Source organism: Amycolatopsis iheyensis, from assembly GCF_024703995.1.
GTDB classification, from domain to species: domain Bacteria; phylum Actinomycetota; class Actinomycetes; order Mycobacteriales; family Pseudonocardiaceae; genus Amycolatopsis; species Amycolatopsis iheyensis.
Genome location: NZ_JAMXQV010000012.1, coordinates 56,478 through 112,306, shown reverse-complemented (window position 1 = coordinate 112,306; position 55,829 = coordinate 56,478). Strand labels below are relative to the sequence as shown.

The 55,829-nt window shown below is 72.3% G+C and carries 52 protein-coding genes and 3 pseudogenes (2 of these 55 cut by a window edge); 29 read left to right on the top strand and 26 right to left on the bottom strand.

What is annotated here, in order from left to right:
- The 3 genes from M8542_RS22870 to M8542_RS22860 form a co-directional block, all read left to right on the top strand.
- Positions 1 to 591: the 3' portion of an anti-sigma factor gene (locus tag M8542_RS22870; protein ID WP_257922251.1), read on the top strand. Its footprint begins 105 nt before the window's first position; 591 of the gene's 696 nt are visible here — the last part of the coding sequence; its start codon lies beyond the left edge, outside the window; its stop codon occupies positions 589 to 591.
- Positions 592 to 606: 15 nt separating this feature from the next.
- Positions 607 to 2,166 carry a molybdopterin-dependent oxidoreductase gene (locus tag M8542_RS22865; RefSeq protein ID WP_257922250.1) on the top strand — a complete coding sequence of 520 codons (1,560 nt, stop codon included), beginning with the start codon at positions 607 to 609 and terminating at the stop codon, positions 2,164 to 2,166.
- Between the two features lie 94 nt (positions 2,167 to 2,260).
- Positions 2,261 to 2,932 (top strand): fasciclin domain-containing protein, encoded by a 672-nt coding sequence (locus tag M8542_RS22860; RefSeq protein ID WP_257922249.1) that lies wholly within the window; start codon positions 2,261 to 2,263, stop codon positions 2,930 to 2,932.
- Between the two features lies 1 nt (position 2,933).
- Here the strand turns inward: M8542_RS22860 and M8542_RS22855 are convergent, their stop codons facing one another.
- Together M8542_RS22855 and M8542_RS22850 are read right to left on the bottom strand one after the other, a co-directional pair.
- A complete protein-coding gene (locus tag M8542_RS22855) occupies positions 2,934 to 3,926 on the bottom strand; it encodes an LLM class flavin-dependent oxidoreductase (protein WP_257922248.1) in 993 nt (330 codons plus the stop codon).
- A 58-nt stretch (positions 3,927 to 3,984) separates the two neighbouring features.
- Complete coding sequence (locus tag M8542_RS22850) at positions 3,985 to 4,638, bottom strand: TetR/AcrR family transcriptional regulator C-terminal domain-containing protein (RefSeq protein ID WP_257922247.1); 654 nt, start codon at positions 4,636 to 4,638, stop codon at positions 3,985 to 3,987.
- Between the two features lie 95 nt (positions 4,639 to 4,733).
- Here M8542_RS22850 and M8542_RS22845 point away from each other — a divergent pair, with 95 nt between their 5' ends.
- On the top strand, positions 4,734 to 5,699 hold the full coding sequence (locus M8542_RS22845) for an NAD(P)-dependent alcohol dehydrogenase (protein ID WP_257922246.1): 966 nt from the start codon (positions 4,734 to 4,736) through the stop codon (positions 5,697 to 5,699).
- A 2-nt stretch (positions 5,700 to 5,701) separates the two neighbouring features.
- Here the strand turns inward: M8542_RS22845 and bdeA are convergent, their stop codons facing one another.
- Entirely contained in the window at positions 5,702 to 6,631 is a 930-nt protein-coding gene (bdeA, locus tag M8542_RS22840; RefSeq protein ID WP_257922245.1) for a bis(hydroxyethyl) terephthalate hydrolase, read from the bottom strand.
- A 195-nt stretch (positions 6,632 to 6,826) separates the two neighbouring features.
- Positions 6,827 to 7,423 (bottom strand): QsdR family transcriptional regulator, encoded by a 597-nt coding sequence (locus M8542_RS22835; protein WP_257922244.1) that lies wholly within the window; start codon positions 7,421 to 7,423, stop codon positions 6,827 to 6,829.
- An 85-nt stretch (positions 7,424 to 7,508) separates the two neighbouring features.
- On the opposite strand from M8542_RS22835, the gene M8542_RS22830 reads away from it, so the two are divergent.
- On the top strand, positions 7,509 to 8,132 hold the full coding sequence (locus M8542_RS22830) for a DsbA family oxidoreductase (RefSeq protein WP_257922439.1): 624 nt from the start codon (positions 7,509 to 7,511) through the stop codon (positions 8,130 to 8,132).
- Here M8542_RS22830 and M8542_RS22825 read toward each other — a convergent pair.
- Together M8542_RS22825 and M8542_RS22820 are read right to left on the bottom strand one after the other, a co-directional pair.
- On the bottom strand, positions 8,110 to 8,292 hold the full coding sequence (locus M8542_RS22825) for a hypothetical protein (RefSeq protein ID WP_257922243.1): 183 nt from the start codon (positions 8,290 to 8,292) through the stop codon (positions 8,110 to 8,112). The two genes, M8542_RS22830 and M8542_RS22825, sit on opposite strands and share 23 nt — an antisense overlap.
- A 270-nt stretch (positions 8,293 to 8,562) precedes the next feature.
- Positions 8,563 to 9,549 carry a LacI family DNA-binding transcriptional regulator gene (locus M8542_RS22820; protein ID WP_257922438.1) on the bottom strand — a complete coding sequence of 329 codons (987 nt, stop codon included), beginning with the start codon at positions 9,547 to 9,549 and terminating at the stop codon, positions 8,563 to 8,565.
- A 131-nt stretch (positions 9,550 to 9,680) separates the two neighbouring features.
- On the opposite strand from M8542_RS22820, the gene M8542_RS22815 reads away from it, so the two are divergent.
- Genes M8542_RS22815 through M8542_RS22790 form a run of 6 tightly spaced genes read left to right on the top strand, consistent with a single transcriptional unit; the run spans position 9,681 to position 18,084 of the window.
- The gene (locus M8542_RS22815) at positions 9,681 to 10,613 is read left to right on the top strand and encodes a carbohydrate ABC transporter permease (protein ID WP_257922242.1); all 933 of its coding nucleotides are present in this window, start codon (positions 9,681 to 9,683) and stop codon (positions 10,611 to 10,613) included.
- A gap of 1 nt (position 10,614) precedes the next feature.
- Entirely contained in the window at positions 10,615 to 11,478 is an 864-nt protein-coding gene (locus M8542_RS22810) for a carbohydrate ABC transporter permease (RefSeq protein WP_257922241.1), read from the top strand.
- A 29-nt stretch (positions 11,479 to 11,507) separates the two neighbouring features.
- On the top strand, positions 11,508 to 12,845 hold the full coding sequence (locus tag M8542_RS22805; protein ID WP_257922240.1) for an ABC transporter substrate-binding protein: 1,338 nt from the start codon (positions 11,508 to 11,510) through the stop codon (positions 12,843 to 12,845).
- Complete coding sequence (locus M8542_RS22800; protein WP_257922239.1) at positions 12,842 to 14,356, top strand: alpha-N-arabinofuranosidase; 1,515 nt, start codon at positions 12,842 to 12,844, stop codon at positions 14,354 to 14,356. The genes M8542_RS22805 and M8542_RS22800 overlap by 4 nt, the downstream gene beginning before the upstream one ends.
- Positions 14,349 to 16,091 (top strand): glycoside hydrolase family 35 protein, encoded by a 1,743-nt coding sequence (locus M8542_RS22795; RefSeq protein ID WP_257922238.1) that lies wholly within the window; start codon positions 14,349 to 14,351, stop codon positions 16,089 to 16,091. The genes M8542_RS22800 and M8542_RS22795 overlap by 8 nt, the downstream gene beginning before the upstream one ends.
- Positions 16,092 to 16,125: 34 nt before the next feature.
- Positions 16,126 to 18,084 carry an RICIN domain-containing protein gene (locus M8542_RS22790; RefSeq protein WP_257922237.1) on the top strand — a complete coding sequence of 653 codons (1,959 nt, stop codon included), beginning with the start codon at positions 16,126 to 16,128 and terminating at the stop codon, positions 18,082 to 18,084.
- On the opposite strand, the gene M8542_RS22785 is transcribed toward M8542_RS22790, so the two are convergent.
- Positions 17,993 to 18,973 (bottom strand): DMT family transporter, encoded by a 981-nt coding sequence (locus M8542_RS22785; RefSeq protein ID WP_257922236.1) that lies wholly within the window; start codon positions 18,971 to 18,973, stop codon positions 17,993 to 17,995. The two genes, M8542_RS22790 and M8542_RS22785, sit on opposite strands and share 92 nt — an antisense overlap.
- Before the next feature lie 84 nt (positions 18,974 to 19,057).
- Between M8542_RS22785 and M8542_RS22780 the strand changes: the two genes are divergently transcribed.
- Both M8542_RS22780 and M8542_RS22775 read left to right on the top strand, forming a co-directional pair.
- Positions 19,058 to 19,597: a CGNR zinc finger domain-containing protein gene (locus M8542_RS22780; protein ID WP_257922235.1), complete on the top strand. Its 540-nt coding sequence runs from the start codon at positions 19,058 to 19,060 to the stop codon at positions 19,595 to 19,597.
- Between the two features lie 160 nt (positions 19,598 to 19,757).
- Positions 19,758 to 20,483: an ANTAR domain-containing response regulator gene (locus M8542_RS22775; protein WP_257922437.1), complete on the top strand. Its 726-nt coding sequence runs from the start codon at positions 19,758 to 19,760 to the stop codon at positions 20,481 to 20,483.
- Here M8542_RS22775 and M8542_RS22770 read toward each other — a convergent pair.
- The 6 genes and pseudogenes from M8542_RS22770 to M8542_RS22750 all read right to left on the bottom strand — a co-directional run bounded on the left by M8542_RS22770 (position 20,457) and on the right by M8542_RS22750 (position 22,994).
- On the bottom strand, positions 20,457 to 21,215 hold the full coding sequence (locus M8542_RS22770) for a maleate cis-trans isomerase family protein (protein ID WP_257922234.1): 759 nt from the start codon (positions 21,213 to 21,215) through the stop codon (positions 20,457 to 20,459). The genes M8542_RS22775 and M8542_RS22770 overlap by 27 nt on opposite strands.
- A 98-nt stretch (positions 21,216 to 21,313) precedes the next feature.
- A pseudogene (locus M8542_RS22765) lies at positions 21,314 to 21,445 on the bottom strand (RNA polymerase subunit sigma-70); the annotation flags it as partial.
- Positions 21,446 to 21,547: 102 nt separating this feature from the next.
- A pseudogene (locus tag M8542_RS22760) lies at positions 21,548 to 21,661 on the bottom strand (sigma factor); the annotation flags it as partial.
- Positions 21,662 to 21,666: 5 nt separating this feature from the next.
- On the bottom strand, positions 21,667 to 21,831 hold the full coding sequence (locus M8542_RS22755) for a hypothetical protein (protein WP_257922233.1): 165 nt from the start codon (positions 21,829 to 21,831) through the stop codon (positions 21,667 to 21,669).
- Entirely contained in the window at positions 21,759 to 22,034 is a 276-nt protein-coding gene (locus M8542_RS50650; RefSeq protein WP_372508580.1) for an SDR family NAD(P)-dependent oxidoreductase, read from the bottom strand. The genes M8542_RS22755 and M8542_RS50650 overlap by 73 nt, the downstream gene beginning before the upstream one ends.
- Before the next feature lie 81 nt (positions 22,035 to 22,115).
- Positions 22,116 to 22,994, bottom strand: coding sequence for a MurR/RpiR family transcriptional regulator (locus M8542_RS22750; protein WP_257922232.1), 879 nt, complete (start codon positions 22,992 to 22,994; stop codon positions 22,116 to 22,118).
- Between the two features lie 128 nt (positions 22,995 to 23,122).
- Between M8542_RS22750 and M8542_RS22745 the strand changes: the two genes are divergently transcribed.
- The 4 genes from M8542_RS22745 (at position 23,123) to M8542_RS22730 (ending at position 28,440) form a co-directional block, all read left to right on the top strand.
- Complete coding sequence (locus M8542_RS22745) at positions 23,123 to 24,514, top strand: MFS transporter (RefSeq protein ID WP_257922231.1); 1,392 nt, start codon at positions 23,123 to 23,125, stop codon at positions 24,512 to 24,514.
- The gene (locus M8542_RS22740) at positions 24,511 to 24,945 is read left to right on the top strand and encodes a GAF domain-containing protein (protein WP_257922230.1); all 435 of its coding nucleotides are present in this window, start codon (positions 24,511 to 24,513) and stop codon (positions 24,943 to 24,945) included. The genes M8542_RS22745 and M8542_RS22740 overlap by 4 nt, the downstream gene beginning before the upstream one ends.
- A complete protein-coding gene (locus M8542_RS22735; protein WP_257922229.1) occupies positions 24,942 to 26,165 on the top strand; it encodes a metal-dependent hydrolase family protein in 1,224 nt (407 codons plus the stop codon). The genes M8542_RS22740 and M8542_RS22735 overlap by 4 nt, the downstream gene beginning before the upstream one ends.
- Before the next feature lie 106 nt (positions 26,166 to 26,271).
- Positions 26,272 to 28,440, top strand: a complete 2,169-nt coding sequence (locus tag M8542_RS22730) for a tetratricopeptide repeat protein (protein WP_257922228.1) — start codon at positions 26,272 to 26,274, stop codon at positions 28,438 to 28,440.
- Positions 28,441 to 28,742: 302 nt separating this feature from the next.
- Here the strand turns inward: M8542_RS22730 and M8542_RS22725 are convergent, their stop codons facing one another.
- Positions 28,743 to 29,966, bottom strand: a complete 1,224-nt coding sequence (locus M8542_RS22725; RefSeq protein WP_257922227.1) for a hypothetical protein — start codon at positions 29,964 to 29,966, stop codon at positions 28,743 to 28,745.
- Positions 29,967 to 30,190: 224 nt separating this feature from the next.
- Here M8542_RS22725 and M8542_RS22720 point away from each other — a divergent pair, with 224 nt between their 5' ends.
- Positions 30,191 to 33,223 carry an AfsR/SARP family transcriptional regulator gene (locus tag M8542_RS22720; protein ID WP_257922226.1) on the top strand — a complete coding sequence of 1,011 codons (3,033 nt, stop codon included), beginning with the start codon at positions 30,191 to 30,193 and terminating at the stop codon, positions 33,221 to 33,223.
- 313 nt (positions 33,224 to 33,536) lie between these two features.
- The gene (locus M8542_RS22715; protein ID WP_257922225.1) at positions 33,537 to 33,863 is read left to right on the top strand and encodes a helix-turn-helix domain-containing protein; all 327 of its coding nucleotides are present in this window, start codon (positions 33,537 to 33,539) and stop codon (positions 33,861 to 33,863) included.
- Between the two features lie 471 nt (positions 33,864 to 34,334).
- On the opposite strand, the gene M8542_RS22710 is transcribed toward M8542_RS22715, so the two are convergent.
- Together M8542_RS22710 and M8542_RS22705 are read right to left on the bottom strand one after the other, a co-directional pair.
- Complete coding sequence (locus tag M8542_RS22710; protein WP_257922224.1) at positions 34,335 to 35,405, bottom strand: aldo/keto reductase; 1,071 nt, start codon at positions 35,403 to 35,405, stop codon at positions 34,335 to 34,337.
- 84 nt (positions 35,406 to 35,489) lie between these two features.
- Positions 35,490 to 37,004: a tannase/feruloyl esterase family alpha/beta hydrolase gene (locus M8542_RS22705; protein WP_257922223.1), complete on the bottom strand. Its 1,515-nt coding sequence runs from the start codon at positions 37,002 to 37,004 to the stop codon at positions 35,490 to 35,492.
- Positions 37,005 to 37,140: 136 nt separating this feature from the next.
- On the opposite strand from M8542_RS22705, the gene M8542_RS22700 reads away from it, so the two are divergent.
- Positions 37,141 to 39,843 (top strand): ATP-binding protein, encoded by a 2,703-nt coding sequence (locus M8542_RS22700; protein WP_257922222.1) that lies wholly within the window; start codon positions 37,141 to 37,143, stop codon positions 39,841 to 39,843.
- A gap of 92 nt (positions 39,844 to 39,935) precedes the next feature.
- On the top strand, positions 39,936 to 40,964 hold the full coding sequence (locus M8542_RS22695) for an alpha/beta fold hydrolase (RefSeq protein WP_257922221.1): 1,029 nt from the start codon (positions 39,936 to 39,938) through the stop codon (positions 40,962 to 40,964).
- Between the two features lie 75 nt (positions 40,965 to 41,039).
- Here M8542_RS22695 and M8542_RS22690 read toward each other — a convergent pair whose 3' ends face one another.
- From M8542_RS22690 to M8542_RS22665, 6 genes and pseudogenes are all read right to left on the bottom strand, one after another.
- Positions 41,040 to 41,471 (bottom strand): organic hydroperoxide resistance protein, encoded by a 432-nt coding sequence (locus tag M8542_RS22690; RefSeq protein WP_257922220.1) that lies wholly within the window; start codon positions 41,469 to 41,471, stop codon positions 41,040 to 41,042.
- A 71-nt stretch (positions 41,472 to 41,542) separates the two neighbouring features.
- On the bottom strand, positions 41,543 to 43,135 hold the full coding sequence (locus M8542_RS22685; RefSeq protein ID WP_257922219.1) for an ABC-F family ATP-binding cassette domain-containing protein: 1,593 nt from the start codon (positions 43,133 to 43,135) through the stop codon (positions 41,543 to 41,545).
- Positions 43,136 to 43,327: 192 nt separating this feature from the next.
- Complete coding sequence (locus M8542_RS22680) at positions 43,328 to 43,792, bottom strand: VOC family protein (RefSeq protein WP_257922218.1); 465 nt, start codon at positions 43,790 to 43,792, stop codon at positions 43,328 to 43,330.
- 23 nt (positions 43,793 to 43,815) lie between these two features.
- Positions 43,816 to 44,144, bottom strand: a pseudogene (locus tag M8542_RS22675) (DUF4383 domain-containing protein); the annotation flags it as partial.
- 120 nt (positions 44,145 to 44,264) lie between these two features.
- Positions 44,265 to 44,522, bottom strand: a complete 258-nt coding sequence (locus tag M8542_RS22670) for a hypothetical protein (protein ID WP_257922217.1) — start codon at positions 44,520 to 44,522, stop codon at positions 44,265 to 44,267.
- A gap of 160 nt (positions 44,523 to 44,682) precedes the next feature.
- A complete protein-coding gene (locus M8542_RS22665) occupies positions 44,683 to 45,642 on the bottom strand; it encodes an ArsR/SmtB family transcription factor (RefSeq protein WP_257922216.1) in 960 nt (319 codons plus the stop codon).
- A 375-nt stretch (positions 45,643 to 46,017) separates the two neighbouring features.
- Between M8542_RS22665 and M8542_RS22660 the strand changes: the two genes are divergently transcribed.
- The 5 genes from M8542_RS22660 to M8542_RS22640 are packed head-to-tail and all read left to right on the top strand — an operon-like array spanning position 46,018 to position 50,388.
- Positions 46,018 to 48,222, top strand: coding sequence for a HAMP domain-containing sensor histidine kinase (locus tag M8542_RS22660; RefSeq protein WP_257922215.1), 2,205 nt, complete (start codon positions 46,018 to 46,020; stop codon positions 48,220 to 48,222).
- Positions 48,222 to 48,668: a roadblock/LC7 domain-containing protein gene (locus tag M8542_RS22655; protein ID WP_257922214.1), complete on the top strand. Its 447-nt coding sequence runs from the start codon at positions 48,222 to 48,224 to the stop codon at positions 48,666 to 48,668. The genes M8542_RS22660 and M8542_RS22655 overlap by 1 nt, the downstream gene beginning before the upstream one ends.
- The gene (locus M8542_RS22650; RefSeq protein WP_257922213.1) at positions 48,665 to 49,042 is read left to right on the top strand and encodes a DUF742 domain-containing protein; all 378 of its coding nucleotides are present in this window, start codon (positions 48,665 to 48,667) and stop codon (positions 49,040 to 49,042) included. Before M8542_RS22655 ends, M8542_RS22650 begins: the two co-directional genes overlap by 4 nt.
- A complete protein-coding gene (locus tag M8542_RS22645) occupies positions 49,023 to 49,610 on the top strand; it encodes a GTP-binding protein (protein WP_257922212.1) in 588 nt (195 codons plus the stop codon). Before M8542_RS22650 ends, M8542_RS22645 begins: the two co-directional genes overlap by 20 nt.
- 19 nt (positions 49,611 to 49,629) lie before the next feature.
- A complete protein-coding gene (locus M8542_RS22640) occupies positions 49,630 to 50,388 on the top strand; it encodes an MHYT domain-containing protein (protein ID WP_257922436.1) in 759 nt (252 codons plus the stop codon).
- Here the strand turns inward: M8542_RS22640 and M8542_RS22635 are convergent.
- Together M8542_RS22635 and M8542_RS22630 are read right to left on the bottom strand one after the other, a co-directional pair.
- Positions 50,385 to 51,002 (bottom strand): PaaI family thioesterase, encoded by a 618-nt coding sequence (locus M8542_RS22635; protein WP_257922211.1) that lies wholly within the window; start codon positions 51,000 to 51,002, stop codon positions 50,385 to 50,387. The genes M8542_RS22640 and M8542_RS22635 overlap by 4 nt on opposite strands.
- Positions 51,003 to 51,033: 31 nt before the next feature.
- On the bottom strand, positions 51,034 to 51,795 hold the full coding sequence (locus M8542_RS22630) for an SDR family NAD(P)-dependent oxidoreductase (protein ID WP_257922210.1): 762 nt from the start codon (positions 51,793 to 51,795) through the stop codon (positions 51,034 to 51,036).
- A gap of 47 nt (positions 51,796 to 51,842) precedes the next feature.
- Here M8542_RS22630 and M8542_RS22625 point away from each other — a divergent pair, with 47 nt between their 5' ends.
- From M8542_RS22625 to M8542_RS22615, 3 genes are read left to right on the top strand one after another with little or no spacing between them, the layout of a single operon-like run.
- Positions 51,843 to 52,385 carry a ferritin gene (locus M8542_RS22625; protein WP_257922209.1) on the top strand — a complete coding sequence of 181 codons (543 nt, stop codon included), beginning with the start codon at positions 51,843 to 51,845 and terminating at the stop codon, positions 52,383 to 52,385.
- A 54-nt stretch (positions 52,386 to 52,439) separates the two neighbouring features.
- On the top strand, positions 52,440 to 52,994 hold the full coding sequence (locus M8542_RS22620) for a TetR/AcrR family transcriptional regulator (protein ID WP_257922208.1): 555 nt from the start codon (positions 52,440 to 52,442) through the stop codon (positions 52,992 to 52,994).
- Positions 52,991 to 53,455, top strand: coding sequence for a nitroreductase family deazaflavin-dependent oxidoreductase (locus M8542_RS22615; RefSeq protein WP_257922207.1), 465 nt, complete (start codon positions 52,991 to 52,993; stop codon positions 53,453 to 53,455). The genes M8542_RS22620 and M8542_RS22615 overlap by 4 nt, the downstream gene beginning before the upstream one ends.
- A gap of 41 nt (positions 53,456 to 53,496) precedes the next feature.
- Here M8542_RS22615 and M8542_RS22610 read toward each other — a convergent pair whose 3' ends face one another.
- Both M8542_RS22610 and M8542_RS22605 read right to left on the bottom strand, forming a co-directional pair.
- Positions 53,497 to 55,617, bottom strand: coding sequence for an alpha/beta hydrolase family protein (locus M8542_RS22610; RefSeq protein WP_257922206.1), 2,121 nt, complete (start codon positions 55,615 to 55,617; stop codon positions 53,497 to 53,499).
- Positions 55,614 to 55,829: the end of an alpha/beta hydrolase family protein gene (locus M8542_RS22605; protein ID WP_257922205.1), read on the bottom strand. 897 nt of this gene lie beyond the right edge of the window; the window shows 216 of its 1,113 coding nt (coding positions 898-1,113); its start codon lies off the right edge, out of view — the gene reads right to left on this strand; its stop codon occupies positions 55,614 to 55,616. The genes M8542_RS22610 and M8542_RS22605 overlap by 4 nt, the downstream gene beginning before the upstream one ends.

The window sequence follows — 55,829 nt, the reverse complement described above, 5'->3', positions numbered from 1 at the left end:
CGCCAGGAGGTGGCCGAGCTGCGGGCGACCGGGGCCCGGCTGGGCGCGGCCGACACCGTGCCGCCGCCGCCGGAGCTGCGGCTGCTGGTGCTCGCCGATGTCGCCCGCACCCGTCAGCTGCCGCCGAAGGTGCCCGTGGCCCGCAAGCTGAGCCGCGCCAAGACGTGGCAGCTGCGCACGGCGCTCTTCGGAGCGGCCGCGGCGGCCGTGCTCGCGGTCGCGGTCGGCGTGCAGACGAGCACCACCGTGGCGCGGCCGGTCGACTCGGTGCTCTCCGCGCCGGACGCGTCGGCGGTCCAGGGGGTCGGCCAGGGCACCGCGACGCTCGTGGTGTCCCGCAGCCGCAACCAGGCCGTCCTGCTCGCGTCCGGCCTGCCCGCCCTCGACGCGGCGCACGCCTACCAGGTGTGGCTGATCGGCCCGGACGGCGCGCACTCGGCCGGGCTGATGCAGCCGGAGGCGCCCGGGCAGATGCGGCCTATGCTGGCCGACCTCCCGCCGGGCACCGACCGGATCGGGATCACCGTCGAGCCCGCGGGTGGCTCGGCCGGCCCGACCACGCCGGCGGTCAGCCGGATTTCGCTTACGTGAGAAGACAGGACTGCGATGAGCACCTCAACGGCCGAACCCGCGGCGACGGACTCCCGGCTCCGCCGGTGGGTGGCCGCGGCGCTGGGCGTCCTCGCGCTCGCGGCGGCCCTCGCGGCGGGGCACCTGGTCGCCGGGTTCGTCGGCGTCAACGCGTCGCCGTACCTCGCGGTCGGCAACGGCGCCATCGACCTGACCCCGGTGGAGCTCAAGGACTTCGCGGTCCGCACCTTCGGCACGTACGACAAGCTCGTGCTGCTGTCCGGGATGGCCGTGGTCATGGTGGCCGTGGCGGCGGTGGCGGGACTCCTTTCACGCCGCACGCCGTGGCCGGGGCTCGTCGTGGTCACCGGGTTCGGCCTGGTCGGCCTGGTCGCGGTGTACGCGCGGCCCGACCTCGACGCGCTCGCCCTGCTCGCCCCGCTGGCGAGCCTGGTCGCCGGGGTCGCGGTGTTCGGCTTCCTGCACCGGCTGGCCCGGCGGGAAGCCGCGCCGGCGGTCGCGGCCGGGACCTCGCGCCGGACGGTGCTGCTGGCCGGGGCGGGCGTGGTCGTCGGCGCCGGGCTGGCCGGCGCCGGTGGGCAGCTGGTCGCCGGCAGCCGGGACGCGGCGTCGTCGCGGGCCGCGGTCGGGCGGCTGGTCCCGGTCCGGACCGCGCCGGTGATCCCGGCCGACGCCGACTTCGCGAAGCTCGGCACGCCGGCGTTCGTCACGCGCAACGCCGACTTCTACCGCGTGGACACCGCGTTGTCCGTCCCGCAGGTGCGGACCGAGGACTGGAGCCTGCGGCTGCACGGCATGGTCGACCGCGAAATCCGCTACGGCTACGGCGATATCCGCAACCGGCCGCTGGTCGAGCGCACCATCACGATGACGTGCGTGTCCAACGAGGTCGGCGGCACCTACGTCTCGACGGCGAACTTCATCGGCGTCGACCTCGCGGACCTGCTTGACGAGGCCGGTGTCCGCCCCGGCGCGGAGCAGCTCTACTCGACCAGCGTCGACGGCTGGACGTCCGGCAGCCCGGTCGCCGCGGCGATGGACCGCGGCCGCGGCGCCATGCTGGCCATCGGGATGAACGGCGAACCCCTGCCGATCGAGCACGGTTTTCCGGCCCGCCTGGTGATTCCCGGGTTGTACGGCTACGTGTCGGCGACGAAATGGGTGACCGAGCTCGAGGTGACGACCTGGCAGGCACGTCAGGCGTATTGGCTGAAACGCGGCTGGGGTCGTGAAGCGCCGATCAAGACGGAATCGAGAATCGACACGCCGAGGGGTTTCGAAACCGTTCCTTCGGGGAAGGTACGCGTCGCCGGGATCGCGTGGGCGCAGCACACCGGGATCGAGCGGGTCGAAGTGCGTGTCGACAACGGCGAGTGGCGTGAAGCCATGCTGTCCCGGCAAGTCAACCTCGACACGTGGCGCATGTGGTGGGTCGAGTTCGACGCCACGCCGGGCGGCCACCAGGTCGTCTGCCGCGCGACCGACAAAAGCGGGTACACGCAGACCGACGAGCGCGCGGGAACCGTTCCCGACGGCGCCACCGGATGGCACAGCATCAATTTCACGGCCCAGTGACCTGGATCACTCGATCGGGTGCCAATCCGTTTCCGGGGCAGCCTCGAATGACCGTCAAGAAGAAGTTCAAAGCCGCTTTTTTGGAGTGATTTTCGTGACCAAGCTTCGTGTCGCCGGAATCGGCGTCGCCGCCGTCGCCGCGCTTTCGCTGACCGCGTGCAGTGGCAGCGACACCGCTTCTTCGGGCAGCTCCAGCAGCTCGATGGCCCCGTCCTCGTCGATGGCCGCGCCGTCGTCCAGCGCCGCCGCCGGCGGTGACGGGATGACCACGAACGCCGACGTCTTCGGGCCCGCGTGCAGCCAGCTGCCGCAGGGCTCCGCGCCCGGCTCTCTCGACTCGATGGGCCCGCAGCCGGTCGCCTCGGCCGCGTCGACGAACCCGCTGCTGACCAAGCTGGTCGCGGCGGTGAAGGCCACCAACCTGGTCGACACGCTCAACAGCCAGCCGGCCATCACGGTGTTCGCCCCGGCCGACCCGGCGTTCGCCGCGCTGGGCGACGCGAAGTTCAACGAGCTGGCGGGTAAGCCGGCCGAGCTGGCGCCGATCCTGCAGTACCACGTCGTCGGCAAGCGTTACGACGCCAAGGGTCTCGAGTCCGCCGGCACGCTGGACTCGCTGAACACCGCCGGTGGCCCGCTGAAGATCGAGGGCTCGGGCGAGAACATGACCGTCAACGGCGCGAAGATCCTGTGCGGCAACATCCCCACGAAGAACGCCACGGTCTTCGTGATCGACAAGGTGCTGACCCCGGGCACCAACAAGTAGGTCAGCGTCCCAGAAGCGGGCCGAGGCGTTCCGCGATGTCGGTGAGGATCTGCACGTAGTCTTCGTGCTCGAAGGTGAACGGCAGGGCGAAAGCCACCTCGTCGATCTCGCGGAACGCCGCGTGCGCGTGGAGCTGTTCGGCGATCTCGGCCGACGTGCCCACGTAGTCACGCGAGAACAACATCCGCGCCGGGCCCTGGGGCGCCGCCGTGCGAGGCAGTCGTTTTTCGGCGTAGGCCTGGTACTTCGCGCGCTGCTCGGGTGTCGCGCGGTCGGTCGGGATGACGACCAGCCCCTGGGAGACGCGGCCGGCGGGGTGGTGCTCGCGGAACGTCCGGACGTGCGACAGCTGGATTTCGGCGAAGTCGGTGCTCTCGCCTTCGGCCTTGACGACGCTGCTGGTCAGGAAGTTCATCCCGTGCTTGCCGGCCCACTCGGCCGAGCGCAGGCTCGCCCCGCCGTACCAGAGGCGCTCGCCGAGCCCGGGCGACTGCGGCTGGACGCGGTCGGAGAAGACCTCGAAGCCTTCGGTCCCGCTGAAGCCGGTGGCCGGCTCGCCACGCACGAAGCCCAGCAGCCGCCGCACGCGCTCGTAGGAGAAGTCCTCGACGTCGGACGTGTCCGGGTAGAGGGCGCGCTTGACCTCGTCGAAGCGCATCGGCGGCCCGACGCTGATCCCGGGGTTGAGCCGGCCGCCGGAGAGCAGGTCGACGGTGGCGAGGTCCTCGGCGAGCCGCAGCGGGTTCTCCCAGCCGAGCGGGATGACGGCGGTCCCGAGGTCGATCCGGCTGGTGCGCTGGGACGCGGCGGCGAGCACGGCGACGGGCGAGGAGATGCCGTGCTGCAGGTGCCGGTGCCGCACCCAGGCGCTGTCGAACCCCAGCTGCTCACCGAGCTCGATGATCCCGAGGGTCGACTCGTGCCCGCGCCGCGGGTCGGCGGGGTCGAACAGGCCGATGGTCAGGAAGCCGAGCTTCCGCAGTGGTCGCGACACACCGCCGATTTTGCCCGCTCGCGGCCGGTGTTCCACCTGCTGGACCGGCTCAGGGCCGTTAGCGCAGCCGGTCGAGCCCGTCGAGAATGAGGTCCAGGCCGAATTCGAACTCCGTCTGGTCGTCGCACCAGCCCAGCGTCGAGTCCGGGTCGTCGTGGGCGATCTCGCTCAGCATGCCCACCAGGTTCGGCAGCTGCGCGGCCAGCTCCGGCGGGACCTCCGCCGACGCGTCCGAGCCCGGGTCGAACAGCTCCTGGCTGAAGCCCAGCGCGCGGCTGCCCAGCGCGTGCAGCGCGTGGTGGATCTGGTCGTGCGAGAACCCGCCATCGCGCATCAGGCCGACCAGCGTGTCGTAGTGCCGCAGCACCGCCAGGCTGGTCGAGGAGCGCGCCTCGAACAACGCCGGCGCCCAGCGGTGCCGCAGGAACACCTCGCGTGCGGTGAGGATCCGCTGCCGGACCGCCCGCTGCCAGCCACCGGAGACCTCGACCCGCGCGACGGCCTCGTTGATCTCCTCGGCCACGACCTCGACGATCCCGTCGAGCACGTCTTCCTTCTTCGCCACGTGGTAGTAGAGCGACATCGCTTCGGCGCCGAGCTCCTCCGCGAGCCGGCGCATCGTCACCGCGCGCAGGCCGTGCTCGTCGGCCAGCCCGACCGCCGCGCGCAGCACGCGCTCGCGGCTCAGCGGGATTCGCGCCTCCGTCGTCACCCCAAGATCGTACAAGGTAAGGCCCGTTGACGGCCTTACGGTGTACGGCGTACCTTACGACGTAAGACTTACATCGTAAGAATCTGGGAGACGCCATGAAAGCCCTGGTCCAGCACGTGTACGGCCCGCCGGACAGCCTGACCTTCGAGGGCGTTCCCGATCCGGTGCCCGCCGACGGCGAGGTGCTGGTGCGGGTGCGGGCCACGTCGGTCAACCCGTACGACTGGCACTTCATGAGAGGCGAGCCGTACGTCGCGCGGCTGATGACCGGCGGCTTCGGCCTGCGCCGGCCACCGGTCGGCATCCTCGGCTGCGACCTGGCCGGCCGGGTCGAGACGGCCGGCGCGCGGTTCGCGCCGGGCGACGACGTCTACGCGCTGCTGCCGCGAGGCGCGTACGCCGAGTTCGTCTGCGTGCGGGAAGACCTGCTGGCGCCGATGCCGGCCGGTTTCACCCACGAGCAGGCGGCGGCGATGCCGATGGCCGCGGTCACCGCGCGGCTCGCCCTGCGCGGGGTCGAGGCCGGCCGGCGCGTCCTGGTCAACGGCGCTTCCGGCGGTGTCGGCACGTTCGCCGTCCAGCTGGCGAAGGCGCTCGGCGCGCGGGTCGACGCGGTGTGCGGCACGGGGAACGTCGACCTCGTGCGCTCGCTCGGCGCGGCCGAGGTGACCGACTACCGGGCGGAAGACTTCACGCGAAGCGGCCGCCGCTACGACTTCGTGCTGGACATCGCGGGGCGTTCGCTCTTCGCCTGCCGCCGGGTGCTGGACCGGGCCGGCACGTTCGTGGCGGTCGGGGGGAGGGCCGGGCGGTGGCTGCAGCCGGCCGGGCACGCGTTCGCCGCACTGGCCGCCGGTCCGCTCGTGCGGCGGCGGGCGGTGCTCGCGGACGCGGTGGGCTGCCCGGACAAGCAGGCCGTGCTGGGTGAGCTGGCCGCGCTGGGCGAACGCGGCCAGCTCACGCCGGTGCTCGACCGGAGCTACCCGTTCGACGATCTGCGTGCGGCGATCGCGTACCAGGAAGCCGGGCACGCCAAGGGGAAGGTCACCGTCACGCTGTGAGCTCAGCTCGTGTGCGGGCAGTTGCCCCGGTAGTCCGAAATGGACAGGCTGGTGCTCGGGATCGGGCAGAGGAACTGCTCGTAGCGGGTGTCGTTGTCGACGAACCGCTTGAGCCAGGACAGCGCGTACTTCGCGATCGTCGTGTTCGACGAGTTCGGCGCGAAGTGGCTGGCGCCGCGCAGCTCGAGGTACGCCTTGTCCAAAGAGGACGGCAGGCTCGTGTAGAACGGGATCGAGTGCGAGGCCACCGGCGCGACGGTGTCCGACTGCGCGCCCACGACCAGGGTCGGCACGCGCAGCGACGACCAGTTCTTCGTCAGGTTCCATGCGGTCAACGGGATCGCGGCCTGCAGCGACGGCCGCGAGCGCGCCGCTTCCAGGGTGCCGCCGCCGCCCATCGAGTGCCCCATGACGCCGAGCCGGCTCGTGTCGATGCGCGAGCGCACCGAGCTCTGCTGGGTCAGGTAGTCCAGGGCGGAGAGCAGCTGCCGGCCCCGGCTGTCGGGCTGGTCGCTCGTGGTCAGCGTGTCGATCGTGAAGATCACGAAGCCCTGTGACGCCAGCCGCGGGCCCAGCCAGGAGATGCTCGACTGCAGCGCGGTGAAGCCGGGGGCGATCGCGATCGCGCCGAACGTCCCGGCGGTCGTGGCCGTCGGGTAGTAGATGGTGCCGCCGCCGAAGCCGGACACGGCCAGCCGCGACACGGTGGCGGTGCTGGTCGCGAAGGAGCCGCGAGCGGCCTCGATGCTGGCGTTGGTCGGGTCGGGGCCGCGTTCGTACGGGTTGTCGGCGGCCGGGGCCGGCGCGGTGACGCCGGCGGTCAGCGTCAGGGCGGCCAGGACGACGCCGGCGGCCTTGGCGCGCCAGCCGCGTCGGCGGGAAATTTCCTCACCCGAGCACGACGACGTCGGCGGGCTGGTGAGTGCGGACATGGATCGCTCTCTTTCCCCGGGCAGGCGAAAGCGGCCCGGAAACGGACGGGCAGACCGATGAAACCATTGCACGGCAACGAAGAGACGTGCCGCGTGCGGGATGCGGGGTAACGCTTTCCCGTCGCTTATGAAACACCTCGGCGAAATGTTCCACATCGGCCGAACGGGTGAGCAGCTGACTTACTGTGCGCTTGCTCAGCGTGCGGACGGCTCCATGGCGCCGCCGACCAAGGTGTCGAGCAACGTCGTCGCGACGGTCAGGTCCACGGTGCGGGCGGCCAGGACGTCGGCGTACAGGAACGACTCGCCGAGCCGGACGACGGCGAAGGCCAGGTCCGGCAGGCCGACCAGCGGGGTCAGCCCGGCCGCGTCGGCGTCCTCGCGGAACAGCTCGACGTGCGCGTCGACCAGGGCGGGCTGGACCGCGCCGCGCGGGTCGGTCAGCACGCGCAGCGCCACCGTCGACTCCGCCTCGATCAGCTTGCGCAGGCCGGCGTTGTCGGCGACTTCGCGGCGGTACTCCTCCATGACCGCGAGGCAGCGCAGCCGGCCGCCGGGCGTGCGGACCGCGTCACCGTGCTCGGCCCGCCAGTGCGCGAGCGCCCGCTGCCAGGTGCGGTCGGACAGCAGCCGCAGCCCGGCGCCCATGACGTCGTCGCGGTTGCCGGCGCGGCGGAAGAAGGTGGTGCGCGAGATGCCGAGCTCGGCCGCCATCCGGCCGAGGTCGAGGCGGGTCCCGGCGAACAGCAGCCGGGCCGCGTGCTTGGCGATGTCGTCGGTCGAGACGGTCACCGCGCCACCCTAGTGCGCAGGTGGGCGTCGGTTACCTTGAAGTGCGCGGCGCCCGGTCGGTTAGCTTGGGTGCGTGCGCGTAGACATCTGGTCCGATCTCGTCTGTCCCTGGTGCTATCTCGGCAAACGCCGCTTCGAGCGGGCGGTGGCCGAGCTCGGGGTGGCCGTCGAGGTCGTGCACCACTCGTTCCAGCTCGACCCGTCGTTCCCGCGCGGGACGTCCCGGCCGGTGCGCGAGGTGCTGGCCGAGAAGTACGGCCGGACGCTGGAAGAAGCCGACGCGATGGACGCCCACGTCGCCGAGCTCGCCGCGGCCGACGGGCTCGAGTACAACCTGGTGGGCGTGCACATGGGCAACACCGTCGACGGCCACCGCCTGGTGCACCTGGCCGCGGAGCGCGGGCTGGCCGACGAGGTCGTCGAACGCTTCTACCGCGCGCACTTCACCGAGAAGCGCTCGCTGTTCGACCGCGACTCGCTGGTCGAGCTGGCCGCCGAAGCCGGCCTCGACGCGGCGGAAGCCCGCGCGGTGCTCGAGTCGGACGCCTACGAATCCGACGTCGAGGCGGACGGCGAACAGGCCCGGACGCTGGGCGCGACCGGGGTCCCGTTCTTCGTGCTCGACTCGCGGTTCGGCGTCGCGGGCGCCCAGTCGCCCGAGGTGTTCACCCAGGTGCTGCGCCGGGCTAGCGACGCCGCCGCCGGCTGAACCGCGACCGGTCGGTGGCGACACCCGCCAGGTGCAGGGCAACGCACAACAGCCCGGCGGTGGTGAGGGTGCCGGTGGTGACGACGGAGCCGAGCCCGAACCCGGCCAGCTCCATCAGGAGCGCGAGCCCGAAGAGCACGGCGGCGAGAATGGCGAGCATGACGCCTCGTTTCTGCGGCGGTGGGCCGAATGGTCCACACCACTGCGACGTTCGCGGTACCGGGGGAACCGGCTTGGTGGCCAGTAATGCCCCGGCACCCGCACGCCGAAACGAGAACTTCGGACAAGCCCGGCGCGGTCACCGTGCGCGAAGGGGCATCGAGCGTGATTGCACGGGCATCACGCGTGATTGAGAGGGCATCAGCGCGATGCCCCTCCAATCACAGGTGATGCCTCTCCAGACACGGGTGATGCCCCGTGGGGTGGCTGGTCAGGCGGGTGGGGGTGCCGTGCTCGAACGGAGGATCAGCTCCGTCGGCACCGTCACCGGCTCGCCGGCCTCCGCGCCCGTCTCGATTTCCGCCAGCAGGGCCGAAACCGCGTGCCGGCCCACTGCTTCGAACGACTGGCGGATCGTCGTCAGCGGGGGCCAGAAGCAGGCCGACTCCTCCATGTCGTCGAAACCCACCACGCTCACCTCCGCCGGCACCCGGCGGCCCGCCTCGTGCAACGCGCGCAGCAGGCCCAGTGCCATCTGGTCGTTCGCCACGAACACCGCCGTCACCGCCGGGTCGGCGGCCAGCGCCGAACCCGCCTGGTAGCCCGAAGCCGGGGACCAGTCGCCGGTGAACACCGGGGGGACCGGCGCCCCGGCGGACTCCAAGGTGGCCTGCCACGACTTCCGGCGTCGTTCGGCCGAATAGGACTGTGGTGGTCCCGCGATGTGCCACACCGTCTTGTGTCCCAGGGAAAGCAGGTGCCGGGTCGCCGTCGCCGCGCCGTCCGCCTGGTCGGTGTCCACCACCGGGTAGTCGTACCGCGCGCTCGAGTCGATCACCACCACCGGAAGCCCGTGCGGCAGCTCGATTTCGCTCTGGTCGAGCTGGTGCTGCTCGATCAGGATGATCACGCCGTCGACCGCCTGCTCGTTCAGCTTGCTGAACGCGCCCGCGACTTCGCCCTGCGTCGGGCGCGTCACCGGCATCAGGATGATCGAGAACCCCTCCGGGACGACCGCCGCCGCGATCGCGTCGAGGGTGCGGCTGTTGCCGAACGTCGGGAGCGCCGAGATGATCACGCCGATGCTGCGGAACTTGCCGTTGCGCAGCGCGCGGGCCGCGCTGTTCGGGCGGTAGCCGACCCGGCGCATCGCGGCCAGGACGCGCTCGCGCGTCGCGTCGTCCACGTTGGTCTTGCCGTTCGCCACGCGCGACACCGTCTGGCCCGACACGCCGGCTTCGCGGGCCACGTCCGCCATCGACGGACCACGACGGGGGACTGCTGCCGGCACGGGTGCTCCTCGAAGTGTCCTGGACATGTTTACGTCAACACGTTACCCTCCGACCGTCCATGTTGACGTAAACATCCACGCGAACCACCGGAGGGACGATGACGTCCACAGCGGCACCGCCGGTCCCGGCGCCGCCCCGACGGCCCGCGGCCCCGGCACGCCGGAAGCGGCGGCAGTGGCGCGGCTGGCTCTTCGTCGCCCCGTTCGTGCTGGTCTTCGCGCTGACCTTCATCGCGCCGGTGGTCTACGCGTTCGTGCTCAGCCTCTTCCGCGACCAGGCCTTCTTCGGCGGCACAGTGTTCGTCGGCGCGGACAACTACACGCAGGTGCTGGCCGACCCGAAGTTCTGGGAGTCGTTCCGGCGCGTGCTCGTGTTCCTCGTCGTGCAGGTGCCGATCATGCTGGTCCTCGCGCTGATCGCCGCGCTGGCCATCGACAGCGCCCGGCTGCACGCCGCCGGGTTCTTCCGGATCGTGATCTTCCTGCCCTACGCCGTGCCCGCCGTCGTCGCCGCGCTCATGTGGGGCTTCATCTACGGCGACCACTTCGGGCTCGCGGCCGACCTGAACCACCTGCTCGGCACCGACGCGGTCAAGCCGCTCTCGGAGAACTGGCTGCTCACCTCGATCGGCAACGTCGTCACGTGGGAGTTCGTCGGCTACAACATGCTCATCTTCTACTCCGCGCTGAAGGTGATCCCCAAGGAGCTGTTCGAGGCGGCCTCGATCGACGGCGCGGGCGCGTTCCGCACGATCGTCTCCGTCAAGCTCCCCGCGATCCGGGGCGCCATCGTGATCGCGACGATCTTCTCGATCATCGGCAGCTTCCAGCTGTTCAACGAGCCGAACATCATGCGCAACCTGGTGCCCAACGTGATCGGCACCTTCTACACGCCGAACATGTACGCCTACAACCTCTCCTTCGGCGGCCAGCAGTACAACTACTCCGCCGCCGTCGCCATCGTGATGGGCGTGATCACCGCGGTCATCGCCTACGTCGTGCAGCTGCGCGGCGCCCGGAAGGGGATGTGACGTGGCGACCTTCTCGCTGACGCGGCCCCGCAAGTCGCGCACCCTCACCGCCTTCATGGCGCTGTACCTGCTCTACACGCTGGTTCCCCTGGTGTGGCTGGTGATCAACGCGACCAAGACCCAGCCCGCGCTGTTCTCGAGTTCCGGCCTGTCCTTCGGTGACTCGTTCGCGTTGTTCGACAACATCGCGCAGACCTTCACGTACAACGGCGGGATCTTCTTCCGCTGGCTGGGCAACACGCTGCTCTACGTCGTGGTCGGCGCCGGCGGTGCGACGGTCCTCGCCACCGCGGCGGGCTACGGCCTGGCCAAGTACCGGTTCCCCGGCCGCCGCGCGGTGTTCGCCGTCGTGCTGGGCGCGGTGGCCGTGCCCGCCACCGCGCTGGCCGTGCCGACGTTCCTGATGTTCAGCAAGCTCGGGCTGACCAACACGCCGCTGGCGATCATCATCCCGTCGCTGATCAGCCCGTTCGGGCTCTACCTGATCTGGGTCTACGCCGCCGACGCCATCCCCGACGAGCTCCTGGAGGCCGCGCGGATCGACGGCGCGGGGGAGCTGCGGATCTTCTTCACCGTGACGCTGCGCCAGCTCGTGCCCGGGATCGTGACGGTCGCGCTGTTCACCATGGTGCAGACCTGGAACAACTACTTCCTGCCGCTGATCATGCTCAGCGAGCCCAAGTGGTACCCGCTGACCGTCGGGCTCAACCAGTGGAGCGCCCAGGCGAACGGCGCCGGCGCCCAGCCGATCTTCAACCTGGTGCTCACCGGCTCGCTGCTCACCATCATCCCCCTCGTCCTCGCTTTCCTGCTCATGCAACGGTTCTGGCAGTCCGGGCTGAGCGCCGGGAGCGTCAAGCAATAAGCCGTCACACCGTCGTGAAGGGACACTCGATGTCACGCATCCGCAGTCGCGCCAAGGCGTTCTTCGCCGTGGCGCTCGCCGCCGCCCTCGCGGTCGGCTGCTCGTCCGGGAGCCCGTCCGGGCCCGCCGCCGCCACCGGCACCCAGGACTCGGTCGACGCCGCGCTCAAGGCGGGCGGGACCATCACCTACTGGAGCTGGACCCCGAGCGCCAAGGACCAGGTCGCCGCGTTCCAGAAGGAATACCCGAATGTTCACGTGAACTACGTCAACGCCGGGACGAACAAGGACGAGTACACCAAGCTGCAGAACGCGATCAAGGCCGGCTCCGGCGCGCCGGACGTCGCGCAGATCGAGTACTACGCCCTTCCGCAGTTCGCGCTCACCGACGCGCTGGCGGACCTGAACCAGTTCGGCTTCGGCTCGTTCGAAAAGGACTACAGCGCCTCCACGTGGGCCCAGGTCAAGAGCGCCAACGGCGTCTACGGCCTGCCGCAGGACTCCGGCCCGATGGCGTTGTTCTACAACAAGGAAGTCTTCGACAAGAACGCCATCGCGGTGCCGAAGACCTGGGACGAGTACCTCGCCGCGGCCAAGAAGCTGCACGCGGCCGACCCGACGAAGTACATCACCTCCGACACCGGCGACCCCGGGTTCGCGCTCAGCATGATCTGGCAGGCCGGCGGACGCCCGTTCAGCGCCGACGGCCGGAACGTGAAGATCGACTTCGCCGACCCCGGCACCAAGAAGTGGACCTCGACCTGGGACCAGCTGATCCAGGGCAAGCTGCTGGCCCCGGTCAAGGAGTGGTCCGACGACTGGTTCCGCGCGCTCGGTGACGGCACCATCTCGTCCCTGGTCACCGGCGCCTGGATGCCCGGCAACTTCAAGTCCTCGGTGCCCGGCGGCGCCGGCAAGTGGGCCGTGGCGCCGATGCCGACCTACGACGGCAATCCGGTGACCGCGGAGAACGGCGGCAGCACCCAGTCCGTGCTCAAGCAGAGCGCCAACCCGGCGCTGGCCGCGGGGTTCGTGCGGTGGCTCAACCACGGCGGCGGCGTCAAGCCGTTCATCGAGAGCGGCGGCTTCCCGGCCACCACGGCGGACCTGTCCTCGCCGGCGTTCGTCGACGAGGCCGTGCCGTACTTCGGCGGGCAGAAGATCAACCAGGTGCTGACGCAGGCGTCGAAGGACGTCGCCAAGGGCTGGACCTACCTGCCGTACCAGACCTACGCCAACAGCGTCTTCAGCGACACCGTCGGCAAGGCCTACCTGAACGGCACCGGGCTCGAAGCCGGGCTCGCGGCCTGGCAACAGGCGCTGGTCGACTACGGCAACCAGCAGGGCTTCACGGTCAGCGCGGGATGAGCGTCCGGATCGAAGGTGACGCGGGCCGGGTGATCGGCCCGGTCCCGCGTCGCCTCTTCGGCTCGTTCGTCGAGCACATGGGCCGGAGTGTCTACACGGGACTGTACGAACCCGGGCACGCCACTTCGGACGAACGCGGCTTTCGCGGCGACGTCCTGGAACTGGTCCGGGAGCTCGGGCCGACCGTGCTCCGCTACCCCGGCGGCAACTTCGTCTCCGCGCACCGCTGGGAGGACGGCGTCGGCCCCGACCGCCCGGTCCGGCTCGACCCGGCCTGGCACAGCGTCGAGTCCAACCGCTTCGGCCTGCACGAGTTCGCCGCGTGGGCCGAAGCCGCGGGCGCCGAGGTGATGTACGCCGTCAACCTCGGCACCCGCGGCATCCAGGAGGCCGCCGACGTCCTCGAGTACTGCAACCACGCGGGTGGCACGGAGCTGAGCGACCGGCGGCGGGCGAACGGCGCCGAGGAGCCGTTCGGCTTCAAGCTGTGGTGCCTGGGCAACGAGATGGACGGCCCGTGGCAGGTCGGCCATAAGACCGCCGACGAGTACGGCCGCCTGGCCGCCGAAACCGCGCGCGTGTTGCGGATGATCGACCCGGACGTCGAACTGGTCGTCGCCGGCAGCTCGAACGCCGGGATGCCGACGTTCGGCGAATGGGAGCGAACGGTCCTGCGCCACACCGCGGGCCTGGTCGACCACATCTCGCTGCACGCCTACTACCAGGAGCTGCACGGCGACACCGAGAGCTACCTGGCGAGCGCGGCCGCACTGGACACCTACATCGCGACCGCGGCCGGGATCATCGACGAGCTGGGTCTGGCGAACGAGGTCGGGATCAGCGTCGACGAGTGGAACGTCTGGGACCAGCGCCGCTGGAACGCCGTCGACCAGGCACGGCTCGCCGAGGGCGGCTGGCGGGAACACCCGCGGATCATCGAGGACGACTACACCGTCACCGACGCGGTCGTCGTCGGCTCGCTGCTGAGCTCCCTGCTGCGCAACGTCGACCGCGTCACGATGGCGAACCAGGCGCAGCTGGTGAACGTCATCGCGCCGATCCGCACCGAGCCCGGCGGCCCGGCGTGGCGGCAGACGACGTTCCACCCGTTCCGGCTCGTCGCGTCGCTGGCCCGCGGTGTGAGCCTGCGGCTGGACGTCGAGGGCGAGCGGCTTCGCACCGCGCAGTACGGCGAAGTCGACCTGGTCGACGTCGCCGCGACGCTCGAGGAGTCCGGGCGTGGCGCGGTGTTCCTCACCAACCGGGCCACGGCGACGCCGACCGAGATCCACTTGCGACTCCGCGGCGCGCGGTTCGCCGTCTACGGCGCGGAAACCCTGACGATCCCCGGCGGGGCGACGCGCCACGCCGTCAACACCGCCGCCGCCCAACCGGTCCGGCCGGTGCCGCTACCCGGCGCCGCCGTGACGTCCGACCCCGGAGGGACCACCATCACCGTGACGCTGCCACCCCTTTCCTGGTCCGTGCTCAGGGTGAGCCCGCATGCCTGAGTTCGTCATCGGCGAGACCGACTTCCTGCTCGACGGCCGGCCGTTCCGGATCCTTTCCGGTGCCCTGCACTACTTCCGCGTGCACCCGGACCTGTGGGCCGACCGGATCGACAAGGCCCGCCGGATGGGGCTGAACACCATCGAGACGTACGTGCCGTGGAACGCGCACGCGCCGTCGCCCGGCGAGTTCGACCTCACCGGCGGGCTCGACCTCGACCGCTTCCTGCGGCTCATCGCCGACGCCGGGATGTACGCGATCGTCCGGCCCGGCCCGTACATCTGCGCGGAATGGGACAACGGCGGGCTGCCGGCGTGGCTGTTCCGCGACCCGGCGGTCGGCGTCCGGCGCTACGAGCCGAAGTACCTCGACGCGGTCCGCGGCTACCTCTCGCGCGTCTACGAAGTCGTGGTGCCGCACCAGGTCGACCGCGACGGTCCGGTGCTGCTGGTCCAGGTCGAGAACGAGTACGGCGCGTTCGGCGACGACAAGCGCTACCTGAAGGCGCTGGCCGAGCACACGCGCGCGGCCGGCATCACCGTGCCGCTGACCACAGTGGACCAGCCGGACATGCTCGAAGCGGGCAGTCTCGACGGCCTGCACCGCACGGCGTCGTTCGGGTCGGCCGCCGCGGACCGGCTGAAGATCCTGCGGGAGCACCAGCCGACCGGGCCGCTGATGTGCGGTGAGTTCTGGAACGGCTGGTTCGACCACTGGGGCGCGCACCACCACACCACGCCGGCCGCGGACGCGGCGGCCGAGCTCGACGCGCTGCTCGCGGCGGGCGCGTCGGTCAACCTGTACATGTTCCACGGCGGCACCAACTTCGGGCTCACCAACGGCGCGAACGACAAGGGCGTCTACCAGCCGCTGGTCACCTCCTACGACTACGACGCGCCGCTGGACGAGGCCGGCGACCCGACGCCGAAGTACCACGCGTTCCGGGACGTGATCGCGCGCTACCACAAGGTGCCGGACTCCGTGCCGCCGCCGAAGCGGGACGCGCCGACACCGAGCACCCGGCTGCGCGACCCGGTCCGGCTGCTCGACGCGCCGGAACGCTTCGGCACCTGGGAGTTCCACGAACAGCTGCCCGCCTTCGACGAGCTCACCCCGATGCCGCGGCTCGCGCTGCTGCGCACCCGCGTCAGCGGCGACCGGCCCGGGGTGCTGGCCTTCGGCGAGGTTCGCGACCGCGCGACGGTGTTCTTCGACGGCGACCCGGTCGGCACGCTGCAGCGCGATCACCACGACCGCGCGCTCGCGCTGCCGCGGGCCGAGGGTGAGCTGCTGGTGCTGGTGGAGGACCAGGGCCGCGTCGACTACGGCCCGCGGATCGGCGAGGCTAAGGGCGTCATCGGCGGTGCTTCGCTCGACGGCGAGCCGCTGGCCGGCTGGGACGTGCTGCCGCTCGACCTCGACGCGCTGCCGACGCCGGTCACCACGTCCACTGTGGATGGCCCGATCGCCGGTCCGGTGCTGCTGCGCGCCGAGGTCGACGCCGCCGCGTCCACGGACCTGTTCCTCGACACCGGGGGCTGGGGCAAGGGCCTGGTGTGGTTCAACGGGTTCGGCCTCGGCCGCTACTGGCGGCGCGGGCCGCAGCGGACGCTGTACGTGCCGGGCCCGGTGGTCCGCCCGGGCGGCAACGAACTCGTCGTGCTCGAACTGGGCACGATGCTCGACCCGGCGGCCCGGTTCGTGCCGCGGCCGCTGCTGGGCCACACGGAGGCCTGAGAAAGTCCCCACCGCACCGAAGGGCAGTTCGACGATGAACAACCGGTTGCTCACCGTCCTTTGTGTACCTCTCGTCGCGGCCGGGCTGGCAGCCGCATCGGCGTCGGCGGCCACCACGGTGACCGTGCGACCCGATCCGGCCTACCGCCAGCAGGCCTTCGAAGGCTGGGGCTCCAGCCTGGCGTGGATGGCCGAGGCGACCGGTGGCTACCCGGACGCGGTCCGGACCAAGCTGGCCGACCTGGTCTTCGGCCCCGACGGGCTGAACCTCAACATCGCGCGGTTCGACATCGGCGGTGGGAACGCCCCCGACGTCCCGGCGTACCTGCGACCCGGTGGTGCCGTGCCGGGGTGGTGGAAAGCACCAGCCGGCACGACCCGCGCCGACAAGGACTGGTGGACCCCCGGCGACCCGGCCGAGTTCGACGCGGCCGCCGACCCGAACCAGCGCTGGTGGGTGGACCGGATCAAGAAGCAGGTCACGAAGTGGGAGGCGTTCAGCAACTCGCCGCCGTACTTCCAGACCGTGTCCGGGTACGTCTCGGGCGGCTTCAACGCCACCGACGAACAGCTGCGGCCCGACAAGATCGGCGACTTCACCGCGTACCTGGCCCAGGTCGTGCGGACCCTCGAACGCGCGCACGGCATCAAGTTCTCCTCGGTGGACCCGCTGAACGAGCCCAACACGAACTACTGGAAGACCACCCTCGGCGCCGACGGGAACCCGACCGGCGGCCGTCAGGAGGGCGCGCACGTCGGCCCGGCGGTCCAGGCGCAGCTCATCCCGGCGATGGCCGCGGCACTGCCCGGGCGGACGGTCTCCGCGCCCGACGAGACCAACCCCGACATCTTCGCGACGGACTTCGCGGGCTGGACCCCGGAGGCCAAGGCGGCGGCCGGGCAGCTGAACGTGCACACCTACGGCACCGGCAACCGGCCGATCCCGCGCGACCTGGCCAAGGGCGCCGCGAAGCCGTTGTGGATGAGCGAGGTCGGCGGCAGCTGGCTGGACCGGCAGGACTTCACCGACATGGCGCCGGGCCTCGGGCTGGCCACCCAGATCACCGACGACCTGCGCCTGCTGGAGCCGAGCGCCTGGGTCAGCTGGCAGCCCATCGAGGACTACGACAACATGAAGCCCGGCGGGGAGTCCGCGGCCGGGATGAACTGGGGCGAGATCCAGGTCCCGTTCGACTGCACCACCGCGGACTGTCCGATCCGGACGAACACGAAGTTCGACACCATGCGGAACTTCACCCACTACATCCGGCCGGGTGACCGGCTGATCGCGTCGGACGACACCGCGTCGACGGCCGCCATGCGCGGGGAGAACCTGGCCACCGTGGTGCACGTCAACTCCGGGACGACGGACCAGGACGTCACGCTGGACCTGTCCGGCTTCGGGCGCGTGCGGCCCGGCGCGTCGGTGACGCCGGTCGTCACCGACGGCACGGGTGCGCTGCGCCGCGGCAAGCCGGTCCGGGTCACCTCGGCCCGCGCCACGCTGCGGGTCCCGGCGCGGTCGGTGACGACGTTCCTGGTCGACGGCGTCTCGTCGACGGCCGCGGGCACGGGACTGGGCGCGGGCAAGCCGGTCACTTTCACCGGCGTCCAGAGCGGGAAGTCCCTGGCGGCGGAGAATGGCTCGCTGGTGCAGCGCACGACGGACGCCTCGGCGACAGCCCAGCGCTGGACGCTGGCCGACCGCACGGGCCGCTACGGCAACCGCGACCGGTTCACGGTGACCAACGCCGGCACCGGCCAGGTCCTGACCACGGCCGGCGGCGCGGTGACCCTGGCCCCGCGGGGCACGAACGGACCGGCGGCGCTGTGGACGCTTTCGACGACGGGCGACGGGACGTGGACGTTCGTCAACGCCGCGGACGGGCAGCTGCTGGACGTCACGGGTGAGTCGCGGGAGGACGGGGCGAAGGTCGGGCTGTACCGGCCGACGAACGGCCCGAACCAGCGGTGGCAGGCGATTCCGCGCTGACTGTCGGACCCTTCCGATAGCGTGGAAAACGGGGGCTGCTCAGCCCGGTCCGCGCGGCGAGCAACACGCCGAGACCGCCGAGGGCCAGGCCCAGGATGGTGACGCCGTCCAGGGTCTGGCCGTTGATCAGCCACGCCAGCAGCGCCGTCACGGCCGGGGTCAGGAAGAACAGCGTGCCGACCTGGCTCGCGGCCTGACGGCGCAGCATCAGGTTCAGCAGCAGGAACGTGCCGACCGAGTTGACCAGCACGATCCAGCCCAGCGAAAGGCCGAACGCGGTCCAGTCGCCGACGCGCGGTGTCTCCAGCAGCAGGGAGGCGAGGCCGACGACCGGCGCGCTCACCAGGAACTGCACCGCCGTGGCGCTGCGGACGTCGACGCCGGTGGCGAAGCGTTTCTGGTACACCGTCCCGAAACTCAGGCCGAGGAGGCCGACGAAGCAGAGCACGATGCCGGACGCCGAGACGTGCAGCTGGTCGGCGACGGCGAGCGCGACCCCGGCCCCGCCGATCGCGAAGCCGAGCCACTGCGCGCGGGTGATGCGCTCGCCGAGCACGCCGCCGGCGAGCAGCGCGATGACGACCGGGTTGAGCCCCTGCACGAGCGCGACGACGCCGCCGGGCAGGCCGCGCGCGATCGCGAGGTAGAACGCGCCGAACTGGACGGCCTGCATGAGCAGCCCGGTGACGGCGACGTGCCGCAGCTGCCGCCCGCGCGGCCACGGCGCGCGGGTCACGAACGCGATCCCGGCGAGCAGCACGCCCGCGAGGGCGAAGCGCGAGAACGTCAGCAGCAGTGGCGGGACCGCCGCGGTGCCGAACACCGCGGCGATGAAGGCGCTGCTCCACAGCACCACGAACAACGGGCGCACCGCGGCCTCGGCCTTCATCGCAGTCTCCTGTAACCGGTCGATGGGGTTACCGAGAAGCTAGCAGGCGTGGCAGTAACCTGTCCATGCGGTTACGCTGGCCGGGTGGACTTCAAGTACGGCACCGGGAACCTCGCGCTGGACCTGGTCGGCACGGTCGGGCACCGGCGCAGCGACGTCCTGGAGCTGCTCGCCACCCCGGCCGACCTGGTGCGCTTCCTGGCGGGCACGGGACTGCTCGACCGGCCGGTGCCGGTCTCCGAGGCGGACCTGGCCGAAGCTGTGAGCCTGCGCGAAGCGGTGTACCGGCTGGCACGGGCGACGATCGAGGGCACTCCCGCCCGCCCCGCGGACCGTCGCGCGCTCAACGAGCTGGCGGCCGGTCCGGCGGTCCGGCTCAGGCTGGCCGAAGACGGGTCGACGCGCCGGGACGGTGGTCTGGCCGAGGCGCTGGCGGAGATCGCCCGGACGGCGGTGACGCTGCTCGGCGGCCCGGAGGCAGCTTCGGTCAAGGAGTGCGCGGCGCCCGACTGCACGCGGTTGTACGTGGACCGGTCCCGCAAGCAGGCGCGGCGCTGGTGCGACATGCGCTCGTGCGGGAACCGCGCGAAGGTGGCCGAGTTCCGGGCGCGGCAGAAGGCGTAGCGGCGCGGCCGACGGCAACCGGGAGCGCCCGGCCGGTAGAGTTCTCGCGGACCCGTTGAAACGCCAGCGGTGGTCTTTGTTGACGCTGCTGGCGAGCTCTTACCCGTGCTCGCCACCGATGCATGGGAGGGGTGGGGCTGTGCCGACCACTGGCGACGGCATGGCGGAGCGGGTCGACGAGCTGAACGCCGTCCTGGCCGATCTGGTCGGGGTCCTCGAATCGGTGTCCGACACCCCGGGTCTGCTCGACGCCGTCTGCGGCGAAGCGGTCCGGGTGGTGCCCGACGCGGACCTGGCGAGCATCGTCGTCGTCCGCGACGGCGTGACCCAGACCGCGGCCTTCACCGACGAGCGCGCGCGGCGCATCGACGACGTGCAGTACGCGGCCGGAGACGGTCCGGGCCTGCTCGCGGCGTTGACCGGCGAGGTCGTGCGGGTGGCCGTCGGCGACACGGGCGAGCGGTGGCCCGAGTTCGTCCTCGCGGCCAAGGAGCTCGGTGTGGGCAGCTACCTGGCGGTGCCGCTGCGCGTGGACGACACGCTCGTCGGCGCGATCACGCTGTTCGGCTTCGGGGCCCACGGCTACCACGAGTTCGACACGAAGGTGCTGCGCCTGTTCACGCTGTGCGTGGAGACCGTCCTGCGGCTGACCCGCCGCTACCGCGAGGCTCGCCTGCTCGCCGACGAGCTGCGCAACGCGATGGAGACGCGCGCGGTGATCGAGCAGGCCAAGGGCATGCTGATGCTGATCCACCGGGTCAGCGAGGACACCGCGATGCAGCGGCTGATCGTGGAGTCCCAGCACACCAACACGAAGCTGCGCGACGTCGCGGCGCGCTTCACGAGGAGGATGAGCAGCTCAGGCGACGGCGTGCCGCGGCCCTGACGCGAACAGCGTCCCGAGCCCGTCCCGCACCGGCGTGGCACCGGCCCGGTCGAGCGCGTCCCAGAGCGTGACGGCGGTGGCGGTCAGCACCGGCTTGCCGAGCCGGTCCTCCAGCTCGGCAAGCAGCGGCGTGGTGTGCAGGGCGGTCTCCGGCAGGAGCACGGCCGGCGCGTCGTCGTGGTCGGCCGCGACGACGAGATCGGTGATCTGCCAGGCATCCCACGCGGCCAGCGCGCGGTCGGACGCGGCGTCGGCCGAGACGGCGTGCACGGTCGTCACGCCGGCCTCGGCGAGGAACGCGGCGAAGACGTCGGTCAGGTCCGGGTGGTAGACGGAGGCGAGCGCGACGCGGCCGAGCCCGAGCCGGTCGAGGGCGGCGAGGTAGGCCAAAGACGTGCTGCTCGCCGGGACGCCGAGGCGGCCGGCCAGCGCGCCGGCCTGCTCGTGCGCGCCGGCGAGCCCCCGGGTGAAGCTGCAGCTGGAGCAGGCCCAGCTGACGACGTCCGGCGGCGTCGCGAACTCGTCCGCCGCCGTCGTGAGCCGGTCCGGGGCGCCCAGCTCGCGCACGGCGGCCGTCTTGCCCGCGGTGTCGAGCTCCTCGACGCGGTCGACACTCCACTGGACGTAGGCGAAGTCCAGGGAGAGGGCCGGGTCGAGCCGGTGGCACAGGTCGGCGAAGTCGTCCTCGCCGCAGTCGCGCGTCGGGTAGAGGAGGCCGATGCGGGTGCTCATGACCCCATCATGGCGTGCGCGAACGTCGGCACCAGCGTGGCGTCGTCGAACGCGGTGATCCGCGCGATCCGGCCGCCGCGCAGCGTCAGGACCTGGACGCCCAGCCCCGACGGCAGCGGCCGCCAGGCCCGGCTCTCCAACGCCGTCAGGCAGGCGGTCGTGGCGATCTTGTACAGCCGGCGCCGCACCGACGACCGGCCCTCGAACCCGCCGAACGCGCGCCACGCCCGCCGGTACTGATCCGGCCAAAAGCAGGCCGACCCCCACGCGGCAGGTAACCGTTGCCACGAAGCCATTCGGCCGTGGCTGTGGTCGGATTGGTAACGATCGGCACAGTAGGTCGCCTGCACGAGGTCCTCGGCGTCGTGGATCGAGCCGAGCAGGCGATAGCAGTGTGCGAGCAGCTCCGGGCGGAACTGCTCGGTGCTCGCGGCGAAGTCGGGCATGGCAGTCAGAGCGTACGCAGCCCGGTGCCGCTGACCTGGTACTCCGCCGCGTCGCCGTCGACGACTTCGAGCACGGCCTTGGTGACCTGCTCCGGTGTCAGGACCGAGGGCATGTTCCCGACGAAGGTGCCGCGGTCGACGCCGGTGCGCGCGGCGTACCCCGTCGACACCCACCGTGCCGACGCCGGTGGCCGGGGTCAGCTGCGGCAGGAGCGTGGCGAACCGGAGCCCGAGCCCGGCGCGTTCGGACGGCGTCGATTTCTGCGCGCGTGCGGGCGATGCCGACGACGGTGCGCCCGCCGGCGACGAGCGCGGCGGCGATCGCGCGCCCGAAGCCGCGGCCGGCCCCGGTCACGGCGGCGGTGCTGGACATGGGTACTCCCTGGTGGTCGATGCGTGTGGACGCGGATCAAGACCGCCGGCGGCCCGGGAAACCGTCGCTGAGTGACTCAGGTCACACAGGCTTGGTGGACGGCCGCCGGTGCAGGAGGTCGAAGCGCGACCACATCGCCTCCGCCGCTTCGATGGACTCGCTGGTGCGGGCCGGGTTGACCACCGCGAGCTCGGCGACGATCGCCTGGACCAGTGCCATGCCCGCGGTCAGCGACGGGAAGAACGTCACGCCTTCGGCCGGCACGATCAGCACCTGCTCCACCGCACCCGTCAGCGCCGGGCTCGCCGCGTCGGTGATCGCGAAGACCCGCGCGCCGCGGCTCTTCGCCTCGCTCGCCGCGAGGACCGTGCTCTCGTACAGGCGCCAGAAGCTGATCGCCACGAGCACGTCGTCGGAGGTCAGCTTCGCGGTCTGGTTGGCCAGTTCCGCGTCGCCCACCGTCACCGCGTGGACGTCGTAGCCCGCGAGCCGCGCGTTGTGCGCGAAGGCGATGCCGACCGCCGCGTAGCTGCCGTCGGCGATCACCAGCGTGCGGCGCGCGTCGGCCATCGCCTTGGCGACCTCGCGCAGCACCCCTTCGTCGAAGCGCCGATTCAGCAGAGCCAGGCTGTCGAGGTCGCGACGCAGGGACGCCGACCCCGGCGAGTCGACCCCGCGGTGCTCTTCGGCGACCTGCGGGGCACTGAGCGACGACATGTACCGCGCACGCAGCTCCTGCTGCAGGGCCGGCCAGCCGGCGAAGCCGAGCGCCTGCGCCGTACGGGTCACCGTCGCGACGTTCACGCCGGCGAGCTGCGCCAGCTCGGCCGCCGAGCCGAAAGACGCGCGCCTCGGCTGGGAGACGAGCGCCTCCAGCACCGCGGCGGACTTCGGCCGCAGCCCCCGGGTGGGCAGCCGCTCGCGCAGCCAGCCCTCGAAACCGTCGTCGGTTTCCGCCACCTTCGACCCTCCCTCGCTCGCGTAACGGTAACGCAGGGTGTCGACTTGCAAAGAACGTTGCAGTTTTGCAGAAGTGCAGTATACGTTGTCCGCACTCCTCGACGCCCGGACACGGAAGGCGTTCCCCCATGACCCTGCTGGCGCGACTGGATCGGCTCCCGCTGAGCCGGCCCCACTACAAACTGCTGCTCATCGGCGGGCTCGGCTACACCTTCGACGGCATGGACTCGGCGGTCGTCGCGTTCCTGCTGCCCAGCGCGAAAGCGGCCTGGGGCCTCGACAACGGCCAGCTCGGCCTGATCGGCTCCGCGACGCCGTTCGGCTTCCTCTTCGGCGCGATCGCGGCCGGCCTGCTCGGCGACCGCATCGGCCGCAAGAAAGTCATGATGTACGCGCTGGCCTTCTACGCGCTGTTCTCCGTCATCGCGTCCTTCTCACCCAACTACGAGATCTTCCTCGGCGCGCGGGTGCTCGCCGGGGCGGGCGCCGGCGCGGAAAGCGCGATCATCGCGCCGTTCCTGTCCGAGTTCGTGCCGGCCAAGCGGCGCGGCTGGTTCGTCGGCGCGCTCGCCGGGTTCTTCTCCTTCGGCTTCGTCGCGGCCGCGCTGATCGGGCGGTTCGTCGTGCCGTCGTTCGACGAAGGCTGGCGGATCGCGCAGCTCGTCACCGCGCTCCCGATCGTGATGCTGCTGTGGTGGCGGCGGTCGCTGCCCGAGTCACCGCGGTTCCTGCTCGCCCAGGGCCGGACACTCGAGGCCGAAAACGTCGTCACGAAGATGGAACGCGACGTCGAGAAGGCCACCGGGACCGCATTGCCGCCGGTGCCCGCCGCCGAAACCGCGCCCGCCACGGAAACGCCGAAGGTCAACCTCCTCAGCGCGCTGAAGTTCCTCTGGAGCCCCGCGATGCGGCGCCGGACGGCGGTGATCTGGACCGTCTGGTTCGTGATCACGTTCTCCTACTACGGCTTCTTCTCGTGGATCCCGACGCTGCTGGTCGAGCGCGGCATCACGGTGACGAAGAGCTTCGAGTTCTCGATCATCATCTACCTCGCCCAGGTGCCCGGGTACTTCTCCGCCGCGTGGCTGTCCGAACGGCTCGACCGCAAGCACACCATCGCGCTGTACCTGGCCGGCTCGGCCGTGAGCGCGTTCTGGCTGAGCCAGACGAGCGCGCCGTGGTCGATCACGCTGGCGGGCGCGGTGCTGTCGTTCTTCCTGAACGGCACCTACGCCGGGGTGTACTCCTACACGCCCGAGGTGTTCCCGACCTGGATCCGCGCCAGCGGCACCGGCCTGTCCAGCGCGTTCGGCCGGGTCGGCAGCATCCTCGCGCCGACGATCATCGGCTTGTCCGCGGCGAGCCTCGGGTTCGCCGGCGTGTTCGGCCTGACCACGGCCGTGCTGGCGGCCGGGGTGCTCTGCGTGCTCGTCTTCGGCCTGTCCACCGCGGGCCGGTCCCTGGAAGAACTGACCGAACACGGCGCGCCGAAGGCCGCCGCGAAGGAGATGACGAAGTGAGTCTGTCCACTGTGGAGGAACGGGTGCGCGACGCGATCGGCGTGCGCTTGTTCACCGTGCTGGCCTGGGTGCCGGAACGCGGGGCGCTGCGGCGGGTGCACAGCAGCCACCCCGCGGAGTACCCGGTGGGCGGGGAGAAGACCGTCGAGGTCGCCGCGGGCTGGCTCGAGAAGTGCGTCACCGCGCAGGAGCCGTACTTCGGCCCGGATCGCGCGGCGGTGCGGGAGATCTTCGCCGACCACGACCTCATCGAGTCGCTCGGCTGCGGCTCGATCATCAACGTGCCGGTGCTCGCCGACGGGCGGACGCTCGGGGTGCTCAACATCCTCGACGCGGAAGGCGCGTACGACGAGGATGCGGTGGTGGTGGCCGAATCCCTGACGCCGCTGGCCGTGTCCGCCCTGCTCGACCTGGAGAAGGAGTACCGGTGACCGGATCCTTGCTGCTGCGCAACGCCCGCCTGCTCGACCCGCTGTCCGGCGAATACACCGAAGGCGACCTGCGTGCCGCCGAAGGCCGCATCGTGGAGGTGGGCCCGAACCTCGCCGCGGCCGACGTGCCCGTCGTGGACGCGCGCGGCGCGGTGGTGCTGCCCGGGCTGGTCGACGCACACGTGCACGTCACGGCGTCGACGGCGGACCTGGGCTCGCTTTCGTCGTCGTCACCGTCCTATGTGGCCGCTCAGGCCGCGCACACGATGAGCCGCATGCTCGACCGTGGGTTCACGACGGTCCGCGACGCGTCGGGCGCCGACTACGGGCTGGCGGACGCCCAGGCCGACGGCCTCTTCCGAGGCCCGCGCCTGCTGTTCTGCGGCCGGGCGCTGAGCCAGACGGGCGGCCACGGCGACAGCCGCACCCGCGGCACGAACGCGAAGGACGACCACCCGTGCTGCGCGGGTCTGGGCCGGGTGGCCGACGGCGTGGACGCGGTCCGCGCGGCCGCCCGCGACGAGCTCCGCAAGGGCGCGCACCACATCAAGGTGATGGCCTCGGGCGGCGTGGCCTCCCCGACCGACCGCATCGACTCGACGCAGTATTCGGCGGAGGAGCTGACCGCGATCGTCGAGGAGGCGGCCGCGGCCAACCGCTACGTGGCGGCGCACGCGTACACGGCCCGGGCGGTGAACCGCGCGCTGGAGCTGGGTGTCCGTTCGATCGAACACGGCAACCTGCTGGACGACCGCAGTGTTTCGCTGTTCCGGTCCCAGGACGCGTACCTGGTCCCGACGCTGGTGACGTACTGGGCGCTGAAGGAGGAGGGCCGTGAGCACGGGCTCCCGGAGTCGAGCTGGCGCAAGGTGGACGAGGTCCTGGGCGCGGGCCTGGCGGCACTGGAGCGCGCGTCCCGCGGCGGCGTGAAGCTCGTCTACGGGACGGACTTGCTGGGCGGGATGCACCGCCACCAGAACCACGAGTTCCGCCTGCGCGCCGAGGTCCAGACCCCGGCGGAGGTCATCCGTTCGGCGACATCGACGGCGGCGGACCTGCTGAACCTGACGGGTGAGATCGGCACGTTGGCGGTGGGCGCCCACGCGGACTTGCTGGTGGTCGACGGCGACCCATTGGCGGATGTCGGTGTGTTGGCTGAGCCGAAGCACTTCCGCCACATCGTGCAGGGCGGCGAAGTGGTCGGCGGCAGCGCCGCCTGACCACTGCGGCCGGTGGTGCTGTCGCGCAATTCACCTGCGCGTCCACTGACTTTTCGGTGCTCACCCTGTAGACAGGGAAGTTCCGGGTACGTCGGGGGGTGTTCGGGTGAACGGCGTCAGCGAGGGTGGACGCGGTGCGGCGAGGGGCGCGGACGAGCAGGAGACCGCCCGCCCACCGGGGACTGCGCGCTTGCCGGGCGTCCCGGCCCAGCACGGCGCCGCCGACCCCGAGCCCACCGCCGCGGTCCCGGATCCCCCGTTGCCGTTGCCGGGCAGCCCTCGTCAGCTGCCCCCGCCGCCGGCGCACTTCGTCAGCCGTTCGGACGAGCTTTCGGACCTCGACGCGCTGACCGGGTCCGGCAGCGGTTCCCGGGCGCAGGTGGTCGTCGTGGTCGGTCCCGGCGGGGTGGGTAAGACCGCGCTGGCCGTGACGTGGGCGTCCGGCCACGCCCACCGCTACCCCGACGGCCAGCTCTACACCGACCTGCGCGGCTTCTCCGCGGACACGGCCGTGGCGCCGGAGGAGGTGCTGGGCGTCTTCCTGCGCGCGCTGGGCGTCGCGCCGGAACGGGTGCCGGCCGGGCTGGCCGAGCAGGTCGGGCTCTACCGGACGGTGACCGCCGGGCGCCGGTTGCTGGTGGTGCTGGACAACGCCGTGTCGACGGCGCAGGTGCGCTCGCTGATCCCGGCGTCGGCCGGGTGCGCGGTGGTGGTGACGAGCCGGCTCCGCCTGGACGGGCTGCTCGCCGACGGCGCCCGGTTCGTGGACGTGGCGCCGCTGCCGCGGGAAGACGCGATCGCGTTGCTCACCCGGACGGTCGGGCCGGACCGCGCCGACGTGGAGCCGGCGGAGGTGGCGGAGCTGGCCGAGCTGTGCGGCCGGTTCCCGATCACCCTGCGGGTCGCCGCGGCCCGGCTGGCCGCCCGGCCGCGTTGGCCCGTGTCGCGGGTGGTGGCCCGGCTGCGCGACGAGCGGTCGCGGCTCGCCACGCTGTCCCGGCTGGCGGGCGCGGAAGACTCGGCGACGGCGGCGTTCGACTGGTCCTACCGCGAGCTGCCGGAGCACGCGGCGCTGCTGTACCGGCTGGCCGCCGAGGTCCCGGGACCGGAGTTCACCGCGGGGCTGGCGGCCGCGGTCACCGGCCTGCGGGACGACGTGGTGCGCGACGCGCTGGAACTGCTCGTCGACGCGAGCCTGCTCGAGGAGGCCGACCTCGACCGCTACCGGTTCCACGACCTGGTCCGGCTGCACGCGCGGGCCCAACGGGACGAGGCCCGGTTCGAAGCCGTGCCCCGCGCCGCCCGGTGGTACTTGCGGGAGCTGACGCGGGCGAACCTGGTGGTGATCCCGGCGCGCTGGCGCGTGAGCCCGGTCGCCGACGAGGTGCGGGCCGAGCCGGCGCCCTTCGCCGACGACGGCGCGGCGCTGGACTGGCTGGCCGGCCAGCTGCCGAACGTGCTGCCGCTGCTGGAGGAAGCGGTCGCCGACCGGCACGACGAGATCGCGTGGCAGCTCTGCGAAGCGTTGTGGGAGCTCTTGCTGTACCGCAAGCACTATCCGGAATGGCTGCGCTCGCACGAGCTGGGCATCACCGCGGCCCAGCGCTGCCACGACCGGGTGGCCGAGTCGCGGTTGCGGTACCAGCTCGGCCGGGCCTGCTTCGACCTCGGGCAGCTGGAGCCCGCCGAGCGCGAGACGCGGTGGGCGGCCGAGCTGGCGCGGGAGGCGCACGACCGGCGGAACGAGTCCGCGGCCCTGGAACAGCTGGGGATGGTGGCGCAGGCCCGCGGCGACTTCGACGCGGCGGTCGTGCTGTTCGCCGACAGCCTGCGCATCGAGGAAGAACTGGGCATCGAACGCGGGGTGGCGGCGCGGCACTGGCGGATCGGCGAAGCGCTGCTGCGGGCCGGCCGCGAGACGGCCGCGGCTCGGCACCTCGAGGCGGCCGCGCAGGTTTTCACCGAGATCGGTGACGACAAGGGCGCGGCCCGGGCGGCCATCGGGCTGGCCCGGATCGACGCGCGATCCGGGCGTCCCGACGGGGCGATCCGGCGCCTCGAACACGCGCGCGGCGTGCTGGGCAGGCTGGGCTCAGCGGTGCACGAGGCGAACGTGCTGCTCGCGCTGGCCGAAGTCGCCGAGGCCGACGACCAGCGCGGCCGGGCCCGCGCCTACCTCGCCGAAGCGGTCGAACTCCTGGCCGACGTCGGCGGGGCGGCGCTGGAGCGGGCCCGGGCCGCGCTCGAGGCCGCTGACCGCGGCGAGGGCACGTAACCGTCGCCCGCTGATCAGCCAGAAGCAGGCGGCGGCCGCGGCGAGTTCGCCATCGCCTCCGCCGATGATCGTGGTGTCGCCGGTGTGGTCGGCGAGCAGCAGGCCGGCCGGGCCGATCGGGACGGCGGCCACGGTCAGTCCGGGCCACCGGTCGAACAACGCGGCCAGGGTGGCCCGGCCGTCGGCGTGGCAGGGGCGGGCTTCGGCGAGGACCGCGTCGGCGAGTGAGAACCGGCCGGCCCGCGTGCCGGTGATCACCGAAGCGCGCCGGCCCGCCCAGGTGGCGTGCCAGCGGGTGAGGCTCATGCTGTCACCGGCTTCGGCAAGGGCACCGGTGAGACGGGCACCGCGCGGGCCGGCTCCGGGAGACCCAGCAACCGGTAGCAGGTCCGGCGTAGGACGTGCCCCGCCTGCCCGGGCCGGGACGTGAGCAGCCCTCGCACCAGCTCAGGCAGCCCGGCGGTGTCGCGCACGTCGGCCGCCGCCCGCAACTGCGGGGGCAACGGCTCATCGGGCCGCCACCGGGGTGCGTGCCGCGCGAGCACCTCGCTGGGGGTGCCGGCCAGCAACGGCCGGTCCTGGCTCTCGGCGAGCAGGACCGCCGCGCCGGCCGCGGCGCCGTAGCCGGTCACGGATCCGTAGTCGCCGAGCACGTGGTCGGCGGCGGCCAGCGCGGCGCGCCACCCTTCTTCCGGCGGCACGAGCGTCAGACCGGCGCGGAGGGCGTCGGCGAGCCAGGACCGGACCTGCCAGGCGCCGTGGTGGGACCAGATCGCCGGGTGCAGAGCGCCGACGACGTGGTAGCGCTCGCGCGGCAGCCCGGCCAGGACCCGGTCGAACAGGTCCGGGTGGCGGCCGAACGCCGACTGCGGCGACCACGTGGTCGAGACCACGACGACTTCCTGCCCGTCGGCGGCGCCGAGCGCCCGTCGATACCGGTCGCGGTACGGCAGGCTGGCGGTGAGCCGGTCCAGTGCGATGTCCCCGGCGACGACCGCGGCGGGCAGGGCGTCCGGGCAGACCTGGGCGAGGAGCTCGTGTTCGCGGTCGTGCACCAGGACGATCGCGTCGGCGCGGACGCGGCCTTCGCGCATCAGCTGGTCCGGGCCGAGCCCGGTCTGGGGCCGGTGGGGCCGCGCGGTGGCCGGGGGCCGCCACGGCCGGTACTGCCCGAAGCCGCCGCCGTGCGGGACCAGGACCGCCGGGGCGGCCAGGTCGTCGAGGCCGCGGGTGCTGCCGGCGAGCACGAGGTCGACGTCGCCGCGGCGCGCCTGGGCCCAGGGGAGCACCGCACCCCCGTGCGCGCGGAGGAATTCGTGCGTGGCGGGCCAGCCTTCGCCGTTTTCGGGGTCGGTGAACACGATCTGGACGCGGTGGTCGGCCTCGAACAGCGGCAGCAGGTCCAGCAACCGGGTGCCGGCCACGATGTGCGGCACGAGCACCAGAACGGATTTCGTGCCGCGCCGGGTGGCGAGGTGCGCGTCGGTGGCTCCGAGTGGGCTGCGCACCCAGGTGTTCACGGCCATCGCGGTCCTCCAAAAGTTGTGTCCAGTTGTTGTCACCACTGTCGGGGACCTGGTTGAGAAATGGCTTTCGGCCAGTGCTTTTACTGCTTGACAATGGATCAACGATGATCGTCAACGGGCTTTTTGCGTCGCGCTGACGTGGTTCTTCGGTGGAATCAATGCGAAAGTGATCGTGGCGGAGAGGGCGGTGGACGGCGTTTCACCGTGGGGAAAGGGGGAGTGGCGTGGAATTGGTGTTCGGAATTCTCGGGCAAACGGCCTTGCTGCTGCACGGGAAAGTGGCCGTGAAGTGGGCCCAGCCCCGGTCGAGACAAGTGCTCGCCGCATTGCTGACCCGGCCGAACCACCGGTTCGCCGTCGACGACGTCGTCGAATGGGTGTGGGCCGACGACGAAATCGTGCCGCGAGGTGCGCTCGCGACCCTGCACCAGAACGCCGCGCACCTGCGGCACGCCTTCCAGGCGAACGGGATCGACGCGCGCGTCGCGGTCGGCAAGACCGGGTGCGTGGTCGAGATCGACCCCGGGCTCGTCGACCACGTCGCGTTCGGCCGCCTGCTCGCGCCCGCGCGGCAATTGCGGGACTCTGGCGAGCATCATCGCGCCCACGTCGAGGCGCAGGCGGCGTTGCGGCTGTGGCGAGACGAGCCGTTGGCCGACCTCCGGACGCGCCGGGCCGCCGGCTGGCGCGCGCAATGGCTGCGCAGCCAATGGCTTCCGGCGAACGCGTTGCTCGTCGCCGAGCTGCTGGCCGTCGGGCAGGCCGACGTCGCGCTGGGCCGGCTGATGGAGCTCGAACAGGCCCACCCGCTGGAGCTGAGCCTGGCGAAGCTGCGGCTCCGCGCGCTGGCCGCGGCCGACCACCCCGGCGAGGTGACCGAGTTCTACCTGACGATGCGCCGGCACTACCTCGAAGCGGGCGAGCTGCGGGCCGCCGACGAACTGCGTGCGGTGCACGAGGAGGTGCTCGCCGGCGGCGGCGCGTTCCCTCGGCAGGTGGTGAAGATCCCCGCCACCGCAGCGGAACCCGACATCACACCCGTGTGGCACGTCCCGCCGGACTGCGACGAGCTGGAGGGTCGGGACGGGCTGCTCGCCGAGCTGGACGCGTTCACCTCCGACTCGAGTGGGGCGCCCCGCCCGGGTGTGGTCGTGGTGACCGGCGGACCGGGCGTGGGCAAGTCGACGGCGGTGGTGCGGTGGGCGCACCGGGCGCGGCGGCGGTTCCGCCACGGCGTCGTGCTGCTGGATCTGCGTGGCGACAGCCAGGCGACGGCCGCGGCGGCCGGCGAAGTCGTCGACACCTTGTTGTCCCTGCTGGACTTCCCGGTCGACCAGGTGGTGAATCCCGTTGCCCGGGCGGCGAAACTGGCGGCGCTGCTGCGGCGCCGCCCGCTGGCGGTGGTGCTCGACAACGTCCGCAGCCGCGAGCAGGTCGCGCCGCTGCTGGGCGTGCTCGCCTCGTGCACGGTGCTGGTCGTGTCGCGGTGGCGCCTGCCGTCGCTGGCCGCGACGGTGTCCCCGCCCGTGATCACCGCGGCGCCCTTGGCCGCCGCGGACGCGACGTCGATGCTGGCCCGCCGGATCGGCCGGCGTGCCCGGGAGGACCACCGCGGCCTCGCGGAACTGGTGCGGCTGTGCCGGGGCAACCCGCTGGCGCTCACGCTGGTCGCCGACCGCGCGCTGGCGCGCACGGGCATGGTGCTGCCGACGCTGGCCCGGCTCCTGCGCGACGCCGACCTGCTGCTGGACCTCGGGCACGAAGGCGACTGGCCACAACGCAGCCTGCGCGCGGCCTTCACCGTGTCCTACCAGGCGCTGGCCGCGGATGAGCGGCGCGCGCTCGCGGTGATCGGGCTGCATCCGGGCGCGGAGGTCACGGCCGAAGCCGTCGCGGCCGCGGACGGGCGTCCGGTGCCGGCGGTGCGCCGCTCGCTCGACGTCCTCGTCGCGGCCCACCTGCTCGAGCACCCCGGCGACCTCGACCGCTACCGCGTCCACGACCTCCTGCACGCCTACGCCGCTTCGGTCGCGGAGCAGCTGGACGACGTCGCGGCGGTGCGCCGCCGGCTGTTCGAGTTCTACCTGCTGATGGCGCACGACGCGCACCGCCTGGTGTTCCCGCACAAGCCACCGCCGCCGTTGCCGGCCACGACCCTGGCGTGGCCGGGCGCCGGGTTCGCCGGTGCCGCCGCGGCGCGCCAGTGGGTGATCCGGGAAAAGAACCTGCTGGCCGAGGTCGTCGCGGGCGCGGCCGCCGTGGGGCTGCACGAGATCGCCTTCCACCTCCCGGCGTTGTTCGCGGAGCTCTTCGTGGCCAAGGGCTACTTCGCGGACGCGATCGGCTGTCTCACGACCGCGGTCGGCAGCGTCGAAGCGGCGCTCGCCGAGGGCGGTGGCGACCAGGCGTGGCTGCGGCAGCTGCTGGGGTCGAACCTGAACGACCTCGGCGTCGTCCTGATGCACCGCGGCGAGGAGAAGCAGGCGGAGCAGCACCTCCGGCGGGCGCTGGAGCTGGCGGAGGTGGCTGGTCTGCCGCTGGGCCGGATCGCCGCGACCCTGAACCTGGCCCGGTGGCACCTGCGGTCCGGCCGCGCGGCCGAAGCGGCGGTGCTGGGCCGGCTGGCGCTGGAGGTGGCCTACGAGCTGGGCGAGCCGTCGCTGTGCGCGGTCGCCGCGCACCGGCTCGCGAACGCGCTGGTCGCGGCGGGCGGGTTCGAGCAGGAGGCGGCGGAGCTGTACGCCGAGGCCCTGGCCGACCTGCGGGACACGGCCGACGTGACGACCCGGCTGGAGATCCACACGGCGTGGGCATCCCTGCTGACCGACCAGGGCCGGCTGGCCGAGGCCGACGACCAGTGCCGGCGCGCCTCGGAGCTGACGTCGGCGAGCCTGAGCCTGCCGGCGGTGATGAAGCTGAATACGGTCCTGGCCCGGCTGCGCCACGAACAGGGCAACGCGCGGGCGGCACTGTGGTTCGCGTACCGCGCGGTCGAGCTGGCCGACCGCACCGGCCACGCGACCGGGCAGGCCAGGGCGCTGGCGGCGCTTGCGTCGATCCTGCGTGAACGCGAGAACCGGGCGGACGCGCGGGCGCTGTGGCTGCAGGCGGCGGAGCTCTACCGGGGCCGCGAGCGCGGCACGCGGGTCGCGGAGCTGGGTGAGCTGATCGCGGAGCTGGACGAGCCGGAGCCGACCATCCCGGCCGCGCGCGACGGGGATCGGGACACCGTGGGCCGGGTGCGGTGCGAGGAGTGATGCGGGAATCCCGCTCGGCTCGGTGACCAGGCTCGTTCGCGCGGCCACGCTCCGCGGATGAGTGTCCACAGTGGATCACCCGATGTGGTCTTTGGTGTTCACCGGCCGGGACAAGGAAGCTGGAGCGTGTCGTCGATTACAGAACCGCCGGGCCGCGTCATCAGCAGCGGCCGCAGTCGTTCCTCCAAGACAGCGAGGGGAGCGACCATGCGCGGGGGCGACCGGGCACCACACTCGCGGCGGTGTACGCGCCGGTGGACATGCCGTTGGCTGGGGTGTGCCCCGCACCCGGACCACCTGGGCGGTTGATCTCGTGAGCGAGGACCACAGAGCCGAGCCCGTGCCCGAAGACGTGGTGCGGGAGCTGGTGGACCACTACGCGGCCGGGGAGACGATCGAAGGGCTGGTCGCGCGCTACCCGTACAGCTACCGCAAGATCCGGACGGCGTTGCTGGACGCCGGGGTCACGTTGCGGCCGCCGCGCATCCCGCTGCCGCCGACCCCGCCCGGTCTGGTCGACGCCTACCTCGACGGGCGGTCGATCCGCCAGCTCGCGACGACTTACGGCATGTCGTACAACCAGACCCGGAACGTGCTGCTCGCCGAGGGAGTGGAGCTCCGCCGGCGCGGTCAGCCCTGACGGTTCGCAGCCGGGCTTCGCGGGAGCCGCGAAGCCCGGCGACATGCGTTCGCGGGTCAGGCCGCGCAGCACATGATGATCCACCACTGGGGGTGCATCATGGGTTCCTCCTTCGTCGTGCGGGGACCGGCTCACCGCGCACCACCGCCCGGGCGGATTGGGTACAATCTTTGCTCGCGTGGAGCTGCCGAGGAGTGGATGCGGGTGGGCTCTTTTGGTGGTCACGCGTTGGTGTTGCGAGCACCGTACTCGTTACGGATGAGGTCACATCAGCCGGGTCGGTTATTCACCGGCCAACCCGTTCGGGTAATCCCTGGCTCCACTGTAGAGCGTCGTCGGACCACTGATCTCAGTAGTGGCAAGGGTTCCCACCCGGACAGAGCAATGCGGCCACTCGTTCGAGTGGCCGCATTCCCGTCCTGTCCGCGCTCCGCGACAAATGCGAGAAATTCTCACTCGAATGGGTGGCGGCTACCAGTTCCGGATCACGGGTGCGTACCCCGCCGGCTTGTCGCCCACCTTCGTGTCCGGCGTGACGATCCAGTTCTGGTACCGCGCCGTGAACATCCGGTACACCGACGTCGGCGGCACCGCGCTCGCCTCGTCCAGCGTCGCGCGCAGGTCGGCCGGGATCTCGAAGTCCAGGGCCGCCGTGCTCTTGCCCAGCTGCTCCGCGCTGCTCGCGCCCACGATCGCCGAGGCGATGCCCGGCTGGGTGGCCACCCAGTTGATCGCCACCTGGGCCATCGTCACGCCCAGCTTGGCCGCCACCTCCTCCAGTGGCTTCAGCAACTGCCAGTCCCGTTCCGTCCACGTTTGCGCGTCCGGGTCCGAAAACCGGCCCGAGCCGCCGTCGCGGTACTTGCCCGTCAGGAAGCCGCCCGCCAGGGGGCTCCAGGCCGTGATGCCCAAGCCGAGGTCCTGGCCCATCGGCACGTGCTCGGTCTCGATTTCGCGCTGTACCAGGGAATACGGCAGCTGGAGGTTGATCATCGGGGTGAGCGAGCTCGCTTCGGCGATGCTCTGGGCGCGGGCGGCGTACCAGGCCGGCACGTCGGACAGGCCCGCGTAACGGATCTTGCCCGCCCGGACCATGTCGTCGAGCGTGCGGACGACCTCCTCGGCCGGCGTGATGCGATCCCACGTGTGCAGCAGGAACAAATCGACGTAGTCGGTGCCCAGCCGGCGCAGGGACGCCTCCAGCGCGCGGATCAGGTGCTTGCGGCCGTTGCCGCCCGCGTTGGGGTCGCCCGGGTCGACGCTGTTGGTGAACTTGGTGGTCAGGACCACCCGGTCGCGCAAGTTCGCTTCGGCGATGAGGCGCCCGAGGATCGTCTCGCTTTCGCCCGCGGTGTAGAAGTCCGCCGTGTCGACGAAGTTGCCGCCTTCGTCGAGATACTTGCGGAAGATCGGGCGGGCTTCGGCTTCGGTTTTGCCGTAGGCGGCGTGGAAACCGCCGGTGCCGAAGTTCATCGTGCCGAGCGCCAGCCGGCTGACGCGCAGTCCGGACCGGCCGAGGAGGTAGTACTGGTCTAGTGCCATGACTTCAGCGTGCCGAGCCATTTTTGGACCCGCAAGTCCATTCGCCGTGGGCGCCGGAGGGAGGCCGGCACCCACGGCGTGGACTCAGCGGCAGCGGTAGCTCGACGCCACCGCCGGGTCGCCACCCGTGTACCGCGAGACCGACGGGAGCGGGCACAGGTCGCGGGTCTTGCCGTCCGCCGAAGCGGCCGTCAGCGTCGCCGGGGCCTTGCCCTTCTCCACCCAGTCGACCAGCTGCCCGAGCGCGTTCGTCGCCTCCGGGCCGCCACCGCCGAAGCAGTGCTCGACACCCGGCGCCGAGAACAGCCGGTAGAAGTCGTTCACCCGGTGCGCGCCACCCATGGTCCGCTCCACCTGCTTGCGGTAGGACAGCGTGCCGCCCGGCGGGATCAGCTGGTCGTTCGCGCCCACGAACGTGATCAGCTTGCCGCCGGCGCGGCGGAAGGCCGACAGGTCCGGGTCGGACGTGCCGATGACGTCGTCGTACTCACGCACCGACTGGCGGAACACGGCGGCGTACTGGGCGTACGTCAGCTTCGAGGTGTCGAAACCGGCCTGCTTCGCCACGAACGACTGCACCCACTTGACGGCCACCGGGAAGCCCGGCGCGACGAGCGTGCCGTCGGGGCCGGGCGCCGTGCCGGCCAGCCAGGTGAAGTCCGCGCCCTTGGGCAGCCCGGACCACAGCTTGCGGCCGCGCTCGTCGGTCGGCCCGGCCCAGATCTTGCGCATGACCTCGGCGTCCGCCGCCGTCACGGTGAACTCGTGGCCGTCGCAGACGACCTTCGTCCCGATCAGGCCGCGCGGGTCGTAACCGCACTCGTCCGGCCGGTCGACGATGCCGTTCGTGACGCCGTCACGCGCGTCGCACGCCTGGACCGCAGCCGTCCGGAACGCCGAAAGCACGCAGGTGCTGGGGAAGTCGTGACTCTGGTTCATCACGACCTGCGGCCACAGCGTCGCGACGGCGAACTGCGTCCAGTCGACGGCCGGGGCGTTGGCGAGGATGCCGTCGAAGTCGTCGGCGTGGTCCTGGGCCTCGGCGTAGCCCTGGCGGCCGCCGGTCGAGCAGCCGGTCCAGTACGAGTAGGACACCGGGCGGTGGTAGTACCGCTGGGTGACGGCCTTGCCGATCAGCGCCTCTTCGTGCACCGAACGGGTGGCGAAGTTGGTCAGGAGCGTCTGGTCGACGTGACCGGGCGCGGTCAGCGCCCACGATGTGTCGAGCCCGTCGAGGGACACCCCGGCGTCGGTCGTGACACCGGCGTAGCCGTCCTTGGCGGCTTGGGCGAGGCCGTCGAAGTTGCCGGCGGCGTAGGCGCTGCCGCCGAGGGCCTGCAGCCGGCCGGTCCAGCCGGTGTCGGGCAGGGCCACGGCGACCTTGACGTGGTCGCGGCCGGAATGGGTGAGCGTGACGGTGAGCTGGCAGTACGCGGTCTTGTGTTCCGCCTGGACCGACTCGATCTTCGCGCCGGCGGGCGCCTCGACCGGCACGGCGGCGCAGACCGGCGTCGCGGCCGACGCGCTCGGGGCGAGCGGGATCAGCCCGGTCAGCAGGAGCGGCACGGCGGCCGCCAAGAACTTGGGGATGCGTCTCATCGGTTCCTCGGGTCGCTTGCGTGGACGCTGCGAAGCTAGGGGGCGGCGGGCGACCGCCGCGCCCGTCGGGTGACGCTGTTGATGTACGTCACTCGGCCTTGAGCTGCGGAAACACCGGTTGGGTAAGGTCGGTCGCATGGCGTTGCACGGGCGGGAAGCCGAGCTGAAGGAGCTGGGTGCGCTCGTCGACGGTCCCGGGGATCGCAGTGGTGTCGTGATCCGCGGCGAAGCGGGCATCGGCAAGTCGGCGCTGGTGGCCGAGACGGCGGACGCGGCGTCGGTGGCGGGCCTGCGCGTGCTGCGGACGACCGGCGCGGAGGCCGAGCGGAACCTCGCCTACGCGGGGCTGCACCAGCTGCTGTACCCGGTCCGGGCGGGCGTGGCCGCGCTGCCCGCGCCGCAGCGGGACGCGTTGCGCACGGCGTTGGGCCTCGCGGACGGCGTTTCGCCGAGTGCCTACCTGGTGGGGCTGGCGACGTTGACGTTGCTGGCCGAGGAGGCGGCGGCCAAGCCACTGCTGCTGGTCGCGGAGGACGTGCACTGGCTGGACAACGCCAGCGCGGACGTGCTGGCGTTCGTGGCCCGGCGCATCGAGACCGAGCCGATCGTCCTGGTGGCAACCCTGCGCGACGGTGCTTCGCCGCTGCTGGACGCGGGCCTGACACCGATGACGCTGGACCGCCTCGCCCCGGACGCGGCGGCGGGCCTGCTGGACTCGGTCGCGCCGCGGCTCGCCCCGGCGGTCCGGACCCGGCTGCTCGCGGAGGCCGCGGGGCACCCGCTCGCGTTGACGGAGCTGCCGTCTTCGGTGGGCGAGCTCGACGGGCTGGACCCGGTGCTGCCGCTGACGGAACGGCTGGAGCGCACATTCGCGGACCGCGTGGCGACGCTGCCGGCGGTGACACGGACGGCGCTGCTGGTGGCGGCGCTGAACGAGACGACATCCCTGGCCGAGACCTGCGCGGCGACGCGCGTGCTGGTGGAGAGCGAGCCGCCCCTCGTCCCAGGCCCCGAAATCCTCGCCGCCGCCGTCGAGGTGCGCCTGGTCGACCTCTCCGCCGGGGCCGTCACCTTCCGGCACCCGCTCATGCGCTCCGCCATCCCTGCCGCCGCCGGCCCCCTCGACCGGCGGCAAGCCCACCTCGCCCTCGCCGCCGCCCTGCACGACCAGCCCGATCGGCGGGCCTGGCACCGAGCCGCCGCGACCGCCGGGCCCGACGAAACCGTGGCCGCCGAGCTCGAACGCACCGCCGAGCGGGCCCGGCACCGGGGTGGGGCCGCCGCCGCGATTGCCGCGCTCGAACAGGCCGGGCGGCTGAGCGAGGCGCCCGGCACCCGGGCCGATCGGCTGCTCAAGGCCGCCGAACTCGCCGTCGAGTCCGGGCGGCGGGAGACCGCCGAACGGCTCGTGCACGCCGCCAACCCGGCCGGCCACCGGCAACGGGCCACCGCGAGCCGCCTGCTCAGCGAGTTCGAAGACGGCGTCCGCGAAGACCCCGCCCGCGTCGCGGAGCTGGCGGCCACCGCCGCGGCCGTCGCCGCCGACGGGGAACACGGCGCCGCGCTGCGGATCCTGTGGAGCGCCGCCATGCGCTGCTTCTGGGTCGAGCCCGGCGACACCGCCCGCGGCGCCCTGCTCGACGTCGTCGACCGGCTGCCCGTGCCGCGGGAAGATCCGCGTGTCGTGGCCGTCACCGCCTACGTCGCGCCCTTCGACCGGGGCCGGGAAGTCCTCGAAAACCTGCGGGAGCTGGTGGGCGCGACCGGCGCCGACCCGGAAGTCGACCGATACCTCGGCAGCGCCGCGCTCCAGGTCGGCGCCTTCGACCTCGCCGCCCGCTTCTCCGCGGCGGCCGCGCCTGGGCTGCGGGCCCAGGGCCGGCTCGGGCTGCTGCCGCGGGCGCTGGCCGTCCAGGCGTGGAGCCGGGTGCGGCTCGGCGACCTCGCCGGCGCCGTGCCCGCCGCCGCGGAGGCGGCCGCGTTCGCCCGGGAGACCGGGCAGCCGTTCATGTTCGGGCTGGCCACCGCGGTCCAGGCCGAGATCGCCGCCCTGCGGGGCGACCACCGGCAGGCGAAGGCGCTCGCCGACGAAGCCGAACGCGCCGGGCTCGCCGCCGGCGCCCGGCCGGTGCTCGCCACCGTCCAGCTCACCCGCGGCCTCACCGGCCTGAGCGAAGGCCGCTTCGACGACGCGTTCGCGGACCTGCGCCGGTTGCACGACCCGGCCGACCCCGCCTACCAGCTGGCCCTGCGTGCCTACTGCGTCGCCGAACTGGCCGAGGCCGCGGTCCGCGCCGGGCGCACCGACGAACTGCGCGCCATCCTGGCCGGGCTCGAGTCCCGGGAAACGCCGTCGCCGGCGCTGCACATCGGCCTGCGGTACGCGCGGGCCGTCCTCGACCCGTGCGACGAGCGCTTCGCCGCCGCCCTGGGCGCCGACCTCACCGGCTGGCCCGCCGAACGCGGCCGCGTCCACCTCGCGTACGGCGAGTGGCTGCGGCGGCAGCGGCGGGTCGTCGAGTCGCGGACGCACCTGCGCACCGCCCGCGAGACCTTCGACGCCCTGGGCCTGACGGCGTGGGCCGAGCGGGCGCGGCGGGAGCTGCGCGGCGCGGGCGAGTCGAGCCCGAACCGCGGGCCGGACGCGCGGGAGAAGCTCACCCCGCACGAGCTGAGCATCGCCCAGCTCGCCGCGGAGGGCCTGACGAACCGCGAGATCGGGCAGCGGCTGTACCTTTCGCACCGGACCGTCGGCACCCACCTGCACCGGATCTTCCCCAAGCTGGGGGTGAGCTCGCGCGCCGACCTCGCCGGGACGCTCGAAGCCCTGGGCGGGTGACGTACACCGGCTGCGTCACCTGACGGGCGCGAAGGTCACCGAATCGACTCTAACGTCGTGAAAGTCCCACGGTCTTTCACGCAGGAGTCGAGATGATCAGCAGGAGAAGGTTCGGGCAGGCGTTCGCGGCGGGGCTGGCGGCGACGTCCTTGGCGGCCTGCTCGTCGGAGGCCGCCGCCCCCGCCGCGGCGCCGACGCCCGACTCGCGCGCCGGGTCGGGGGAGCACACCTCGCTCGGCGAGGTCAAGCACGCCGACGCCGGGGTGCTGTCGATGGCCTACTACGAATCCGGTCCGGCGACCGGGCAGCCGGTCGTGCTGCTGCACGGCTGGCCGTACGACCCGTACAGCTACGTCGACGTCGCGCCGATCCTGGCCGCGGCCGGGTACCGGGTGATCATCCCGTTCCTGCGCGGCTACGGCCCGACGACGTTCAAGTCCGCGGCCACCGTCCGCAACGGGCAGCAGGCCGCGGTCGCGCTCGACGTCGTCGCGCTGCTCGACACGCTCAAGATCGACAAGGCCGTCTTCGGCGGCTACGACTGGGGTTCGCGCACGGTCGACATCATCGCGGCGCTGTTCCCGCAGCGCTGCAAGGCGGTCGTCGCGGTGAGCGGGTACATCGTGACGAACCTGGCGGCCAACCAGAAACCCCTGTCCCCGCAAGCGGAACTGGGCTGGTGGTACCAGTACTACTTCGCGACCGAGCGCGGCCGCGCCGGCTACGCGGCCAACCGCCACGACTTCAACAAGCTGATCTGGAAGACGGCGTCCCCGGCGTGGCACTTCGACGACGCGACCTACGACCGCAGCGCGGCGGCGTTCGACAACCCGGACCACGTCGACATCGTCGTCCACAACTACCGCTGGCGGCTGAGCCTCGCCCCTGGTGAGCCGCAGTACGAGGCGTACGAACAAAAACTGGCCACCGGCCCGGCGATCACGGTCCCGGCGATCACGATCGCCAGCGACTTCGACGGCGCGGCCAAGGACGGCAAGGCCTACCGCGCGAAGTTCACCGGCAAGTACGAGCACCGCATCCTCGACGGCATCGGCCACAACGTGCCGCAGGAAGCGCCACGCCCGTTCGCCCGGGCGATCCAGGACGCCGACCGGATGTGAGTCTGCCGCGGCCTCTCGTGAGTGTTTAGGGCGGTTCTAACCGCCCTAAACACTCACGAGGACTTGCGCCGCGGTTCAGGCGACCGTGGCGTCGAGGGTGACCTCGATGTTGCCCCGCGTCGCCTTCGAGTACGGGCACACCTGGTGGGCGCCCCGCACCAGCTCGTCCGCCGTGGCCTGGTCGATGCCGGTGGCCTCCAGGTGCAGGGCCGCGCTCAGCTCGAACTCGCTCGCTTCGGTGTCGTGGTGCAGCGTGACTTCCGCGACCACCGCGAGGTCGTTCAGCGGCACCTTCTTCGCGCCCGCGACCCGGCGCACCGCGCCGACGAAGCACGACGCCCAGCCCGCCGCGAACAGCTGCTCCGGGTTGGTGCCGTCGCCCGCGCCGCCGAACGCCTTGGGCACGGCGAGCGTGACGTCGAGCGCGCCGTCGTCGGAGCTCGCGCGGCCGCCGTTGCGGCCCTCCGCGGTGGACGTCGCGACGGCGGTGTAGGTCACTTCGGACATTGGGTTCCTTTCAGCGGGTGACGCCACCACGCTAGGAATCCGGCGTGACCCGCGGCGACCGTCGTCCGACGTCATCCGTGTACGTCACCGTTTTCCAGCCGCAGCCGCCGGTCGATCCCGAGCCGCTCGAGGAACCGTTCGTCGTGGCTGACGACGACGAACGCGCCGCGGTAGGCCGTCAGCGCGTTCTCCAGCTGACCGGTGCTGACGAGGTCGAGGTTGTTCGTCGGCTCGTCCAGCAACAGCAGCTGCGGCGCCGGCTCGGCGAACAGCACGCAGGCCAGGGTGGCACGCAGCCGTTCCCCGCCGGAGAGGACACCGACCGGCAGGTGCGCCCGCGCGCCGCGGAACAGGAAGCGCGCCAGCAGGTTCATCCGCTGCGACGGCGGCAGTGCGGGGGCGGCCGCGGCCAGGTTCTCGGCCACCGTGCGGTCGTCGTCGAGCAGGTCGAGCCGCTGGGACAGGAACGCGATCCGGCCCTCGGCCCGCGACACCGCTCCGCTGTCCGGCTCGAGGTCGCCGTGCACCAGCCGCAGCAGCGTGGACTTCCCGGCGCCGTTGGGGCCGGTGAGCGCGATCCGCTCGGGGCCGCGGATCGCCAGGTCGACGCCGCCGGGGAAGAGACCGCGGGCCCGCAGGCCCTCGCCGAGGAAGAGCGTGCGCCCGGCCGGGACCACCGTCTGCGGTAGCTCCAGGCTGATCTTCTGCTCGCCGCGCCGGGCCCGCTCGGCCTGGTCGAGCTTGGCCTTCGCCGCGTCGACGCGGGCCGTGTGCGTGCCGTCCGCCTTGCCCGCCGACTCCTGCGCGTTGCGCTTCATGGTGCCGGCGAAGATCTTGGGCAGCCCGGCGTTGCCGAGGTTGCGCGACGCGGTGCTCGCCCGGCGGGCGGCGCGCTCGCGGGCCTGCTGCAGCTCCCGTTTTTCGCGTTTGACCTCCTGTTCGGCGTTGCGGATGTTTTTCTCGGCGACGTCGCGGGCGGCCTGGACTGCCGCCTCGTAGGCGGTGAAGTTCCCGCCGTGGAAACGGATCTCACCGCGGTCGAGCTCGGCGATGCGGTCCATCCGGTCGAGCAGCGCGCGGTCGTGGCTGACCACGACGAGGCAGCCGGACCAGTCGTCGAGCACGGCGTAGAGCTTGTGCCGCGCTTCGCGGTCGAGGTTGTTGGTCGGCTCGTCCAGCAGCAGGACGTCGGGGCGCTTGAGCAGCTGCGCGGCCAGCCCCAGCGAGACGATCTGGCCGCCGCTGAGGGTGCCCAGCGTGCGGTCGAGGGCGACGTCGAGGCCGAGCCGGTCGAGCTGGGCGCGGGTGCGGTCTTCGACGTCCCAGTCGGTGCCGATGGTCGTGAAGTGCGCTTCGGCGGCGTCCCCCGACTCGACGGCCGCGATGGCCGCCAGGATCGGGGCCACGCCGAGGATTTCGGCGACGGACGGCTCGCCGCTCAACGGCAGGTCCTGCGGCAGGTAGCCGAGCACGCCGTCGGCGGTGACGCTGCCGGTGGCCGGTTCCAGCACGCCGGCGACGAGCTTCAGCAGGGTGGTCTTGCCGGACCCGTTGGGGGCGACGAGACCGGTGCGGCCGCCCGGGAACGTGGCGGACAGGTGGTCGAAGACGGGGGTGTCGTCGGGCCAGGAGAAGGACAGGCCGGACAGCACGATTTCGGACATGACGAAGACCTCGGAGTGGTGCTGGCGGAAAGGGGGACGTCGAACGCGGCCCGCACCGGCACGGCCGGGGGCCTGCGTGCTCCGGAGCTACCCGGAGATGTCGACGTCACCTGCCATGAGTGGTCTCCTCGGTTCGATCTTCACCCCGAAGATAGCAGGGTCGGCGGCGAAGCCCGCGGCACGACGCGGCGTTCACGCTGAAGGAGTTCCTCGCGAAGGCGCCGGTGCGGACACCGCGCCGCTGGCCCCGGACGGGAGCCGGCTGCACGAAATCGCCACCGGGGTCGGCCGCCGCTCCTGACCCGAGGGCGCCTTGCTGAGGTCGACGACGCAGAAACGGTTCCCGTCGGGGTCGGCGAGCACGACGAAGTCCGGGTCGGCCGGATATCGGTCCCACTCCACCGCCGTCGCGCCGAGCCCGAGGAGCCGCTCGACCGCCGTCTCCTGCTCGGCGGTTGTGTCGACCAGCAGGTCGAGGTGCAGTCGCGGGTACGGCTCGACCGGGGATTCGCTGATCATGAGCCCGAGCGCGTGCCCGGAGCCGTCGGGGTGATCCAGCGTCCGCCAGCGGTCACTCGCCCACTCGTGGGTGACGACGAGGCCCAGCGCCGCCGACCAGAACTCGGCGGCGCGCCCCACGTCGGCGACGCCGATCACCGGGAACCCGAGCCGGAGCGCGGTCAGTGGCCCTGGATTTCCGGCTCCGGGTGGCGGCCCCGTGCCCGGTCGAGCGCCGTCGTGGCGATGGCTGCCGCGATCATCGCGACGCCCAGGCCCAGGTGCAGCCAGTCGTCCGCGTTGTCCAGCGGGATGAAGTTCGCCGGGCTGTCGTGGTCCATCGCTAGGCCGAACACCCAGAGCAGCACGTAGATCCCGCCGCCGATCATCAGGAACGCGCGCGACCCGCCGTTGCTCCGCGCGGCGGCCAGCCCGAGCACCCCGAACACCAGGTGGACCAGGTTGTGCAGCACCGACACGGTGAACACGCCGAACCGGCGGTGATCCCCGGGACGAACCCCAGCACGCCCACGACCAGGAACGCGACCCCGAACAGCACGGCCGCGGCCCGGGCCGCGCCTCCGCTCGTCCCGGGGCGGCTACCCGGGAGCGGAGGGGACAAACCCGGCGATCAGGCCGGTTCGGCCGAGACGACCGAAGGCAGCTCGCGCAACCGCTCGAGCAGGGGCCCGATCTCGGCGCCGGCCAGCAGGACCGCGCAGACCATGCTGCTCTCGCGGACGCCGTCCTTGATGTCGACCGACAGCTCGTGCACGAGGTGGCCGTCGAGCGCGTGGACCAGCGCCGGGATCTGGTCGGCGCCGCCGACGAAGTAGGTGGCGATGCGCCGCCGCAGCAGCATGGCGGGGGTGGCGAAGGACGTAGACATGGCTGATCTCCACGGGAAGTGCGGATGGGATCGGGGCCAGGTCCCGAAAAAAGCGATCGCCGACCGCGCGCCGGCGACCTGGTTCAGCCGGCGCGCCGGGCTACGAGTCGCGAGGACGTGATCAGGCGCTGCACGGCGTCAGGCTAACACACCGGTGCGCTCAGCTCGCCCGGATCAGGCCCAGCCCCAGCGGCGTGACCTCGTGCATCTGCGACTTGCCCGAGCGCGCGCTGGTGATCAGCCCGCTCGCGCGCAGCACCGACGCGTGCTGGCTCGCCGTCGCCAGCGAGGTGCCGGTCAGCTCGGCCAGCTCGCTGGTGTTGCACCGGGTGATCGCCACGGTCATCAGCGCGCGGGCCCGCGTGCGGCCGAGCAGCGCGGCCAGCGACGGGCCGGGCTCGGCGTCGCGGTCGAAGCGCGGGTGGCTGATCGAGTAGACCAGCACCGGCGCCAGGTCCGGGTTCTTGTACGTCGTCGGCATGCCGTGGGCGAAGAACGCCGGGATCAGCCGGAGCCCGCGCCCGTCGAGGTGCAGCTCCTGCTCGATCGGGAAGCGCACCTTCAGCACCGGCGGCGCCCAGGTGATGTCCGGGTGCAGGGTGGACAGCAGCAGCTGCGGTCCGCCGTGCTCCAGGCACGAGCGCAGCCGGCGGCGGTCGCGGGCGACGGCGTGGCGCACCGCCGCCCAGTCCGGGGCCAGGCACTGCCGGTAGTAGTCGTGCATGGCGGTGCCGAGCCGCCGCAGCTCCCGCGGCTCGCCGTCGGCCAGCCGGCGCAGCCAGGGCGCGACGCGCGTGCCCTGCGCCGAGAGCTCGGCGACGTCGGCGGCCAGCACCCGCGAGGGCGTTTCGAGGACCGCCGAGACGCCCTCGCCGATCGTGCGGGCGCCGGCCGGGGTGAGGAAGTCCGGGCAGTACCCGTACGGCGGGACGGCGGCCATCAGCAGCCGCCCGGAGTCGGGGACGGCCGAGCGCGACCCCCGGCGCCACCGGCCGAAGAACGGCTCACCCTCCGGTCGCCGGATCCGGTAGCTGCTCATCAGCAGCTCCCACATCGGGTCGGCGTCCTCGGCGATGGTCAGTTTCGCCAGGTCCGCGTCCGTGAAGTGAACTTTCAACATCGCCGGGCACCCCTTTCCCGGCAGAGGATAGCCAGGGCCGCACCGCGGTGGCGCCGGAGGCGGTGACCACGGTCCGCGCACGCCCGGCCGGGTGGGCGAGCCGCCCCGAAACGGGCCGGACCGGGTGGCGCACCGGCGGAAATTCACGGCGCCGCCGGGGTTTTCGTTCGATCATGGAGCTCGTGTTCACCCTCCGCGAGGGTAAAAAGCCGGGCTGTCGAAGCTCACCCTGTGTAGCTGATGCGTACGGGGGAACCGGCCCGCATTCCTTGACAGCACCGCCGTCGCCGGAGTTATGTCTTCGTTCTGAATTCCGCGGAAAAAGGAACGGTAAATCGTTCTCGGGCCACCGGTACGAATCGAGCCACGCCACCGATGAAAGAAGACGAACCACTTCGCCGTCGTTCCGCCGTCACCTGGAATCCCGGCACCTGGCGGTTGCGCACCAAGATCTCCGTGGTGCTGCTGCTGCCCGTCCTGGTCGCCCTGCTGCTGGCCGGCGGCCGCGTGCAGACCGAGCTCGACCAGGCGGGCGGCCTCAGCGCCGTGCGTGATCAAACGCCGGTCGTGCAAGGGATCGCCGAGCTCGGCGGTCTCGTCGACGACGAGATGATCCACGACGGCGGAGCCGCGCAGACCGCGGCGGTCGACGCGAAAGCGGCCGCGATCCGCCACGACGCCGAATTCGCGCGGCTCGCCCCGGAGCTGTCGCGAACACTGGAAGACCAGCTGGGGAAATTGGCCGACCTGCGGCAGAGCGGAGCTGCGCCGGCTGCGAAAATCACCGCTTACCACGACTTCGTGGTCGCGCTCAGCGAAGTGATCCCGGGGCTCGTCCGGCAGGCCGGGAATGCCGATCTCGACGCTTCGGCCGATATCGTGAAAGCGTTGATGCAGCTGAGGACCAGTTTGGCGGGGCAGGAGCCGGCCGCCGGGCGGGCCGACCCGGCGTCCGCCGTCGCCGAAGAAACGGTGCTCACCGGCCAGATCCGGCGCGCGCTGCCCGCCGGCGCGACAGCGGCGAGGTTCGCCGCGGCGACCATCCCCGGCGCCGGCGGGCCGGCGGCGAAGCGCGCGGCCCTCGGCACGATCCTGGCCGACCAGGTGAAAGCGCTTTCGGACGCCGTCGGCGCGCAGACCAACGACACCCGTTCCGCCGCGCTGCGCGACACCGCGCTGGTGCTGGCGTCGCTGCTGGGCGCCCTCGCCATCGCGCTCGCCGTGGCCCGCTCGGTGGTCGCCCCGATCCGGCGGCTGCACGCGGCCGCGCTCGACACCGCCCGCCGCCGGCTGCCCGCCACCATCGAGCGGATCCGGGAGGGCGAGGACGTCGACTGGCAGGCGACCGAGCGGTTGCCCGTCGAGTCCGAAGAGGAGGTCGGCGAGCTGGCCCGCGCCTTCGACGACATGCACCGGCAGGCGGTGCGGCTGGCCGTCGGCGAGCAGGCCGAGATGCGGATCCAGGTCAGCGAGATGTTCATGACGCTGTCGCGGCGCAGCCAGTCGCTGGTCGAGCTGCAGCTGTCGGTGATCGAGGACCTCGAGGCCGACGAGCAGGACCCGCAGCGGCTGGCCGAGCTCTTCCAGATCGACCACATCGCCACCCGGCTGCGTCGCAACGGCGAGAACCTGCAGGTCCTGGCGGGCGGCCGGCCGGTGCGCCGCGACGTCGGCCCGGTCGCGACGGTCGAGCTGCTGCGGGCGGCGACCTCGGAGGTCAAGGACTACCAGCGCGTCTCGCTCGGCAACGCGCCGCGCGGGTCGGTGCAGTCCGAGGCGGCGGCCGACGTCGTGCACATCCTCGCCGAGCTGCTGGAGAACGCGATCCGCTCGTCGCCGCCGGACGAGCAGGTCGTGCTCACCGCCGACCGCGGCTTCGACGGCGGTGTGCTGATCGAGGTCGTCGACGTCGGGCTCGGCATGAGCCGCGAGGACCTCGAAGCGGCGAACGCCCGGCTGGCGGCCGGGGCCTCGGTGAGCCCGGAGACCACCCGCCGGATGGGCTTGTTCGTGGTGGGCAGGCTCGCCGCGTCGCACGGCATCACCGTCCGGCTGCGGCCCACGACCACGCGGACCGCAAGCGCCGGCGTCACCGCCAGCGTGCACGTCCCTGGTGTGCTGATCCAGGTCGACCTGCCGCCCCGGCCCACACTGCCCGCCCAGGTCAACGGCACCGCGCGGCACGAAATGGAACCCCGATGGCCCGCGGAGGAACCCGCGGTGGCGCAGCCGCCGACCCCGATCTTCGACCAGATGCTCTCGCACTGGTTCGCCGACACCCCCGGCACCGCCGCGAAACCGGCGCCGCCCGGGGAGTGGGCGACCCCGGCCGACGAGGTCCGGCACGCCGCCGAAGCGGCGGTCGGCGCCACGGCCGAGGCGGAGCTCACCGGCGACGGCCTGCCCACCCGGCAGCCCGGCGCGCAGCTGGCCCCGGGCTCGGTCGCGCCGCGGCAGCCGCAGCCGGCGGACGCGTCGTTCCGGGACCCGGCGGCGGTGCGCAACAACCTTTCCCGGCACTACAGCGGTATGCGCGCGGCCCGGCACCGGGTCTCGGCCGAGCCGAAGGCGGCGGAGTGATGGACACCCGGCAGGAGGGAGTGGAACAGGTGCAGGGGCCCCGGAACTGGCTGGTGTCGGCGTTCACGCAGGAGGTGCCCGGCGTCGCGCACGCCGCGCTCGTCTCGGCGGACGGCCTGCTCGTGGCGGCGAACGACCTGCTGCCGCGTGACCGCGCCGACCAGCTCTCGGCGATCGCGTCCGGCCTGTCGAGCCTCGCGCTCGGCACCGCCGACCTGTTCACCGCGGGCCGGGTCGTGCAGTCGGTCATCGAGATGGAGCAGGGGTTCCTGCTGCTGATGAACGTCGGCGACGGCTCGAACCTGGTGGTGCTGGCCAACCCCGGCTGCGACATCGGGCTGGTGGGCTACGAGATGACGTTGCTCGTCGACCGGTTCGGGAAGATGGTCGAGACACCCGCGCGGCCGGGCCTCGAGGCGCCGGCCGCCCCGGGGGCGAGCCGGTGACCGAAGGCCGCCGGCGCGAAGGCGGGCGGCACGCGGCGTCGCTGGCCCGTCCGTACGCGTGGACCGCGGGGCGCACCCGCCCGACGGTCGACCTGGCGGTGGAAGCCCTCGTCGAGACGACGGTGGAGGGGCGCACCGCCCCGTACAGCCCGACCAACCCGCTGGCGGCGGTGACGCAGCTGTGCCTGCACCAGCGCTCGGTGGCGGAGGTCGCGCTGCACCTGGGCGTGCCGCTGGGTGTGGCCCGGGTGCTCATCGGCGACCTGCTGATCGCCGGCCAGGTGGCGGTCCGCGAAACGCTCACCGCGGACGCCTCCTTCGACGAACGGAACGACCTGCTCGAAAGGGTCCTCAGTGGACTACGTGCACTCTGACAAGCGGATCACCTCGGCCAAGATCGTGGTGGCCGGCGGGTTCGGGGCCGGCAAGACGACCTTCGTCGGCGCCGTTTCGGAGATCGACCCGCTGCGCACCGAAGCCGTGATGACGGCCGCGGCCATCGGCGTCGACCGGACCGAAGCGGTGCCGGGGAAGTTCGCGACGACCGTCGCGATGGACTTCGGCCGGCTCACCCTGGCCGACGACCTGGTGCTCTACGTGTTCGGCACGCCGGGCCAGCACCGGTTCTGGTTCATGTGGGACGACCTCGTCTGCGGCGCGGTGGCGGCGATCGTCCTGGTCGACACGCGCCGGCTGGCGGACAGCTTCGCCTCGATCGACTTCTTCGAGTCGCGCGGGCTGCCGTTCCTGGTGGCGGTCAACCAGTTCCACGGCACCCGCCAGCACCCACCCGAGCAGGTGCGCGAAGCCCTCAAGATCCCGGCGGCGGTCCAGGTGATCACCTGCGACGCGCGTTCGCCCGAATCCACGAAACAGACCCTCATCGCCGCGGCCGAGCACGCGCTCGCCGAGCTGCACGCGCCGAACCGGCGCAATGCCTGAAGGAGCACGGAAAATGCACATGGATCACGACGACTTCGCGATGGGGCAGTGGCTCGGCGTGCTCGCCTACCTGACCTCGGCGGTGGGCTGCGCCCTCGGGCTCGCCTGCACGCTGCAGGCCCGCTCCACCGGCAACGCGCGGAAGCGGCTGATGTGGCTGGCGCTCGCGGCGGTGTCGATCGGCGGCGTCGGCATCTGGGTCATGCACTTCATCGCGATGCTCGGCTTCTCGACCCCGGGACTGCCGGTGCGCTACGACATCCTCCGCACGGCGCTGTCGGCGGTCCTCTCGGTGGTGGCGGTGTTCTGCGGGCTGCTGGTGTTCGGCGTCCGCAACTCCTTCGCCTGGCGGCGGCTGCTGCTCGGCGGGGTGCTGACCGGGCTCGCGGTGAACGTCATGCACTACACCGGGATGTGGGCGGTGCAGGTCAAGGGCACGATCGGCTACGACCCGACGCTGGTCGCGCTGTCGGTGGTGATCGCGATCGTCGCGGCGACGGCGGCGCTGTGGTTCACCGTCGGGCTGGACAAGCTCCTGCCCCGGCTGGCGGCGGGCCTGGTGATGGGCGCGGCGGTGAGTGGCATGCACTACACGGGGATGGCGGCGGTCCGCCTGCACCTCGACCCGGCGGCCCCGGACCCGGCGGGCTCGGAGGTGTTCACGTTCCTGTTCCCGGTCTTCGTGCTGGCGGCGCTGGCGATGGCGGTGCCGATCTGCGCGGTGCTGATGGCCTCGGCGAGCTCGGCGGCGCCCCGGCACACACCCGTCGGCAGCTAGTCCGAAGTGGACACCGGGAACCGGTCCGCGCCGAAGTGCACCAGGATCGCTTCCGCCGTCGCGCAGATCTCGTCGCCGGCCCGCAATGTGCCGGTGGCGTGCAGCTTCCGGCCGTCGCGGCGCTCGAGCCGGCCTTCGGCGGTGAGCGGCACCGCGTACGGCGTGCCGCGCAGGTAGTCGATCGTGAGCGACGCCGTCATCCCGGGGTAGCCCGCCGCGGCCGTCGCGCGGCCCAGGACGTGGTCCAGGACCGCCGCGACCCAGCCGCCGTGGACGCGGTTCGGCGGTCCTTCGTGGGCCGCGCCCAGCAGGACCGCCGCCTCGACCCCCGAAGGCCCGATGCGCGTCCAGGACAGCGGGGGCGCCAGCGGGTTCCCGGGGCCCTCCAACGGGTTGTTGACGCTGAGGTGGCCGCCGCCCTCGAGCGCGGCCAGCAGCAGGGGTGACGTGCCGCCGGTGGCGCGCAGGGCGGCGGTGACCGCCTCGACCTGCCGCGCGGCGCCGGCGAAGTCGACGTCGTCGTCCGCGCACACCGACGCCTCGATCAGCTCGCGGATCCGGGACCCCAGCAGCGCGCGTCCCGGTGGCACGCCGTCGACGATCGGGAAGGACATCGGACCCCCAGGAACTAGAACACGTTCCAGTCTACCAGGTGGGCCGGGCCGTGACCCCGCCGTCGACGACCAGGTCGTGGCCGGTGACCCAGGACGCCAGCGGGGAGGCCAGGAAGACGCACGCGTTCCCGACGTCGGCCGGGGTGCCCAGCCGGCCCAGCGGCGCGGCGTCGCGCCAGCGTTCGACGCCGTCGGGCCAGTCCGCTGCCAGACCGGGCCGGTCGATCAGGCCGGGGGACACGGTGTTGACGCGGATCCCGCGCGGGCCGTGCTCCAGCGCGGCGCCGCGGGCGTGCAGCACGAGCGCCGCCTTGGCCGCGCTGTAGTGGACGTGCCCGGGCGCGGGCTGCCGGGCCTCGATCGACGCGATGTGCGTGACGCTGCCGCCCTCGCGCATCAGCCGCACCGCGGCCTGGGTGCAGGAGAACGCGCTCGTCAGGGTCGCGTCGAGCATGGCCCGCCAGCGGTCCGCGGTCAGGTCTTCGAGGGCTTCGACCGGCTGGACGCCGGCGTTGTTCACCAGCGCGTCGAGCCGGCCGCCCCAGGTCGCGACGGCGTCGAGCAGGGCGTGGCAGGCGCTGTCTTCGGTGAGCTCGGCGGCGAACGCGCGGGCCCGCCCGCCCGCGGCCTCGATCGCCGCGACGACGTCTTCGGCCGCGCCGGGGCGCCGGTGGTGCACGGCCACGGCGCTGCCCGCTTCGGCGAACCGCAGCGCGATCCCGCGGCCGATCGTGCCGGAAGCGCCGGTGACGCAGGTGACCGTGCCGGACAGGTCGGGGAGGTGGCTCGGCACCCGCCGATCGTAGCCCGGGAGGCCGCTCCCGTAATACGTTGTGGGGCATGGCCGAAACCCAGCGTTCGAAGTTCTCCGGGCTCCTGCGGGAGCAGATCCGCCACGAGTTCACCGCCGCGCAGCAGTACATCGCGCTGGCCGTCTGGCTCGACGCGCGCGACCTCCCGCGGCTGGCCAAGCGCTTCTACCGGCAGGCGATCGAAGAACGCAACCACGCGCTGGCGATGGTGCAGTACCTGCTCGACCGCGACCAGCCGGTGACGATCCCCGCCTCCGGCGAGGTGCGCAACGACTTCTCGAGCGTGCACGAGGCGATCGAGCTGGCGCTGACCCAGGAGCGCACGGTGACGGCCGACATCGAGGCGATGGCGAAAGCCGCGCGTGCCGAGGAGGACTACCTCGGCGAGCAGTTCGTGCACTGGTTCCTCAAGGAGCAGGTGGAGGAGGTGGCCCGGATGACGACGCTGCTCACGGTGGTCGAGCGGGCCGGCGGCAACCTGTTCGAGATCGAGAGCCACCTCTACCGCGAGTCGGCCACGGAGGTCGAGGAGGCCCCGGACATGCCCCCGGTCGCGGGCGGCAAGCTCTAGCAGGGCGTATGCTCAGGGCAGTCGTACAGGACGACTGCCCTGAGAGGAGTGCCCATGAGCTCACCGGCCGCCACCCGCGGTGAAGCGGTCCGGCAGCGGCTGCTGGCCGCGGCCCTCGAACTGGTGCCGGAGCGGGGCTGGCCCGCCGTCAGCACCCGCGTCCTGGCCGAACGCGCCGGGGTCACGCCGAGCGTCGTGCACTACCACTTCTCCTCGGTGCAGGCCCTGCTCGTCGAGGCCGTGCTCGGCGCCATGCGGGCGATGACCGACGAGGTCACCCTCGATCAGGCGAACACGCCCGAGGAGGCGGTCGACGCGATCGTCGGCTCGGTCGAGCAGTACACCGGCGCCGACCCGATGTCGCTGCTGTTCATCGAGGCCTACCTGGCCGCGACCCGCGACGACGAGCTGCGGCGGGGGATCGCCGAAGTCCTCGACGGCCTGCGCGCGCGGCTCGCGGCGTGGTTCGGCGACCACGGCGTACCCGACGCCGACGGCACGGCCGCGGTGCTCGCGGCCGCCGTCGACGGGCTGCTGCTGCACCGGGCGCTGAGCCCGGCCCCGGCGCCGGCGGCGGCGGTCCTGCGCCGGCTGGTGGTGCCGGCATGACGGGCCGGGTCATGCGGGCCGTCTTCCGCGCGCCCGTGCGCCTGTACGACCACGGGTTGGGCGGGCTGTTCGGCCGCCGGTTCCTGTGCCTGACGCACGTCGGCCGCCGGTCGGGACGCCGGTACCGCACCGTGCTGGAGGTGATCGGTGTGGTGGACGGCGAGTACTTCGTGGTGGCCGGCCTGGGCAGCGGTTCGGACTGGTTCCGCAACCTCGCGCGGCAGCCCGCGGCGGAGGTGATCGTCGGCCGCCACCGGTTCGCGCCCCGGCACCGGGTGCTGGACGAGGCGGAAGCGGCGACGGTGATCGCGGCCTACGAGCACCGCAACCGCTGGGTGGCCCCGATCCTGAAGCGGGTGCTGAGCAAGCTGCTGGGCTGGCGCTACGACGGCAGTGCCGCGGCGCGGGCCCGGATGGCCGGTCAGCTGCCGATCGTCGGGTTCCGCGCGCTACCCGGGTGAGGCGGAAGCGGCACACCCCCACAGTGCCGCTTCCGCCGGTTTCAGCGGCAGAACGAGACTTCCGGGTACCCCGGAGTGTCGAGCACCGGCTGCTTCACACCCCGCAGGTGCTGGTCGAAGAACGCGTTCACGTACGTCCGCGTGATCTCCTGGGTGCGTGCCGCGCTGGTCGTCGCGCCGACGTCGACCCCCAGCTGGTCACCCACCAGGCCCACGTCGGTGAACGACGCGTGCTTCGTGCCCGCCACTTCGAGCCAGCGCCGCCAGCCGGTCAGCTGCGCCCAGTCCCGCTCCCACGGCTCGTTCGGCGCACACGCCGGCGTCTGCTCGTGGCTCAGGAACATGAACGGCCGCGACAGCCCCGGCGGGGTCAGCGGGACCTCCGTCCGGCCGTCGATGTCGATGCCCGCTTTGACCCGCGCGTCGGCGACCATCGTCGGGATCGTGCTCGCCCCACCCATGGAGTGCCCGGCCATGCCGATCCGGGACGCGTCGATCAGCGACGCCCGTTTCGAGTGCGTCAGCGAGTCCAGGACGAACGACACGTCGGCGGCCCGGCCCAGCTCCAGCTTCGTCCAGAACGCGCTGTCGTGCGGCACTTCGCACGACGCGCAGCCCGCGAACCGCCCGTCCGGGAAGCTCGTGCCGGTGTTTTCGTAGGTGTGGCCGACCAGCGCGACGGCGTACCCGTGACTGGCCAGGTCCTCGGCCAGCGCGCTGAGCGTGGCGCGTGGTTTGGTGTAACCGGGCGAAAGCACCACCAAGGGCAGGTGCGAACCGGCCGGGCGGGCGTCGGCCACCGAGTGGGTCACCATCGTGGTCAGCCAGTCCGGCGGCACCTTCAGTCCGCTGCCGTCCAGCAGTGCCGCCGACTCGGCCGCGGTCACGTACCGCGTCTTCGGCCCGCGCGGGGATTCCGCCGGGTAGAAGAGCGACACCATCAGCTCGCGGTAGGGCACCGACGGCACCCACGGGTCCGCCCGCGAGGTGTCTTTCAGGTACACCGCGGTGCTGCCGACCGGCCGGTCCCCGGTCGGCGCGGGCAGGTAGGGCGTTGACGTCATGGCGAAGCTGACCTCCGGGAAGCGCGACGACGGCTGGTCGAGCAGCGGCTGGGGCACACCGCGCAGGTGCTGATCGAAGAATGCCCGAACGTAGGCCGCCGTGACGGCCTGACCGCGGGCCGCCGGGGTCGTCGCGCCGAAGTCGAGGCCGAGCTGCTCGCCGACCAGGCCGATGTCGGTGAACGACGGGTGCGCCATGCCCGCCACGACGAGCCAGCGCTTCCAGCCCTTCAGCTGATCCCAGTCCCGTTGCCACGAACCGGATTCGACGCCGGTGCCGGGCGTGTACGTGTTCGCCCGCCCCAGGAACAGGAACGGCCGGTCGAGGCCGGGCGCGAGCAACGGGACGTCCGTGGTGCCGTCGACGTCGATCCCGGCCTTGATCCGCGGGTCGGCCACCATCGCGCCGATCGCGCTCGAGCCGCCGACGGAGTGCCCGGCCATCCCGATCCGTGCCGGGTCGATCAGCGACGCCCACTTCGAGTGCGTCAGGGAATCCAGCACGAACGAGACGTCCTTCGCCCGGCCGCCGGCCAGCTTCTTCCAGAACGCTTCGTCGTAGTGGCCGCAGGCCGCGCAGCCGGTGACGTGCCCGTCGGGGAACGTGGTCGCCACGTTTTCGTAGGTGTGGTCGACCACGACGACGGCGGTGCCGTGGCTGGCCAGGTCCTCGGCCAGCGACGTCAGCTCGGCGCGCGGTCGCTTGAACCCGGGTGACAGGACGACCAGCGGCAGCCGACGTCCGGCCGGCCGCGCGTCGACGACGGCGTCGGTGTGCACGGTCGTCAGCACCGACGGCGGGATCCCGGTGATGCCGGCTTCTTCGAAGACAGCGGCCGCCTCGGTTTCGGTCATGAACTGCTTCTTCGGTCCCTGCGAAGAAGCCGTGGGGTAGAAGAGCGACACCATCAGCTCGCGGTAGGGCACCGTCGCGACCCACGGGTCGGGCCGCGAGGTGTCCTTGAGGTACAGCGAGGTGGTGCCCACCGGCTGCGAGCCGGTCGGTGCGGCCAGCGACAGCGCGGGGGAGGCCGAGGCCGACGGCGTGCCGAGGGCGAACGTCAACGCCGTCACCGTGAAGAGAACGATGCGTTTCATCCGATGAACGTCACTTCCGGGTAGGCGGGCGAGGGCGCGGCCAGCAGCGGTTGCGGGCGGCAGCGCAGGTTCCGGTCGAAGAAAGCGCTTACGTAGTTCCGCGTGACGGTCAGCGCGCGGGCTCCGCCGATCGACGCGCCGATGTCGACGCCCAGCTGGTCGGCGAGCACACCGAGGTCGGTGAACGAGCTGTGCACCGTGCCGGACACCAT

Bases quoted from the DNA above. Each gene is read 5' to 3' on its own strand.
- M8542_RS22775 (WP_257922437.1), top strand. From the start codon at position 19,758: ATGGCGGAGCGGGTCGACGAGCTGAACGCCGTCCTGGCCGATCTGGTC.
- M8542_RS22665 (WP_257922216.1), bottom strand. From the start codon at position 45,642: ATGTTGAAAGTTCACTTCACGGACGCGGACCTGGCGAAACTGACCATC.
- M8542_RS22655 (WP_257922214.1), top strand. From the start codon at position 48,222: ATGGACACCCGGCAGGAGGGAGTGGAACAGGTGCAGGGGCCCCGGAAC.
- M8542_RS22825 (WP_257922243.1), bottom strand. From the start codon at position 8,292: ATGCTCGCCATTCTCGCCGCCGTGCTCTTCGGGCTCGCGCTCCTGATG.
- M8542_RS22640 (WP_257922436.1), top strand. From the start codon at position 49,630: ATGGATCACGACGACTTCGCGATGGGGCAGTGGCTCGGCGTGCTCGCC.
- M8542_RS22670 (WP_257922217.1), bottom strand. From the start codon at position 44,522: ATGTCTACGTCCTTCGCCACCCCCGCCATGCTGCTGCGGCGGCGCATC.
- M8542_RS22610 (WP_257922206.1), bottom strand. From the start codon at position 55,617: ATGAAACGCATCGTTCTCTTCACGGTGACGGCGTTGACGTTCGCCCTC.
- M8542_RS22820 (WP_257922438.1), bottom strand. From the start codon at position 9,549: ATGGCGGACGTGGCCCGCGAAGCCGGCGTGTCGGGCCAGACGGTGTCG.
- M8542_RS22785 (WP_257922236.1), bottom strand. From the start codon at position 18,973: ATGAAGGCCGAGGCCGCGGTGCGCCCGTTGTTCGTGGTGCTGTGGAGC.
- M8542_RS22865 (WP_257922250.1), top strand. From the start codon at position 607: ATGAGCACCTCAACGGCCGAACCCGCGGCGACGGACTCCCGGCTCCGC.
- M8542_RS22615 (WP_257922207.1), top strand. From the start codon at position 52,991: ATGACGGGCCGGGTCATGCGGGCCGTCTTCCGCGCGCCCGTGCGCCTG.
- M8542_RS22845 (WP_257922246.1), top strand. From the start codon at position 4,734: ATGAAAGCCCTGGTCCAGCACGTGTACGGCCCGCCGGACAGCCTGACC.
- M8542_RS22660 (WP_257922215.1), top strand. From the start codon at position 46,018: ATGAAAGAAGACGAACCACTTCGCCGTCGTTCCGCCGTCACCTGGAAT.
- M8542_RS22795 (WP_257922238.1), top strand. From the start codon at position 14,349: ATGCCTGAGTTCGTCATCGGCGAGACCGACTTCCTGCTCGACGGCCGG.
- M8542_RS22695 (WP_257922221.1), top strand. From the start codon at position 39,936: ATGATCAGCAGGAGAAGGTTCGGGCAGGCGTTCGCGGCGGGGCTGGCG.
- M8542_RS22725 (WP_257922227.1), bottom strand. From the start codon at position 29,966: ATGGCCGTGAACACCTGGGTGCGCAGCCCACTCGGAGCCACCGACGCG.
- M8542_RS22745 (WP_257922231.1), top strand. From the start codon at position 23,123: ATGACCCTGCTGGCGCGACTGGATCGGCTCCCGCTGAGCCGGCCCCAC.
- M8542_RS22700 (WP_257922222.1), top strand. From the start codon at position 37,141: ATGGCGTTGCACGGGCGGGAAGCCGAGCTGAAGGAGCTGGGTGCGCTC.
- M8542_RS22790 (WP_257922237.1), top strand. From the start codon at position 16,126: ATGAACAACCGGTTGCTCACCGTCCTTTGTGTACCTCTCGTCGCGGCC.
- M8542_RS22710 (WP_257922224.1), bottom strand. From the start codon at position 35,405: ATGGCACTAGACCAGTACTACCTCCTCGGCCGGTCCGGACTGCGCGTC.
- M8542_RS22705 (WP_257922223.1), bottom strand. From the start codon at position 37,004: ATGAGACGCATCCCCAAGTTCTTGGCGGCCGCCGTGCCGCTCCTGCTG.
- M8542_RS22770 (WP_257922234.1), bottom strand. From the start codon at position 21,215: ATGAGCACCCGCATCGGCCTCCTCTACCCGACGCGCGACTGCGGCGAG.
- M8542_RS22805 (WP_257922240.1), top strand. From the start codon at position 11,508: ATGTCACGCATCCGCAGTCGCGCCAAGGCGTTCTTCGCCGTGGCGCTC.
- M8542_RS50650 (WP_372508580.1), bottom strand. From the start codon at position 22,034: ATGTCCAGCACCGCCGCCGTGACCGGGGCCGGCCGCGGCTTCGGGCGC.
- M8542_RS22690 (WP_257922220.1), bottom strand. From the start codon at position 41,471: ATGTCCGAAGTGACCTACACCGCCGTCGCGACGTCCACCGCGGAGGGC.
- M8542_RS22625 (WP_257922209.1), top strand. From the start codon at position 51,843: ATGGCCGAAACCCAGCGTTCGAAGTTCTCCGGGCTCCTGCGGGAGCAG.
- M8542_RS22620 (WP_257922208.1), top strand. From the start codon at position 52,440: ATGAGCTCACCGGCCGCCACCCGCGGTGAAGCGGTCCGGCAGCGGCTG.
- M8542_RS22815 (WP_257922242.1), top strand. From the start codon at position 9,681: ATGACGTCCACAGCGGCACCGCCGGTCCCGGCGCCGCCCCGACGGCCC.
- M8542_RS22800 (WP_257922239.1), top strand. From the start codon at position 12,842: ATGAGCGTCCGGATCGAAGGTGACGCGGGCCGGGTGATCGGCCCGGTC.
- M8542_RS22635 (WP_257922211.1), bottom strand. From the start codon at position 51,002: ATGTCCTTCCCGATCGTCGACGGCGTGCCACCGGGACGCGCGCTGCTG.
- M8542_RS22685 (WP_257922219.1), bottom strand. From the start codon at position 43,135: ATGTCCGAAATCGTGCTGTCCGGCCTGTCCTTCTCCTGGCCCGACGAC.
- bdeA (WP_257922245.1), bottom strand. From the start codon at position 6,631: ATGTCCGCACTCACCAGCCCGCCGACGTCGTCGTGCTCGGGTGAGGAA.